Genomic DNA, 43,003 nt, shown 5'->3' on the forward strand with positions numbered 1-43,003 from the left:
GGAAGTGAAATCGCTCCGGGTCGTGAGGAGGCGCACCCCGTTGTCGACGCCCTCTGACGCAAGCAGTCCGCGAGTGTAGAGCGAGCCGGCGTCTGAGCCGGTGCCACCGCGGTAGTCGACGTAGTACACCTGCTGGGTGCGCGGGTCCGTGACCACGAGCGCCCGTCGGCCGGACACGGCCCCGGTGGTCACAATAGTCGCGGACGTCTCCTGGGTCCGCACCCCTGGGTCCAGGGTGATCGTCTGGGCTTCCCCGTCCGAGAGGGCATTGAGCCGGGACTTGTGGCTCGTGTTGAGGGCCGTCGGAGTGCCGTTGGCCTCGCCGTTGTACGAGTATGCGGCGCCCATCACGTCGTACGCGTCCTCATAGGGGAGGTCGGCGCATCCGTCGGTGAACGTTCCTGTCGACGTGTTGAGAAACCCTTCGGACAGGGAGGCGTCGGGGCACACGGCGATGTTCGAGTGCTGGAGGCCGAGGTTGTGCCCGAACTCGTGAGCGACGATGTCGAGGTTGTTCACGCCGTTCATCGAGGCCATGATGACACCGCCATTGGCTGCGCTGACGGGCACCCCCGGTGCGCCGACGCTGCCGATACCTGCGCCACCGCACGCATCGGGGACGAGGACGAGCAGGTGATGCCCGGTGCCGGCCAGGTAGTAGCCGAAGTCAGGGTCGCCGTTGGGCAGCGAATGACCGAAGTTCAGGGCCGCGGTACCCCAGATGTACGTCATCGCGGGCTGGGAGTTTGCCGACACGAGGTCAGCGCAGGTCACCGCGGTCGAGTATCGCCCGAGGTGCGTCACCGTCAGGGAGGTGACCTGGTTGTTGCTCTGGGCCTTCCAATACGCTCCGGTCTTCGCGACCAGGTCTCGCGCCGCGCTGTCGCTGATGAACGTGTTGTAGACGGAGGACTTTTCAGCAGGAACGACCATTGCCACGTCGACCGTGTGATCGAGGGAGACCGTTCCCGCGGCGACCGTGACATCGGGCTGGTTCCGTGCGTCCGGGGCCGCGACGGGCGGAGAGCCGAGCAGTTCCGCGGGAGTGATCGTGTCGTTGTCGAGCGGAGCCGCCGTGGTCGCGGCGGACAGGGCACGCACGGGCGTTGCCGCGACGGCCGCGCCGGCCACCGGTTGCAGGATCGCCAGGCCGAGGACCAGGGCCGACGAGGCGGCAAGCCAGGGACGTCTTCTGACGACGGGAGAAAGTTTGGAGCGCAGCACAGCCATCGGAACTCGTTTCTGCTCGACGAGTTCGACTGGCGCCGCCCCCGAAGCCATGTAATCAGTGTTCGTGCCGTTTGGGAAGCACCCCAGCCGGGTGCCCCCACGTCCGGCGGACTCACGCCCGATAGGATAGTGCGGGCACTTTACGTTTACAGATAGGTCACAAAACATATGAAGATCCTCGTTACCGGCGGCGCTGGTTTCATCGGCTCGAACTTTGTTCGTCGCACCATCGAAGACGCGTACCCGGGTTTGGAGGGGGCCGAGGTTGTTGTTCTGGACGCGTTGACGTATTCGGGCAACCTCGCGAACCTCGCTCCGATCGCCGATTCGCCCCGGTATTCGTTCGTGCATGGGGACATCCGTGACGCGAAACTGCTCGACACGCTCTTCCCGTCCCTGGACGCCGTGGTGCACTTCGCGGCCGAGTCCCACGTGGACCGGTCGGTGCGGGACGCGTCGATCTTCGTCGAGACCAACGTTCTCGGCACCCAGCAGCTCCTGGACGCCGCGCTCCGCCACAACCTGGCCCGGTTCGTGCACGTGTCCACGGACGAGGTCTACGGGTCGATCGCGGAGGGCTCCTGGAACGAGGAACGCGCCCTGGAACCCAACTCCCCGTATTCCGCCTCCAAGGCCGGCAGCGACCTCCTCGCCCGGTCCTACCACCGCACGCACGGCCTGAACGTGTCGATCACGCGCTGCTCGAACAACTACGGCCCGTACCACTTCCCCGAGAAGGTCATCCCGTTGTTCGTGACGAACCTGATCGATGACATGCACGTCCCGCTGTATGGGGCGGGCAATAACATCCGCGACTGGTTGCACGTGGACGACCACACCCGCGCGATCGCGATGGTCCTCGTCGGCGGCCGCGCCGGAGAGATCTACAACATCGGCGGCGGCACCGAGCTGACCAACCTGGAGCTGACCCAGCTGCTGCTGGACTCCACCGGCAAGGACTGGTCCTACGTGGACCGCGTCGCCGACCGCCTCGGCCACGACCTGCGCTACTCGGTGGACATCACCAAGATCCAGGCCGAACTCGGCTACGCCCCCCAGGTCCCGTTCGAGAAGGGCCTCGCCGACGTCGTGCAGTGGTACCGCGACAACCGTTCCTGGTGGGAACCCCTCAAGGCCCGCGCGGCACTGAGCTCATGACCCGCTACCTGATCACCGGCGCCGCCGGGATGCTCGGCCGCGACCTGCAGAAGGCCCTGGCCGGTCGGGACGTGACCGCCTTCGACCGTGGCGAATTGGACATCACCGACCAGGCCGCCGTCCAGGCTGCCGTCACCGGGTTCGATGTCGTGATCAATGCCGCCGCGTACACGAAGGTCGACGACGCCGAAACGAACGAGGACGCCGCCTACCTGCTGAACGCTGTCGGACCGCGGAACCTCGCCAGGGCCGCGCAGGCGTCCGGGGCGCGCCTCGTGCAGATCTCGACGGACTACGTCTTCGAAGGCAACGCCACCTCCCCGTATCAGGAGGATGCACCGGCCGCGCCGATCTCCGCGTATGGGCGGACCAAGGCCGCCGGCGAGGAAATCGTCCTGGCCGAGAACCCCGGCAAGACCTACATCGTGCGTACCGCGTGGCTCTACGGGAAGAACGGTCCCAACTTCCCCAAGACCATGCTGAAACTCGCCGCCACCCACGACACGCTGAACGTCGTCGAGGACCAGGTCGGCCAGCCCACCTGGACCGTCGACCTCGCGAACCAGATCGTCGCCCTCCTCGACGCCGAAGCCCCGGCCGGCATCTACCACGGCACCAGCTCCGGTGTCACGAGCTGGTTCGGCTTCGCCCAGGCCGTGCTCGCCGCCAACGGCCTCGACCCCGCCCGGGTGCTCCCGACCGATGGTGCCTCCTTCGTGCGCCCCGCGCCCCGCCCGGCGTACTCCGTCCTCGGCCATGATGCCTGGGCCACCGCCGGACTCACCCCGATGCGCGACTGGCACGACGCGCTCACCGAGGCCGTGGCAGAAGGCGTCCTCGAGACCGAATGATCACACTGCGGGTTATCGTCGACCAGATGATCGCGCCGGTTCCCGGCGGGATCGGTCGATACACCGAGGAGCTGACCCGGGCGCTCATCGAGAGCGCTCCGCTCAACTGCGAGGTCGAGGGCATCGTCTCAGCGTCGGCGCCCGAGCAGTACGCGGAAATCGAGGCGGCCCTGCCCGGGCTCGCCGGACTCTACAAGACCGCACTCCCCCGCCGCGAGCTCGCCGCGGCCTGGCAGCTCGGGGTGACGACATCGCCTGGGCCCGGGATGATCCATGCGCCGGGCCTGATGGCGCCGCTGCGCCGTCACGACCGGGTGAACGATCACACGCAGGTCGCCGTGACCGTGCATGACGTGCTCGCGTGGACGCATCCCGAGGCGCTCACCCCGACGACCGTCGCCTGGACCAAGGCGCGAATGAAACGGGCTCGCAAGCACGCGGACGCGATCGTCGTGCCGAGCCACGCCGTCGCGGCGCAGCTTGCCGAGATCGTCGACCTTGGTGACCGGGTGCGCGTCATCGGCGGCGCCGTGGGCACGGCGTTCCGGCTGCCGTCCAACTCCTCGGCCACTGAGCTGCTCGCCACGGCCCTCGACCTGCCGTCCGAGTACATCGTCACGGTCGGCACGCTCGAGCCGCGTAAGGGCGTCACGGCCCTCATCACTGCACTCGGCCTGCCCGGTGCTTCGGACCTGCCCCTGATCGTCGTGGGACCGGACACCTGGGGCGAAGTCGACCTCGGGTCCGTCGCCGAGGAAGCCGGGCTCACGCCCGGCCGAGTCCGCGCGATGCCCGGACTCACCGACGAGCAACTCGCCGTCGTGATCGCCCGGGCGAGCCTGCTGGTCTTCCCGAGCCTCGAAGAGGGCTTTGCACTGCCCGTGATCCAGGCCTTCCACCTCGGCACCCCGGTTGTGCATTCCGACGCTCCCGCGTTGCTTGAGGCGGGCGGCGACGCCGGTCTTGTGGTCGAGCGCGAGGACGCCGCCGGTTACCCGGAACGCCTTGCTGCGGCCGTCGACCGGGTGCTCACCGACCGGGCCCTCGCCAAGCGGCTGCGCATCTACGGCGGCGACCGGGCGAAGGCCTTCAGCTGGCGCGATTCCGCCGAGCGGGTCTGGCAGCTGCACGCCGACCTGTAGGGCTACGGGGTGGGCGTCGCCGTTGCCGGAGTGAGGGCGGCCGAGATCAGGGACCTGATCACGTCGTAATCGGGATTCTCCGGGTCGACGTTGTTCGCCGGGGTCAGCTCGACCGTGTTGATCGGGTGCGTCTTCGACTTGGCGGCGAGGGTCACGAAGTACCCGAGCATGCTCTGCGGGATGTCGGTCTTCACGACCTGCGATCCGGCGGAGGCCACGGACTCGAACTTGGAGAGCACATTCGCGGGGCTGGCCTGGGCGAGGATCGCCTCCTGGAGCTGGTGCTGGCGCTCCATGCGGTTGTAGTCGCTCGTGCCGTGTCGCGACCGGGCGTACCAGAGAGCGTGATAGCCGTCCATGTGCTGCATGCCCGGCTCGAACCAGAACAGCACGGTGGTGAAGGTGTCGTCCGTGTGCACCGGCACGCGTTCGGTCACGTTGATGTCGACCCCGCCGAGTGCGTCGATGAGCTCCGAGAAGCCCTGCATGTCGATGAGGCCGTAGTACTGGATCGTCAGCCCCGTGATGCCCTCCGCCGCGTCCCGCATCCCCTCGATGCCGGGCTCACTGCCGGCGTCGATGGCCTTCGGGTACATCTCGGGGCTTTTCAGCTCGACCTCGGTGTAGATCGAGTTCAGCATGCAGGCGTCGACCTCGCATCCGTCGACGGCGCCGTAGCCGGTGGGGTACAGCTTCGCGAGCGGGGAACCCGCCACGAACGGTACGTCCTCGAGGTTGCGGGGCAGGCCGATCATGGTGACCTGGCCCGTGGTGGCGTCGATGCTCGCCACGGTGATGCTGTCCGGGCGGAGACCGTCCCTGTCGGCGCCGGCGTCGCCGCCGAGGAGCATGATGTTGTAGCGCCCGTCGACCGGAGGAACCGTCGGCCCGGCGACGAAGACCGAGGACAGGAAGTCGCTCGCCGTCGCCGCGACGTACGCACCGTATCCGGCCGTTCCGGCGATGACGACCATGAGCACGGTCGCGAAGCCGGCGATGAGGGGGCGGGCACCACGGCCCGCCTTGACGAGGCGCACAAGCCGCAGGGTGTCGAGGGTCAGCACGACCCAGACGATGCCGTAGAACACCAACACCGCCGCGGCGACCCACAACCCGATCGAGTTGGTGAACGCCGTGAGCACGACCTCAGGCCAGAACAGGTAAGCGACCCCGACGACGACGACGAGGGCGATGAGGGTGAACGTGCAGCGCAGGCCGAACCGGCCGAGTCGGCGGCTTCCGGCGAGCACTTGCGCTGAGCCGGGCAGGATGACGTTCAGCAGGACGAGCCACCAGGCCCGTTTGGTCATCACACGGGCGGACCCGGCTTCCGGGTTCCTGATCGGGTTGGTGGCGATGCTCATAGCTTGGCTTGGAGATCCGAATTCTTCTGTTCGACCTGTGCGGCGAGGTCCGCGGCGAAGGCGACGAGCTTGTCGTGCAGCACCGTGTCGGAGAGGGCCAGAATCTTCACGGCGATGAGCGCGGCGTTTCGGGCCCCGCCGATGGAGACGGTCGCGACGGGAACTCCGGCCGGCATCTGCACGATCGAGAGCAGGGAGTCGAGGCCGTCGAGCCTGCTCAGGGGAACGGGAACGCCGACGACGGGAAGCGCGGTGACGGCGGCGAGCATACCGGGCAGATGCGCTGCACCGCCGGCGCCGGCGATGATGACCTTGAGGCCGCGCCCGTGGGCGTCCTCGCCATAGGCGATCATCTTCTGGGGCGTGCGGTGCGCGGACACGACCTGGACTTCGTAGTCGACCCCGAAGTCGCGCAAGAGCTGCGCGGCGTCGCTCATGACCGGCCAGTCGGAATCGGAGCCCATGACGACGCCGACGAGCGGCGCCGGGGGCGTTTCTCGGTTCTCCGACAGCGGGGTGGTTGCTCTGGGGTTCTCGGGCACGCAGTCGATCTTAGGTGTCAGTCCTGAAAGAAAGCCGCAGTGGCACGCGCTTCATAGGCGACGTCGTCCAGATCCGCACCTCCCACGGTGACGTGCCCGACCTTGCGGCCGGGACGTGGGTCCTTCCCATAGTTGTGCACCTTGGCCGACGGATGCGCGGCGAAAGCGGCCGGGTAGCGATCGAAAAGAGTGCCGCGCAGGGGGCCGCCGAGGATATTCACCATCACCGACCACTCGTCGCGCGGCGTCGTCGCACCGAGCGGGAGGTCGAGAACGGCGCGAAGGTGCTGTTCGAACTGGCTTGTGGTCGATCCTTCGATCGACCAGTGACCGCTGTTGTGCGGGCGCATGGCCAGCTCGTTGATCAGGAGGCGCTCATCCGTCGTCTCGAAGAGTTCGACGGCCATCACGCCGCACACGCCGATGCCCTCGGCGACTCGCGTGGCGATGTCGGCGGCGACCGCGGCGAGGCGTCCGCTCGACAGGGGGGCAGGGGCGATCACCTCGGCACAGACACCGTCCCGCTGCACGGTCTCGACGACCGGCCACACGGCAACCTGGCCGGACGGGCGCCTCGCCACGAGCTGGGCGAGCTCCCGGGTGTACGGCACGTGCTCCTCGACGAGCAGGGCGCCGCCGTTGGCGTCCTCGGCGAGGGCGGTGAACCAGTCGTCGACCTCGTGCTTGTGGGTGACCACCCGGACGCCCTTGCCGTCGTAGCCGCCGCGCGGCGTCTTGACCACGGCGCGGCCACCGTGTTCGGCGATGAAGACGGCGAGCTCCGACGCGTTCTCGACAGCCGCCCAGTCGGGGACCGGCAGGCCGAGCTCGCCGAGGCGGCGGCGCATTTCGATCTTGTCCTGGGCGAAGACGAGGGCCTCCGGTCCCGGACGCACGGTGACCCCGCGGGCGACCAGTTCACGGAGCACGGCCTGGGGCACGTGCTCGTGGTCGAAGGTGATCACGTCAACGGTCTCGGCGAAGGCGAGAACCGTGTCGAAGTCGCGATAGTCCCCCACTGCGGCCGCGGCCAGGCCCGCCGACATGCCGTCGGCCTCGCCTAGAACGCGCAGGTCGATTCCGAGGTTCACCGCTGCGGGGATCAGCATCCTGGCCAGTTGGCCGCCCCCGATTACGCCGACTGTCGTGCTCATTTCGTCACCGATTTCTGTGCGACCGTTCATTTTCGGACGCACCAATTTTCAGTCTGAAGCGGCATCTGCGCCGTAGACTCGTGGATTGTTGTTCTATCTTCGCCCATAGACCGGATGGATGTATGCCGATTACCTCGGGAAAATCAGCACGGCTCGTCGCCCTCGCGATCCAGATCGCGAGCTTCGGCGCCGTGGGACTCGTCGGCTTCGCCGTCGACTTCTCGGTGTTCAATCTGCTCCGCACCACGATCTTCGATCCGCACCTGGTTCACGCCGGGCCGATCTATGCCAAGGTCGTCTCGACCATCCTCGCCATCGCGGTCAACTGGATCGGCAACCGCTACTGGACCTTCGGCAAGAGCCGCCAGTCGCAGACCCTGCGCGAAGGTATCGAATTCTTCGGCGTCAGCCTCGTCGGCATGGGCATCGGACTCGCCTGCCTGTGGGTGAGCCACTATGTGCTCGGCCACACGAGCGTCGTCGCCGACAACATCTCCTCGAACGTGGTCGGCCTCATTCTCGGTGCGATCTTCCGCTTCGTGCTCTACCGTTACTGGGTCTTCGCACCGCACCGTCGCGTTGCCGCTCCGGTGACGGCGAGCCTAGCGACCATTCCAGATGGTCGTCTGGTCGGCAGCGAACGCTGACTCCTCGCGCCGCCGCGAATCGAATCCGGTCTGCGACTGTTCGATGAGGTCGTGCAGCACGCGCTGCACCAGACCCGCATTGGGCACGTCCTTCAGCACGAGCGGCCGTTCTGAGCCGGAGGCGATGATCACATCGCCGGAACCGCTCAGGGCCTGCAGCCAGGTCGTCCGCACCCGCACGTCGTAGCCTCGGCTGTGCAGCAGTTCCTGGCGGGTGCGCACGAAGAAGCCGCGCCGGAAGATGATGCGCCGGGTCGTGATCGTGTACCGCCGGTTCAGCCAGGAGGCCAGCGGAAGCAGCCAGAGCATCACGACGACAGCGGCGGCGACCCAGAGCAGGGCACTGTCCTGCCACGGCTCCGCGAGGTTGCCGTAGAAGTACCCGGTTGCCGTGCAGGTGCCGAGCAGCGCGAGGGTCGGCCAGAACAGCACCCGACCGTGCGGGCGCAGCGCGGCCACGACCCGTTCGGCCGGGGCCGCCGGATCTGCCGGGCCCGTCCCCCTGTTGTTCGTCATCTCCCTATTAATACCTCAGGTGGGTCACATCGCCCGCAGCGACGGCCTGCGGCTCGCCGGTGGCCTGGTCCTCCACGATCAGCCGGCCGGACTCGTCGAGCGCGATCGCGACTCCGACGAGGTCGGCGCCGCCGGGCAATTGGACCCGCACTTTCGAGCCGAGCGTGCCGCACAGGCCCGTGACGGTGGCCTGGAGTCCGCTCGCGACCGGGTCCCCGTCCGCTGCGAGGAACGCAGCGGTGAGACGGGCGAGTTCGGTCAGGTAGCGGGCGAGTACGGCATCCGCTTCGGGGGCTCGGCCGGTCACGAGGAGCAGCGAGGTCGAGGTGAGCGTGGGCAGGTCGTGTTCGTCGAGGGAGAGGTTGAGCCCGGCGCCGATCACGAGACCGTGGGCGTCTGGCAGGAGCTCAGAGAGGATGCCGGACACCTTATAGCCGTCGATCAGCACGTCGTTGGGCCACTTGAGGGTGACCTCGTGAGCGGGGTGTTCTCCATCGTCGGCGGCCGCGACAGCGGTACCGGCTGCGGAGGCTGTCTCGAGGAGGCTGGCCTCGACCTCCGCGCGGACGGCGATGGTCATTGCGGCGCCGGCGAGGAGCGGGAACCAGCCGAAGCGGTCCACCGGGAGCGGGGCGACCTGGCGCGTGCTCACTCCGACGCCGGCTCCGACGAGCGGGCGCAACAGCACGGAGATCGCGAGCGACTTGCCGGTGGGGGCAAGCCAGGTGCGGCCGAGCCGGCCCCGGCCGCGGGTCTGGTTGTCGGTGACGACGGTCGACAGGTGCGGCCAGCCGGCGGCGTCCGTGCCCGTCGCGTGGCCGACGAGCACGTCGTTCGTGGACCCGGCCTCGTCAAGGTACTCGAATCGGGTCACCGCCTCGCGGCTGAGTGGAAACTGCATCTGCCCTACTTCCGCTGCATAACTCCTGCAATTCTCCCGGAAGATGCCCCCGATGCCACATTTTGAACCGAATTTGCGGAATCTGCAGGAGTTATGCCCACCAGGGGGAAGAGAACGGCCAGCGATCGGGCCGGGTTTTGTAGGGTTTCGTCAACGGTCCGGGCCGAGGGCTGGCCGGTAGAGTGAACGGCGTGAGTGACAATTCGCCCGTTACGGGACCAGATCTGTACACGACGGCTGGAAAGCTCGCCGACCTCAAGATGCGCTATCACGAAGCCGTGACCGCGAGCGGTGAGGCGGCGATCGAAAAACAGCACGCCAAGGGCAAGATGACCGCGCGCGAGCGCATCGAGCTGCTGCTCGACCAGGGCTCGTTCGTCGAGCTCGACGAGTTCGTGCGGCACCGCACCCACGGCTTCGGCATGGAGAACAAGCGGCCGTACGGCGACGCGGTCGTCACCGGCACCGGCACGATCCACGGGCGCCAGGTCGCCGTCTATTCGCAGGACTTCACCATCTTCGGCGGATCGCTCGGCGAAGTGGCCGGCGACAAGATCATCAAGGTGATGGACCTCGCCCTCAAGACGGGCGTGCCGATCATCGGCATCCTCGACTCCGGTGGAGCGCGCATCCAGGAGGGTGTCGTCGCCCTCGGCAAGTACGGCGAGATCTTCCGTCGCAATACCGCGGCCTCCGGCGTCATCCCGCAGATCTCGATCATCTGCGGCCCGGCCGCCGGTGGAGCGGTCTACTCCCCCGCGCTCACCGACTTCGTGATCATGGTCGACAAGATCAGCCAGATGTTCGTCACCGGCCCCGACGTGATCAAGACCGTCACGGGCGAGGACGTCGGCATGGAGGAGCTCGGCGGGGCCCTCACCCACAACAAGATCTCCGGTGTCGCGCACTACCTCGCGAGCGACGAGGCCGACGCGCTCGACTACGCGCGCACCCTGCTCGGCTTCCTGCCGGACAACAACCTCGCCGAGCTTCCGACGTTCGACAGCGACGTCGAGCTCGAGACGACGGACGCCGATCGCACCCTCAACACGATCATCCCGGACTCGCCGAACCAGCCGTACGACGTCAAGACCGTGATCGAGCACATCGTCGACCGCGGCGACTTCCTCGAGACGCAGCCGCTCTTCGCCCCGAACATCGTCGTCGGCTTCGCCCGCGTCGAGGGCCGTTCGGTCGGCATCGTCGCCAACCAGCCCAACGCGATGGCCGGAACCCTCAACATCCAGGCCGGCGAGAAGGCCGCCCGCTTCGTCAGGTTCTGCGACGCGTTCTCGATCCCGATCCTCACCCTCGTCGACGTGCCCGGGTTCCTGCCCGGCACCGACCAGGAGTGGACGGGCATCATCCGGCGCGGCGCGAAGCTGCTCTACGCCTACGCCGAAGCGACGGTTCCGCTCGTCACGGTCATCCTGCGCAAGGCATATGGCGGAGCGTACATCGTGATGGGCTCCAAGCAGCTCGGCGCCGACATCAACCTGGCATGGCCGACCGCCGAGATCGCCGTGATGGGCGGCCAGGGCGCCGTGAACATCCTCTACCGCACCGAGATCAAGAAGGCCGAAGCCGCGGAGGAGGACGTCAACGCCGTGCGCACCCGCCTCGCCAACGAATACACCTACAACGTCGCGAGCCCGTTCCTGGCCGCCGAACGCGGGGAGCTGGACGGGATCATCGAGCCGGCCGCCACCCGCGTCGCGATCACCAAGGCGCTGCGGGCCCTGCGCACCAAGCGTTCGAGCCTTCCGCCCAAGAAGCACGGCAACATCCCGCTGTAGGGAGCGACCATGGCAGACGAACACAACACCGGGCAGGACGCACCGGAGGACACCCCCGCAGATGCTCCCCTGCACCTGCGCTTCCTGACCCGCGGCATCAGCCCGGTCGAGGCAGCCGCCGTGTCCGCCGTGCTGCACGGCCTGCTCCGCGAGGAGACCGGCAGCCTGCACAAGAAGCCGACGGGCGCACGCAGCGGCTGGCAGGCCGGCCAGCGGGCCATCCGGCCGCCCTTCGTCTCCGGGCAGAGCAGCTGGGCCGAGTTCCGGGCGTGAGCCGCCCGGCCCCGAGCGGGTCCCCCTAAATGCCGACTTTTGGATTGACCACGGCTCGGTCACTATAGATATTGCTAGGTGTCGCTCACTGAGTTACACAACCAGAACTCGTCGACTAGGGTAAGCAGGCGAATTCTGGGGGCACGTCAGGGTGACATTCGGGTTGTCGCCCTGGCACAACGTAAAAAAGGGGACCAACCTTCGGGTTGGTCCCCTTTTTTTTGCGTCCCGGCCGGTTCGTCCCCGGCACGAACTCAGGCGTGACGGTCTCCAGCGCTACGCTCTCAGACGATCTGGGCGGATGCGGAGGCCGGGGCCCTGGGGATCTCGAGCCACAGGTCGACCTCGGGCTCCGGCGAGTCCTGTCCCAGGGCACTGAGCCGGGCATCCGCGCTGCTGAGGCCGACCACGGTCACGGCCGTCGCCGACCCTTCACCCGCCGTGCGGGCGATGATCGTGTCTGCCGTCGATTCGCCGATCGCGGCGGCGAGCTGGTCGAGGATGGCCCCGAGCTCGACACCGTCGAGATCGTCGATCGTGCCCTCGTCGAGCAGCGTCACGATGGCGCCGCGGCGCCTGGCCGCCATCACCTGGTCGCGTACGGCATCGTTGAGCAGCTTGCGGCCACGGATCTCATCGCGCACGGCGGCTTCGAGGTAGCGGCACTCCTGGCGGTCCTCAGCGTCGAGTTCCCCGTGCTTGTCGATGATGTGGCGAAGCATGGGGGCCGCGAGGCGGAGCGTCTGCGCGAGGCGGACCTGGCGCTCGAACAGGTGCGCCTCCTGGGCCGCCTGCCACTCCGTCGCCTCCCGCTCGGCGAGCGCGTACTGGCGGGAGTCACGGCCCGCCTTGGCGAGGGCACGGGCGAGGAGGACGGCGACCGTCACCCAGACGACGCTCCCGATCACTCCCATGTCGAGAAGCTGTGCCGGGCCCGCCCAGAGGATCGTGTGCACGACGAGGGCTCCGACTCCGACCCAGGCGAGCGCCGTGCGGCGGCGCGTCGCCGTGATCGTCATGAGCGTGCCGACGGCGGCGACGTACCAGGTCGCGTAGCCGTTCCTGGCGGAGCCGTCGAGCTGGCTGCCGACGAGCAGCGGGATCACGACGCAGACGGCGACGTTGAAGAAGGCGAGCGCGAGGTTCATCCGCATCGGGCTCGACGGCCAGAGGCTCAGGAGGGTCGCGATCGCATAGACGGCGAGCGCGAAGATCGCCGGCCCAGGGGTGCGCGGCAGATCGAGCGAGTAGATGCCGAGCACGATGTGGTACGCCGAGAACAGACCGGCGAGGAACAGGACGAGCCCGCGGGGAACGGTGATCATCAGGGGTTCACCCCGCCGTCCTTCGGCCACTCGATGGTTATCGTGGTGCCCTGCCCCGGCGTTGAGCACACCGTGACGAACCCGCCGACGCTCTGCACCCGCTCCGCGATCGAGATGCGCAGGCCGAGACGCTCGCTCGGGACCAGAGCGGGGTCGAAACCGACGCCGGTATCGGAGATCGCGATGGTGCATCCGCCCTGGCTGTTCGCACTCATCGTCAGCAGGCGCTCGGGATCGGGCGTGCCGAGGCCTGCCCAGGCGTGCTGCACACTGTTGGCCATCGCCTGGACGGAGGCCGCGAGGATCGCGTCGGAGACGTGCGCGGGCACGGCGAGCCGGGGAATCGAACACTCCACGATCGTGAACGGACGCGCGAGCCGGGAGGCCGCGAGGCGGATCAGCCCGGCGAGCTCCGAAAAGGACACCGTGCTGTCGTCGACCGCCGGGGTGCTCGCGGCGTCGGTGAGGCGCTTGAGGGCGTCCGTCGCCATCCCGGAGGCGAGCTGCGCGGCCTTCGGGCTCCCGGCGGCCGCCGCGGCGAGGAAGGTAGCGAGCACACTGTCGTGCACGATCGAGTCCACCTGCACGCGCTCGACCTCGGTGGCGTGCTGGCGCACCGCAGTCGCGTACTTGTTGAGCGCATTCGTCTGCGCGGCGTCCACGGAGCCGGCCGTCTGCCGCAGCATGAAGATCATGATCAGGAGGACCTGGCCGAGGAGCGTCGCGTAGGCGGCGTCGAGGGAGGCCAGGAGAGCATCCGCGTCGCCGCCTGAGGGCAGCGAACGCACGATCCCGTAGGCGAGAGGGGCGGCGAAGGTGTACGCGCACGCCCAGCCGAGCGGGAACGAGATGGCCGCACACGAGGTTGCGACCGTGCAGACGTACCAGAGCCAGGGCTTCCCATCGAGGACGGCTCCCGGGTCCCGCATCAGGAACGGCCAGCCGATCAGGGCGGCGAGATAGACGACGGCGACGGCTCCGGTCGTGATCCGCACCCCGACCTTGGTGATCGAGGCGACCACGACGGCGGCGACCGCGAGGGCGAGAGCGACCGGCATCGCGACGCCCATGACCGGCAGCCGCAACGGGATCTGCTGCAGCATCGCAGGCAGGGCCTGCAGGGAGAAGACGACGGCGACCCCGGCGACGGACCGGGAGATGACGACCTCGATCCGGGACCGGCTGATCGGGTTGCGGGGCTGGCGGATGCCGGGCGCCCGGATGTCCTCCGCTGCGAGGGGTGCGAGTTCCAGGCGGTCGGGAGGCAACCGTGTCGAGAGCGGCGGGATCGTGCCCGCTGCTTCAGCCGCGGCCATCTCCGCCATCCGGGTCCAGCCCCGGGAGGATTCCGTCTTCGACGGCCCGGCGCAGCAGGTCGACCTTCGTCGGCGCCGGCCGGCCGACTTCGACGTACTTCACGCGGATTCGGTCGAGGTACTCGCGCGCGGTCGAGTGCGCGATGCCGAGCTGCATGGCGACCATCTTGAGCGGCAGGCCGGAGGCGTAGAGGTGCAGCACGTCCCGTTCCCTGCGGCCGAGCTGGGCCTTGGAGAAGTCGCGGTCCGCGTCGATCGCGGTCGCCCATTCGAGGTTGTTGAGCACGTCGCCGCGGGCGACGGACGCCGCGGCGGCCATCACGGTCGTCGTGGGCGATGACTTCGGGATGACGCCGGCGGCGCCGGCGGCGAGGGCCTCACGGACGAGGGCGACCCGGTCGGCGATGCTGTGCACGAGCACCGAGGCGCCCGTGCTCTGGGCGAGGTGCACGTTGTCGGTGACGAGGGAGCCGTCACCGAGGGAGAGGTCGAGCACGATCACGTCGCAGGGGCGCCCGCCGATCGCATCGACGAGCCCCTTCACGGTCGCCGCGGTCGCGACGACCTCGTAGCCGACGTTCTCGCAGGCGGCCTGGATGCCGAGGCGCACGGATTCGTGATCGTCGGCGATTCCGACCCGGACGGGGTGATCAAGCGGCGTGCGCGCTTCGGTCGCGTGCGTCGAGCCCGGGTTCGTACCGACCGGAGCGGCCGGAGCGCCTGCCGTGGTCGTCGGTGAGGTCGCGGGCGTTGTCGGGTGCGTCACTTTTTCCTACATTCTTCCATTGCACGTACACGTCAACGATAGCTATTTGGACAGCAGGGCGACGGCTTCAACGTGATGAGTGTTCGGAAAGAGATCGAACGCCCGCAGCTTCCGCAGCTCGTATCCGTGCCCGGCGAGTAGGGCGATGTCCCGGGCGAGGGCGACGGGATCGCAGGCCACGTAGAGGATCTGCTTCGGGGACAGCACGGCGAGCTGGTCGATGACCTCGTGGCCTGCGCCGGAACGCGGCGGGTCGAGGACGACGGTCGCCGCCTGGTGCTTGACCCGTTCCGCGGCGCTCGCGTCACGGACCAGGCCGGCCAGGAAGCGGTCGACACGGTCGGTGCGAACGCTCGCTCCGACCCATTCCGCGAGGTTCTCCGCGGCGAAGTCTGTCGCGTGCGCGTCGCTCTCGACGGAGGTGATCCGGACGGTGCTGCCGAACTTGTCGCCGACGGCCGCCGCGAGCAGCCCGACCCCGCCGTACAGGTCGAGGTTGGTGGCACGGGGGTCGAACAGTTCGGGATCGATCAGGTCCTGGACGGCGTGGTACAGGGTGTCCGCGGCTCGGACATGCACCTGCCAGAATCCGCCGGCGTCGAGGCGGAACTCCCGGTCACCGACGACCTCGCGGATCAGGGTGCGCGGCGTGGCCTTCGGCTTCCCATGAGCATCCGGCTCGGAGACGAGGATCTGCACGGTGCCGAGGCTCGGGGAGACGACGTCGACAGAAGCCGCGCCGGGGAAACGCTGGTCGAGCGGGGCGGCCGCCTCGAGCATCCGTTCGGCGAGGGGAAGGTCGCCGACGGGGATCACCCGGTGGGAGCGGGCCGCGTACGGGCCGACCGTGCCGTCGGCGTCGACGTGGAGGCGAACCCGGGTGCGCCAGCCGGTGCCGTCTGCCGCGTCGCCCGGCGAGGCGTTGGGGCCGAGCGGCACGGGCTCGACGACAACGTCGGACTCGATCTTCGCCATCCGCTTCAGGGAGTCTGCGAGTACCTGGCGCTTGAGTTCGCGCTGGAAGCCGAGTTCGATGTGGCCGAACTCCGCGCCGCCCGCGCGGTCGTCCGGGTCGCGCTCGAGGGCCGCAGAGGCCCAGATGTGCGGCTGGCGTTCGCGGGCCGCGTCGAGGACCTCGACGGTCTCCGCACGCCAGAAACTCTTGTGGTTCGCCGAGGTGAGCCGGGCGCGCACGCGCTCTCCCGGCAGGGTGTCGCTCACGAAGACCACGCGGCCTTCGTGCCTGGCGATGAAGATACCGCCGTGAGCTACGTTGGTGACGAGGAGTTCGAGTTCGGTACCCACCTCGGCTGCGGGTGCGGGGAGATTCGCCGGTGTGTCATTGCTGGTGGCCATTGTTCGAGCATCCCACATCGCTTCTATCGCCGCTCCTATCGCCGCTCTTTCGCGGCACGAAGGGAACCATGCGCCTGTACCTGGCCTCGACCTCTCCGGCCCGGCTCACGCTCCTGCGTGCCGCCGGGATCGAGCCGGTCACGATCGCGCCCGGCGTCGACGAAGGCGAGGTCGCAGCGGATGCCGCCCGGGCGCTCGGCGCACCGCTCACGCCCCGCCACACGGTCGAATTGCTCGCTCGTGCCAAGGCGGAGGACGTCTCCCGGGCGATCGTCGCCCTGGACGCCGAGGCCGCCGACGGGGACGACGTGCACCTCGTGCTCGGCGGGGACTCTGTCTTCGTGATCGACGGCGTGATCTACGGCAAGCCGCACACGGCCGAGAAGGCCAGGGAGCGCTGGGACCTGCAGCGCGGCCGCACCGGCCAGCTCTACTCGGGCCACTGGCTCATCGAGCACCGGGCCGGCGTGCCCGGCCGGGCCGTCGGGGCTGTCGCCGTCGCCGACGTGACCTTCGCCGACGACATCGACGACGCGGAGCTCGACGCGTACATCGCGACCGGGGAGCCCCTGTTCGTCGCCGGGGCGTTCACCATCGACAGCCTCGGAGCCCCCTTCATCACCCACATCGAGGGCGACCCATCGACCGTCGTCGGCCTGTCCCTGCCGACACTGCGCCGGCTCGTGATCAGTCTCGGGCACTCCTGGCCGAGCCTCTGGAACCGCGCAGACGCCTGACGCCGAGCGGGTTTCGGGGGCGTTTTGTAGGCATCCATACCTTTTTGGGAGCTCTTTTTGTTGAAGAGAACCAAAGCCTGGGGCGGGATGTCCAATAAGCTCAGGCACTGTGTCCCGCATAACGAAGGTCCTCATCGCCAACCGGGGCGAAATCGCCGTCCGGGTGATTCGAGCCGCGAAAGACAGCGGCATTCTCTCGGTCGCCGTCTACGCCGACCAGGATCGTGACGCCGTGCACGCCCGCCTCGCAGACGAGGCGTACGGGCTCGACGGTACGACAAGCGCCGAAACCTACCTGGTCATCGAGAAGATCCTCTCGATCGCCCGCCGGTCCGGCGCCGACGCCGTGCACCCCGGGTACGGCTTCCTCGCCGAGAACGCCGAATTTGCCCGGGCCGTGATCGACGCCGGCCTGATCTGGATCGGCCCGTCCCCCGATGCCATCGAACAGCTCGGCGACAAGGTCTCCGCCCGGCACATCGCTGAACGGGTGCACGCCCCGATGGCGCCAGGCACCCTCAACCCGGTGCTCGACGCCACCGAGGTCCTCGACTTCATCGACCAGCACGGGCTGCCGGTCGCGATCAAGGCCGCCTTCGGCGGCGGCGGACGCGGCCTCAAGGTCGCCCGCACCCGCGAAGAGGTCCCCGAGCTCTTCGACTCCGCCGTGCGGGAGGCCGTCGCCGCCTTCGGCCGTGGCGAATGCTTCGTGGAGAAGTACCTCGACAAGCCCCGCCACGTCGAGACCCAGTGCCTCGCCGACGCCTACGGCAACGTCGTCGTCGTCTCCACCCGTGACTGCTCGCTCCAACGCCGCCACCAGAAGCTCGTCGAGGAGGCGCCCGCGCCGTTCCTGACGACCGCCCAGCACGACGAGATGTACCGCGCCTCCAAGGCCATCCTCAAGGAGGTCGGCTACCTCGGTGCCGGCACCTGCGAATTCCTGATCGGGCAGGACGGCACCGTCTCCTTCCTCGAGGTCAACACCCGGCTCCAGGTCGAACACCCCGTCTCCGAAGAGGTCACCGGTATCGACCTCGTCCGCGAACAGTTCCGCCTCGCAGAGGGTGGCCGACTCGACTACGACGACCCGATCCCGCGTGGGCACTCCTTCGAATTCCGGATCAACGGCGAAGACCCCGGCCGCGGGTTCATGCCCGCCCCCGGCCCCGTGCACGTCTTCCGGGCGCCGGGCGGCCCCGGTGTGCGCGTCGACAGCGGCGTGCAGGCCGGCGACGTCATCTCCGGCTCCTTCGACTCCCTGCTGGCCAAGCTCATCGTCACCGGTGCGACCCGCGAAGAAGCGCTCGAGCGCTCCCGCCGCGCCCTTGACGAGTTCGACATCGCCGGACTCCCGACCGTGCTGCCGTTCCACCGCACGATCGTGCGCGACCCCGCTTTCGCGCCCGTCGACGGCGAACCGTTCTCGATCTACACCCGGTGGATCGAAACCGAGTTCGTCAACGACATCGAGCCGTGGAACGGGTCCCTCACCGACGAGGGCACCGCCGAGAAACGCCACAACGTCGTCGTCGAGGTCGAGGGCCGCCGCATCGAGGTCAGCCTCCCCGTGCGCCTCCTGCCCGGCACCGCCGAGAACACCGCCGGTCCCGCGCCGCGTCGCCGCGGCGTCGCCCACTCGGTGAACACGGCCATCGGCGACGCCGTGGTCGCGCCGATGCAGGCCACGATCGTCAAGCTCGCCGTGGCAGAGGGCGACGTGGTCGTCAAGGGCGACCTGTTGCTCGTGCTCGAGGCCATGAAGATGGAACAGCCCCTCACCGCACACAAGGACGGCGTGATCGGCAGCATCGGCGCCGTCGTCGGCGCCACGGTGTCGAGCGGGTATATGTTGCTGGCCGTGACCGACGCCGCGTAGGCACCTCCCGGCAGGTATCCGCTCGCTCATCGTCGGCCGGGAAAGGGGAGGTCGTGGATCCGGACGAACTGACCGCGTTCCTGCTCGATCTGAACGGCGCCGTCGAGACGTACCCGTTCGGGCCGGAGGCCCGGGTGATGAAGGTCGCGGGCAAGATGTTCTCCGTCGACCAGCCGGATGCCCCGAGCCGGTCGATCACGCTCAAGGCGCTCCCCGAGAACGTGCCGCGGCTGATCCAGAGCGTTGCCGGCATCGAACCGGGCTATCACATGAACAAGCGCCACTGGGTGACCGTGCGACTCGACGGCTCCGTTCCCGCCGACCACGTGCGGGAGCTGATCACCGAGTCGCACGCGATCATCGTCGCCGCTCTCCCCCGCGCCGTCCGCCGCGGCCTCGAAGGCTGACCGGCTCTCCCGCGAGAGCGTACTTTCGGCCCTTAAAACCGCGGTTTAAGGGCCATAAGTGTACTCTCGCGAGGACCGGGGGCGAGTCACCGGATGGCCCGATGGACGATGTGCATCGCGCGGGCGGCATCCGTGATCGAGCCCGTCAGCGACGGGTAGACCGGGAACGCCCTGGCGACCTCGTCGACCGTGAGCCGGTGCTCCACGGCGAGCGCGAGCGGGAAGATGAGCTCGCTCGCCTTCGGGGCGACGATGACGCCGCCGATGACGGTGCCGGTCGTCGTGGTCGCGAAGAGCTTGACGAAGCCGTCCTTGATGCCCATCATCTTCGCGCGCGGGTTCGCGGCAAGGGGCAGCTTGTAGATCGTGCCGCGCACGAGGCCGTCCTCGATCTGCTTCTGCGTCCAGCCGACGGTCGCGATCTCGGGCTGGGTGAAGATGTTGGCCGCGACATTGCGGATCTCGATCGGGTTCACGGCGTCGCCCATCGCGTGGAAGACCGCGGTGCGGCCCATCATCGAGGCGACGGATGCGAGCGGCAGCTCTGTCGTGCAGTCTCCGGCCGCGTAGATGCTCGGCATCGAGGTGCGGGCGACCCGGTTCACCCGGATGTGCCCGGAGTCGGTCAGCTGCACGCCGGCCTCCTCGAGGCCGATCCCGTGGGTGTTCGGCACCGAGCCGACGGCGATCAGGCAGTGGCTGCCCTCGACCTTGCGTCCGTCGGAGAGCGTCGCGAGCACCCCGGCACCGGTGACGACGACGGATTCGGCGCGGGACTTGCTCAGGACGACCATCCCGTTGCGCTTGAAGACGTTCTCGATCACGGCTGCCGCGTCGGCGTCCTCGCCCGGCAGCACCTGGTCGCGGCTCGAGATCAGGGTGACGCGGGCCCCGAGGGCCCGGTATGCGGAGGCGAACTCGGCGCCGGTGACGCCGGACCCGACGACGATGAGGTGCTCGGGCACGGCGCGCAGGTTGTAGAGCTGGGTCCAGGTGAGGATACGCTCCCCATCGGGGACCGCGGTCGGGAGGATGCGCGGGCTCGCTCCAACGGAGACGACGATCGTGTCGGCGCTGATCCGGTCGAAATCGGTGCCGGCGGCCTCGGAGGTCGCGACGATCACGCCACTCGTGCCGTCGAGGCGGCCGTGGCCCTGGACGAGGCGGACTCCGGCGGTGACGAGAGTGGCCCGCATGTCCTCAGACTGCTGGCGGGCGAGCGCGAGGAGACGCTTGTTCACGGCGGCGAGGTTGATCGCGACCTCGGGGCGGCTCGGCTTGCCGTCGGCCCCGCGGACGAATAGCTGGACACCGAGTTCTGTCGCGTCGCCGATGGAGTTGGTGGCCTCTGCGGTGGCGATGAGCGACTTCGAGGGGACGACGTCCGTGATGACGGCGGACCCGCCGACGCCGACCTCTTCGACGAGCGTGACCTCCGCTCCGAGCTGAGCCCCGGCGATCGCCGCTTCGTATCCGCCGGGCCCTCCGCCGAGAATGACGATCTGCTGCTTGCGTTCGAACTCGTAGGCCATGGTGACATTCTGCCGTTCGCCGCCCTTCGCCACCAATCCCGGCCCCGCGCATCCGCCCGCCGCAGCTCGCGCCGCCGTCCGCCCCCGACGAATTCGACGGAGTTTTGGAGATTTTCGTGCGTGAGAGGGCACTTTCGGCCCCGAATGCCCAAAATCTCCGTCGAATTGGTTCGGACGAATAGAGTGGGGGGATGCCGACGATCGACGCAAACCCGCTGGACGAGCCACAAACCGACCCGTTCGAGATCGCCCGGATCGCGGCGGGTGAAATCGCCGAGCTGACCGGCGTCGCCCATCACGACGTCGCGCTGACCCTCGGCAGCGGCTGGGGCAAGGCCGCGGAGCTCATCGGCGAGACCACGCACACGATCCCCGCGCAGTCGATCACCGGCTTCAGCGCCCCCGCGCTCGAAGGCCACGTCGGCACCCTGCGCTCCGTGCTTCTGCCGAACGGCAAGCGCGCCCTCGTCATCGGCGCGCGCACCCACTACTACGAGGGTCACGGCGTCCGCCGGGTCGTGCACAGCGTGCGCACCGCTGCGGCGACGGGCGCGACGACCATGATCCTCACCAACGGGGCCGGCGGCATCCGTGAGACCTGGACCCCCGGAACACCGGTGCTGATCAGCGACCACATCAACCTCACCGCGGACTCGCCGCTCGAGGGCGCGACCTTTATCGACCTGACCGACCTCTACTCGAAGCGGCTGCGCGACCTGGCCCGCACCATCGACCCCGGGCTCGACGAGGGCGTCTACTGCCAGTTCCGCGGATCGCACTACGAGACCCCCGCCGAAGTGCAGATGGCGAAGGCGATCGGCGGCCACATCGTCGGCATGTCGACGGCGCTCGAGGCCATCGCGGCCCGGCAGGCTGGCATGGAGATCCTCGGCCTGTCCCTGATCACCAACCTCGCGGCCGGGATCCAGAAGGAGCCGCTCAGCCACGCCGAAGTGCTCGTTGCAGGCAAGCAGGCCGAACCCGTGATCAGCGCACTCCTCGCCAGGATCGTGGCCGCCCTGTGAGCGCCACCGAGACCGGAACCGGACCCGTCGACACCGGCTCGACCGACACCGCCTCGACCGGCACGGGCGAGGTTCGCGCGCGCGGGCGCCACCGGGCGTTGCCGGATGCTCCCACTTCCGTCCTGCCGCCGACCCTCGCGCTCGACATCGTGGAGGTTCCGTCGCCCGCAGTTGCCGCGGCGAGCGAACCGGCTCCCGCTTCTTCCACGCCCGCCGAAAAGGAAACCGCCCCCGCGGCCGCCCCCGCGTCCGCCCCCGCCACGGCGCCCGAAGCCGCCCCTGCAACACCGGCAGCCCCGACGGCCGAGGCAACCCCGGCGCCGCCGGCGGCCGCTCAGCACGGGGAATCCGCACCGGAATCGACGGCTCCTCCCGTGATCGCCCACCCCGCATCCGTCAGCGACGAGCCGATCCCCGTCACGGCGGAAATGGACGCCACGGTCGCGACTGACTTCGTTCCGACAGCACTCGCCCACCCCGCACGCGCGGGTTCACCGGCCGCACCGGAACCGGCCCCCGACGACGCCACCACGATTGCCGCCGCGACCGCCTGGCTCGCCCAGGACCCGGATCCTGAGACCCAGGCCGAACTGCGCGCCCTGCTCCGCGGGGCGCAGTCCGCAGACGAGACCGCCATCACCGAGCTGCACGCCCGCTTCGACGAACGCCTCGCCTTCGGGACCGCTGGACTCCGCGGCGCGATCGGATCCGGCTCCAACCGGATGAACCGGGTCCTCGTGTCCCAGGCTGCCGCCGGCCTCGCCGCCTTCCTGATCGGAACCGCGCTCCCCGGCCACACTCCTTCCGTCGTGATCGGCTACGACGGCCGCAAGAACTCCCAGGTGTTCGCGACAGACAGCGCCGCGATCATGGCCGGGGCCGGCGTCCGCGCCATTCTGCTCCCCCGCCTGCTGCCGACGCCCGTCCTCGCCTTCGCCGTGCGCCACCTCGACGCGAACGCCGGTGTGATGGTCACCGCCTCGCACAATCCCGCGGCAGACAACGGCTACAAGGTCTATCTCGGCGGCGCGAACAACGGGTCCCAGATCGTCTCGCCGGACGACGCCTTCATCGCGGCGGAGATCCACCGCATCGCGACGCACGCGACCATCCCCGAACTGCCGCGCGGCGTCTACGAGACCGCGGAGGAGACCGTCGTACAGGCGTACATCGCCGAGACCGCTGCAACCGTCGGCCCGCCGCGCGCCCAGGTCAACGCCGTTTACACGGCGATGCACGGAGTCGGCTGGGATACCACCCGCCGCGTGCTCGAGGCCGCAGGCTACAACCTGCCGACCCTCGTCGACGCGCAGATCGCGCCGGACCCGACCTTCCCGACCGTCGTCTTCCCGAACCCGGAGGAGCCGGGCGCCCTCGACCTCGCCTATGCGACGGCCCGCGAGATCAACGCCGAACTCGTCATTGCGAACGACCCCGACGCCGACCGCCTCGCGATCGCGATCCCCGACGCCGACTCCGCGAGCGGTTACCGTCGCCTCACCGGCAACGAGGTCGGCGCCATCCTCGGCTGGCGAGCAGCAGAGCGGGCCGAACTCGCCCCCCTCACCGCGGACGCCGACACGCACGACGACGCTGACACCTCCGCCACCGCCCCGCGCAACGGCACCCTGGCCTGCTCGATCGTGTCGTCGCCGGCGTTGAAGGCCGTTGCGGATGCCTACGGCATGCGCTTCGAGGAGACCCTCACCGGGTTCAAGTGGGTCTCCCGGGCCCCCGGTCTCGTGTTCGGCTACGAGGAAGCCCTCGGCTACCTCGTGAACCCGACGACCGTCCGCGACAAGGACGGAATCTCCGCGGCCCTCGCCCTGCTCTCCCTGGCGAGCGACCTGAAGAACGAGGGCTTCACCCTCGCAGACCACCTGCACCATTTCAGTGGCCGGTTCGGGCACTTCTCGTCGAGCCAGATCTCGGTGCGCGTGACCGACCTGTCCGAGATCTCCCGGGTGATGGACCGGCTGCGCTCGAACCCGCCGGCGTTCGTCGGCCGGATCCGGGTCGACCACATCGACGACCTCGCCGGCGGCTTCGTCGGCCTGCCACCGAGCGATGTGCTTCGGATCCGCCTCGTCGGAGGCGCCCGGGTGATGGTGCGCCCGAGTGGAACGGAACCCAAGCTCAAGGTCTACCTCGACACGAGCAGCGTCGTCGGCACGGTCGTGGAGCGCCAGGTCGCCGCGAACGCGGTGCTCGCCGAGCTCGAGCGGGGCATGCGCGAACTCATCGCGTAGACCTCCGAACGCCGGGGTCGACCCGCGCGTCAGCGCACCGGCTCACCCACACCCGGCGCACAGCGCACCGGGCTCACAGCGAACCGGGCTCAGCCGAGCGCTTCCTCGAGCTTGGTCGTGAGCTCGTCGACGTCGAAATAGTTGTCGATCACGACGATGTCGGCGTTGGTCTTGCCGATGCGGCTCACGAGCTCTGAGGACGTCAGGATCACCTGCGCGTCAGCACCGACCGCCTGCACTGACGCGACATCGGTCGCCGTCACCTCGGCGTCGATGTCGAGTCTGGCGAGAGCGCGCTCGGCGTTCACCTTCAGGATCGCGGAGGTGCCCACCCCGACTCCGCACAACGCGACGATCTTCATTCCTCGACCCCGCTTGCTTCTGCGGCGGGTGCCGTGACGCCGAGCAGCGAACGGATGCCGGCGGCATCCGTCGCGGCCGCAAGCGCGGGGATGACCCGCGGGTCGTTGAAGACGTTCGCGAGTTCGGCGACGAGCAGCACGTGTTCGTCGCCCGTTGTCACGGCGAGGCCGAGGACCACGCTGACCGGGTCGTTGTGCGGGTGGCCGAAGGCGACGGGTTCCGCGAGCGTCACGACGCTCAGGCCCTCGGCGATGACGTCGGGGCCCGGGCGCGCGTGGGCGAGGGCCAGGCCGGGGGCGATCACGACGTAGGCACCGAACTCGTCGATGACGTCGATCATCCGTTTGGTGTAGCCGGGAACTGTCGACCCCGAGCGGACGAGTCCGTCGCCGGCCGCGGTCACGGCGGCGCGCCAGTCTTCGACGTGGATGCCGATCGCGATGGCGGTGAGAGGCAGGTCTGGGAGTTGCATAGGTTCTTTCACTGGGGTTGCGTGGCGGGGTCCGCGGGCTCTCAGGCCTCTTCGAAGCCCGCGACGATGGCGTCCGCGAGTTCTTCGCGCTCTTCGAGCGGGAGGAACGCGGACTGGGCGGCGTTGAGCTGGAAGACCTCGAGGTCGTCGATGTCGTAGCCGAAGGCGTCGCTGAGCAGCGCCAGCTCCTGGCTCAGGCTCGTGTCGCTCATCAGCCGGTTGTCGGTGTTGACGGTGACCCGGAAGCCGAGCTGGTAGAGCAGGTCGAAGGGGTGGTCGAGCAGGTCGTCGCCCCATGCTGCGATTGCGCCGGTCTGGAGGTTGGACGACGGGCTCAGTTCGAGGGCGATCTCGCGGTCGCGCACCCACTGCGCGACCGGGCCGAGGGTGACGTACGTGTTGTCGTCGTCCTCGCGGCCGATGACGATGTCCTGGGCGAGGCGCACGCCGTGGCCGAGGCGCAGGGCGCGGCCGTCGAAGAGCGCGCCGCGGATGCTTTCGAGCCCGTCGGCCTCTCCGGCGTGCACCGTGACCGGCATGAACTCCTTGGCGAGGTAGTCGAAGGCTGCGAGGTGGTTGCGTGCGGGGAAACCGAGTTCCGCTCCGGCGATATCGAAGCCGACGACGCCGTTGCCGCGGTGACGCACGGCGAGTTCGGCGATCTCGAGGCCGCGGTTCGCGTGGCGCATCGCGGTGATGAGCTGGCCGACCCGGATGGTCGAACCGTATTCTGCCGCCTCGTCGACGCCGGATTCGAGGCCTTCCTGCACGGCCTCGACGACCTGGTCGAGGGTGAGCCCGCGGGTGAGGTGCTGTTCGGGCGCCCAGCGGATCTCCCCGTAGATGACACCGTCGGCTGCAAGGTCCTGCACGAATTCGTGCGCGACCCGGGTGAGGCCCTCACGGGTCTGCATCACGGCCGTCGTCACATCGAAGGTCTTGAGGTAGTCAACGAGCGAGCCCGAATTGGACTGGTCGGCGAACCAATCGCCGAGGGCCGCGGCTTCCGTCGACGGCAGGTCGAGACCGATGGCCTCGGCGAGCTCGATGATCGTCTGGGGGCGCAGTCCGCCGTCGAGGTGGTCGTGCAGCGATATTTTGGGCAGCGCGTTGATGCTCGTACCACCGGGCAGCAGGAATTCCTCAGAGCTCGTATTCACGCTCACCAATCTACCGGTCCCGGCCTCCCCCGGCCCCTCCCGAGGCATAACTCCCGAAATTTATCGTGATCGGCAACAAACCGGTGCCGGTGGAGATCGGGCCGGGCTCAGCGGCCGATGCGCTCGGCGATCAGGGGGCCGCCGTCGAGCACGGGCTCGCCGGGGTCGCCGATCCGGTACGCGCCCTCGAGGGCCTCAAGGGCCCTGGCGAAACGCTCCGGCTCGTCGGCGCTGAGGGTGAAGAGTGCCTGCCCGGCGCGCACGGTGTCTCCCGGCTTGGCGTGCAGGTCGATCCCTGCCGCGTGCTGCACGGGGTCCTGCTTTCGGGCGCGACCGGCGCCGAGGCGCCAGGCGCCGATCCCGAACGGAAGCGCGTGCTGCTCGACGAGCACCCCGTCGCGGTCGGCGACAACGGTGTGGGTCTCCTTCGCGACCGGCAGTGCGGCATCCGGGTCGCCGCCCTGAGCACGGATGACCTCACGCCACTTGTCCATGGCCCGCCCGTCGGTGAGGCCAGCGGCCACGTCGACGCCATCGATTCCGGCGAGGTCGAGCATCTCGGTCGCGAGGGCGATCGTGAGTTCGACGACGTCTGCCGGCCCGCCGCCGGCGAGCACCTCGACCGATTCGCGCACCTCGTTCGCGTTTCCGATCGCGAAGCCGAGCGGCACGTTCATGTTGGTGAGCAAGGCGGATGTCGCCACTCCGGCATCTTCGCCGAGCGCGACCATCGTGCGGGCGAGCTCCCGGGAGAGCTCGATGTCTTTCAGGAAGGCTCCGGATCCGAACTTCACGTCGAGGACGAGCGCGCTCGTGCCCTCCGCGATCTTCTTCGACATGATCGAGGAGGCGATCAGCGGGATCGCCTCGACGGTTCCGGTGATGTCGCGGAGCGCGTAAAGCTTGCCGTCCGCCGGGGCGAGGCCGCCACCGGCCGCGCAGATCACGCCGCCGTGATCGCGGAGCTGGGCGAACATCTCCTCGTTGCTGAGGTGGGCGCGCCAGCCGGGGATCGACTCGAGCTTGTCGAGGGTGCCGCCGGTGTGCCCGAGGCCGCGGCCGGAGAGCTGCGGAACGGCCGCTCCGAAGACCGCGACGAGCGGCATCAGCGGGAGGGTGATCTTGTCGCCGACACCGCCGGTGGAGTGCTTGTCGGTCGTCGGCTTGCCGAGGCCGGCGAAGCTCATCCGCTCGCCGCTGTTGATCATGGCGAGGGTGAGGTCCTTGATCTCCCGGCGGGTCATGCCGTTCAGGAAGATCGCCATCGTCATGGCGGCCATCTGCTCGTCGCCGACGTAGCCGCGGGTGTACGCGTCGATCAGCCAGTCGATCTGGGGGGTGGCGAGTTCGCCGTGGTCGCGCTTGGTGCGGATCAGGTCGACGGCGTCGAATGCTTCGAGGTGGGTCTGGGTGTTCACTGGTGTTCTTCCCGGTAGTCGGCGAGCTGGCGTGGCCCGAAGGCGTCCGGCAGGACCTGATCGATGGTGCGGAGGCCCGAGACTGTTTCCAGCAGCATGCCGGGCGCGGAGTGTTCGTAGAGCAGCTGGCGGCAGCGGCCGCACGGCATCAGCAGGTTGCCGTTGCCGTCGACGCAGCTGAAGGCGAGGAGCCGGCCGCCGCCGGTGAGGTGCAACACGGAGACGAGGGCGCACTCCGCACAGAGGGTGAGTCCGTACGAGGCGTTCTCCACGTTGCATCCGCTGATCACCCTGCCGTCGTCGACGAGGGCAGCCGCGCCGACCGGGAACTTCGAGTACGGCGCGTACGCGAGGCGCATGGCCTCGGTCGCTGTGCTGCGGAGGAGCGCCCAGTCGACGGCGGGAGCCACGTGGCCGGACTCCGGTTCGTTCTTTCGGGCCGGTTCGTTCTTCGGTGCCGGGTCGTTCTTCGGTGCCGGGTCGTTCTTTCGGGAGCTCACGATTTGATGTACGGCTTTCCGGAGGCCGCAGGCCCCCGCGACTGGCCGACGAGGCCGGCGACGGCGAAGATCGTGACGAGATAGGGCAGCATCAGCATGAATTCGCTCGGCACCGGGGAGCCGATGATGCTGAGCACGTTCTGCAGGTTGCTCGCGAAGCCGAAGAGCAGCGCGGCGAGGGTGGCCCTGATCGGGTCCCAGCGGCCGAAGATGACGGCGGCGAGGGCGATGAACCCGGCGCCCGCTGTCATCTCCTTACCGAAGGCGCCGACGGAGCCGAGGGTGAAGTACGCCCCGCCGAGACCGGCGATGGCACCGGCGAGCGAGACGTTCCAGAACCGGGTGCGGGCGACGTTGATGCCCACAGTGTCAGCGGCCTGCGGATGCTCGCCGACGGCCCGCAGGCGGAGGCCCCACTTGGTGTGGAAGAGGCCGAAGTACACGCACGCGACGGCCACGTACATGATGTACACGATCAGGGTCTGCCGGAAGAGCACCGGTCCGATGATCGGGATCTCGCTCAGCAGCGGGATGGGGATCGTCTCGAAGCGCGGCGGGCTGTTGAGCGTCGCGGCGTTCGGGGCGAGGAGCTGCGAGAACAGGAAGCCGGTGACCCCGGAGACGAGCACGTTGAGCACGACCCCGACGATGACCTGGTCGACGAAGTACTTGATCGAGAACGCGGCGAGCACGAAGGAGACGAGCACGCCGGCGACCATCGCCGCGACGAGCCCGAGCAGCGGCTGCTGGGTGATCGAGGCGACCATCGCCGAGGTGAACGCCCCGGCGAGAAGCTGGCCCTCGATCGCGACGTTGACCACGCCGACCCGCTCGGAGATGACGCCGCCGAGCGCGCCGAAGATGAGCGGAACCGCGAGGCTCAACGACCCGAACAGCAGACCGGGAACCGGGATCGTCTCGTCTGCGGCCGCCCAGGCCAGGAAGCCCGTGAGCAGGAGCACCGCGAAAACGGTGACGAGCCAGAGCGGCACCTTCGCCTTCGACCGCACCAGCCAGGCGCTTGCGAGGGTGATCAGCAGCAACAGCACGCTCACGACGACGCCGGTCGCCCGGGTCGGCAGGACCACGTCGGGCAGCTGGATCAGGTCCGTCGTCGTCGACAGGCGCATGGTGCTCTCGCCGTCGCGACCGAAGACCACGAGCAGCAGGAAGCCGAGCACCGTGAAAATGGCGAGGGAGATCGGGGTCTTCCAGCTCTTGATCTGCTCGAAGTCGGGCCCGGCGTCGGCGATCGGAGTGGCCGGCCCGGTCGAGCCTGCCGGTGAGACGGTCAACGGGGTACTCATGAGGCCACCACCTTCGTGGGAGTCGTGGTGCGTTTGACCTTCGGGCCCGGGGTCTTCTGGCCCGGCGTCGGCAGCCGGAAGATGGAGCGGACCAGGGGCGGCGCCGCGATGAACAGCACGATCAGGGACTGCACGATCAGCACGATATCGATCGGGACACCCTCGGCGGCCTGCATCGAGAACCCGCCGGCCTTGAACGCGCCGAAGAGGATGCCTGCCGCGAAGACCCCCCACGGGCGCGAGCGGCCGAGCAGCGCGACGGTGATCGCGTCGAAGCCGATGCCGGAGTCGATGCCGGCGTCGAAACCGCTCGTCGAGGTGCCGAGCACCTGGTTGATGCCGGCGAGGCCGACGAGCCCGCCGGAAAGCAGCATGGCGTAGACGTACATCCGGTCGACGCTGATGCCGGCGACGCGCGCGGCGTGCGGGTTGAGGCCGACGGCGCGGAACTGGAAGCCGAGGTTGGACCGAGACAGCAACCACCAGGTGAAGATCGTCGCGATGATCACGAGGATGAAGCCGAGGTGCAGGTTGTACCCGGGGCCGAGCAGGTCGGGGAACACGGCAGTCGGCTTGCTCGCGGGGCTCTGCGGATTGTTCGACCCCGGCGTCTTCAGGAAGCCGTCGCGCAGCAGGTAGCTGACGAGGTTGTACGCGACATAGTTGAGCATGATCGTCGTAATCACCTCGTGTGCGCCGGTACGGGCCTTGAGCAGGCCGACGATACCGCCCCAGAGTGCGCCGCCCGCGATGCCGGCGGCGAGGGCGACGACGAGGTGGATGCCGGCGGGCAGGTCGAGCGCGAAGGCCACCCAGCCGCCGAGCGCGGCAGCGATGAGCATCTGGCCGCGACCGCCGATGTTGAACAGTCCGACCCGGAAGCCGAGCGCGACACCGAGGCCGGCCGCAATCAGCGGGGTCGCGAAGGTGAGCGTCTCGGTGAACGGCTTGATCCCTGACGCGAAGTCCGGCTTGCGGAAGTTGTAGATCGACCCCTGGAACAGGGCGGAATACGCGCCGGAGACGGAATTCCAGGCCGCGACGACGGTGTCGCCCGGCCGGGAGAAGAAGTAGACCGACGCCTTCTGGACGTCCTCATTGGTGAAGGCGATCAGGATCGCACCGACCAACAGGGCGAGCAGGACGGCGAGGACGGAGATGATGGCGTTCCCGGTCGTGATCTCGCGGAAGAGCTGGTACGCGCGGCTCGGCTGCTCCGGCTGGCCAGGCTGGGCCGGCTTCCCACCGGAAACCGGCGGGGTCTGCAGGGTCTCGCTCATGCTGCCGCTCCTTCTTCGGTCGGCGTTTCGCCGGCCATCATCAGCCCCAGTACGGCTCGGGGGGTGTCGCCGGGGACGATGCCCACGACGCGGCCGCGGAACATCACCAGGATCCGGTCGGCGAGGGCTGCCACCTCGTCGAGTTCGGTCGAGATCACGATGACCGGTGTGCCGGCATCCCGGGTCGCGATGATGCGTTCGTGCACGAATTCGATCGAACCGACGTCGAGGCCGCGGGTCGGCTGGGCGGCGATGAACAGCCGCAGCTCGCGGCTGAGCTCGCGGGCGAGCACGACCTTCTGCTGGTTACCGCCGGAGAGGCGGCCGACGAGGGTGTCGATGCCCTGGGAGCGCACATCGAACTCCTTGACCTTGTCCTGGGCGAACTTGGCGAGGAAGGACAGCTGCATGTTGAAGCGCCTGACGAACGGCGGCTGGTGCGACCGGTCGAGCATCAGGTTCTCGGCGATCGTGAATTCGCCGACCAGGCCGTCCTCGGTGCGGTCTTCCGGCACGAAGCCGACGCCGGCGTCGAGGATCCGGCGCACCGTGTGGCCGCGGAGCGAGGCCCCGTCGAGGGTGATGTCGCCGGAGACGCGGGGCTGGAGGCCCATCAGGGCCTCGGTCAGCTCAGTCTGTCCGTTTCCCTGCACCCCGGCGATGGCGAGGATCTCGCCGGCGTGCACGGTGAAGCTCACGTTGTTGACGAGCACCTGCCCGCGCGGGTCGAGCACGGTGAGGTCGGTGACGACCAGTGCGGGTGCCCCCGGTTCGGCAGGAGACTTGTCAACGGTGAGGTCGACGGCGCGGCCGACCATCATCGTGGCGAGCTCCTCGTTGCTCGCGGTGGGCGAGGCCTCGCCGACGACGGCACCGAGACGGATGACCGTGATCCGGTCGGCGACGGCGCGCACCTCGCGCAGTTTGTGAGTGATGAAGACGATCGAGGTCCCGGCGTCGCGCAGCTGGCGCATGATGCCCATCAGCTCGTCGGTCTCCTGCGGGGTGAGCACGGCTGTCGGCTCGTCGAAGACGAGCACCTTCGCGTCACGGGAGAGGGCCTTGATGATCTCGACGCGCTGTTGCACGCCGACGGGGAGGTCCTCGACGAGGGCGTCGGGGTCGACGTCGAACCCGAACCTGGCCGAGATCTCCGTCACCCGGCGGCGGGCCGCCGGGAGGTCGAGGCGGCCGCCGAACCCGGTCTCCTCGTGGCCGAGCATGACGTTCTCGGCGACGGTGAAGACGGGGATGAGCATGAAGTGCTGGTGCACCATGCCGATGCCCGCCGCCATGGCGTCGCCGGGCCCGGAGAAGTGCTGGACGACGTCGTCGAGCAGGATCTCCCCTTCTTCGGCCCGGTAGAGGCCGTAGAGCACGTTCATCAGGGTGGACTTCCCTGCGCCGTTCTCCCCGAGCAGCGCGTGGATCTCGCCGGCCTCGACAGTGAGGTTGATGTGGTCATTGGCGACCAGGGCACCGAATCTCTTCGTAATGCCGCGAAGTTCGAGCTTCATACTTCCCGATTCTATTGAGCGGTCGACCGGGGGGGGGTCGGCGGCCGGGGGTCAAAGCACACGGGGAGGCCAGCTCTCGCTGGCCTCCCCGCGATGGCACTGCCTGGTGTGTTACTTCGGGGTGGACGGCGACGTGACCGTGAGCTTGCCGCTGATGATGTCGGCCTTGATCGCGTCGACCTCCTTCACGAGGGCGGGGTCGACCTTGGACTCCCAGTCGTGCAGGGGCGCGATGTCGACGCCCTTGTTCTCGAGGGTGCCGATGTACGGGGTCGCGCTGAACTTGCCGTTCGCCGCGTCGACGACGATCGTCTTGGTGGCGTCAGCCATCTGCTTCATGATCGAGGTGAGGTAGAGCGCCTTCGTGGCCGGTGCGGTCTCGTAGAGGTCGCTGTCGACGCCGACGATGGCAACGTCCTTCCCGGAGTCCTGGATCGCCTGGGCGGTGCCCTGGAACAGCGGTCCGGCGACGGGGAGGATGATGTCGGCGCCCTGGTCGATCAGGCCGGCCGTGATGGTCTTGCCCTTGCTGATGTCGTCGAAGCTGTCCGCGAAGGTACCGGTCTGCGCGGCCTTGTCCCAACCGACAAGCTTGACGGTTTTCGACTTCTGGGTGTTGTAGAACGTGACGCCGTCGGCGAAACCGTCCATGAAGATGGTGACGGACGGGAACTGCTTGCCGCCGAACGTGCCGACGGTGCCGGTCTTGGTGGTGCCCGCCGCGAGGTATCCGGCGAGGAAGGCGGCCTGGGCGGTGTCGTAGAGCACCGGCTTGACGTTGTCGAGGGCGAGGGGGCTGAAGTCGTCGTTCGACAATGCGGAGTCAATGATGGCGAAATCGGTCGTGGGGCTGGCCTTGGCCGCGTCGCGGGTGGTGTTCGCGAGCGCGAAGCCGACCGTGAGGATGAAGTTGCAGTTCTGGTCGACCATGCTGCTGACGTTGCCCGCATACTGGTCGGTGGTCTTGGACTCGGCCTGCTTGAACTTGACGCCGAGGGCATCCGCTGCCTGGGTCATGCCGTCGAAGCTGGACTGGTTGAAGGACTTGTCGTCGAAGCCGCCGGCATCGGAGACGATGCACGGGGTGAAGTCAGTGACCGCAGCGGTCGAGGTAGCGCCGCCGGTGCTCGGCGCCGCCGCACAACCGGCGAGCAGGGCGACCGCGCCCAGGGTGGCGAGTCCGCTGAAAACGGCCCTTCGTTTTGTGATTGTCAAGATGACCTCCATTGCTGGCCCGGCGCGGGTTCGACGGGGCTGTGTGCAATCAGGTTACCCAATGTTTCACTGCTCAGTTGAGCAAACTCGATAGGTGCGCTAAGCGTTATCAAGCCGCTACCTGCGCGAAACAATTCCGTGCGTAATCAGGCGGAGACCTGCACAAACGATTCCGTGGACGCGGTTACAGAACGTCGCTGCTTCCGGAGAGCTTGAGGGCGTCGACGACGGCCTTGACTTTCTGCGCATTCGCGCTCGTCGTGACGAGCAGTGCGTCCGGCGTGTCGATGACGACGATGTCCTCGACGCCGATCAGTGCGATCATCCGGCCGGTGTGGCTCACGACGATGCCGCTCGAGGAGTCTGCGAGCACGCGTGCGCCCTCACCGAGGATCGCGAGGTCGCGCTTCCGCCCGTTCGCATGGATCTTGGCGATCGACGCGAAGTCGCCGACGTCGTCCCAGTCGAACTGGCCGGGGATGACGGCGAGCTGGCCGCGGGCCGCGACGGGCTCCGCGACGGTGTAGTCGATCGCGATTTTCTTGAGCTTCGGCCAGACCCTGTCGACGACGGCGCCCCGGCGCGGGGTGTCCCAGGCGTCGGCGAGTTCGAGGAGCCCGGCGAGCAGCTCGGGCTCTGCCGCACCGATCTCGTCGAGGAGGCGGTCGGCCCTGGCGATGAACATGCCCGCGTTCCAGAGGTAGTGGCCGCTCGCGACGTACGCCTCCGCAGTTGCGAGGTCGGGCTTCTCGACGAAGGAGTCGACGGACTGCGCGTTCGGGGCCCCGGGGATGTCGAGCTGCGCGGCCGTCTTGATGTAGCCGAAGCCGATCGCGGGTTCGGTCGGCCGGATGCCGATCGCGACGATGTACCCGGCATCCGCTGCCGCGACTGCCTCGACGATGGTCTGTCGGAACAGGATGGCGCCCTTGATGACGTGGTCGGCGGCGAAGGACCCGATGATGACGCCGGGTTCGCGCTTCTGCAGGATGGCGGCGGCGAGGCCGATGGCCGCCGTCGATTCGCGCGGCTCGCTCTCGAGCACGACGTTGAGGTCGGCGAGCTCAGGCAGCTGCGCCTCGACGGCGGCGCGGTGCGCGCGTCCCGTGACGACCATGATGCGCTGGTCGCCGGCGAGCGGGGCCAGTCGGTCCCAGGTGTCCCTGAGCAGCGTCTGGCCGGACCCGGTGAGGTCGTGCAGGAACTTCGGGGCGTCCGCGCGCGAGAGCGGCCACAGGCGGGATCCGATTCCGCCGGCGGGGATCACGCTGTAGAAGCGCTCGAGTGGGTCAGGTGCCTGGGTCATTCGGCCAGACTACAGGCCGAAGAGGGGGTGTTCACCGGGTATTCACGCAGTCGTTCCGCGTATTCACGTGCTTGTTTCGAGGGGTGCATACGCTCGAAACATGCGGGTTGCCGTCGTCAGCGAGAGTTTCCTCCCCACCGTCAGTGGGGTCACCACGAGCGTCTGCAAGGTGCTCGAGCACCTGCAGCGCACCGGGCACGAGGCGATCGTCATCGCCCCGGCCGGTGCTCCGGCCGAATACGCGGGCTTTCCCGTGTTCAGCGTCCCCGCCGTCTCCTACCGCCAGTTCCCGGTCGGGATGCCGAGCCCGCACGTGCAGCGCCTGCTCGCCGACTTCGGGCCGGACGTCGTGCACGCGGCGTCCCCGTTCCTCCTCGGCGCGCAGGGCATCGCGTCGGCGAACCGCCTCGATATCCCGAGCGTCGCGATCTTCCAGACGGATGTCGCCGGCTACGCGAGGCGTAACCGGCTCGGCCAGGCCACCAAGGTCGCCTGGCGCCTGGTCAAGTGGATCCACGACGGTGCAGACCTCACCCTGGTGCCATCCTCGGCCTCGATGGCGGACCTCGAACGGGTCGGCGTGCGCAGGCTCGCCCGGTGGACGCGCGGCGTCGACCTCGTCGGCTACCACCCGAACCGCCGGAGCGAACCGGCCGTCGCCGAGCTCCGCAAGCGCCTGGCTCCGAACGGAGAGGTCGTCATCGGCTACGTCGGCCGGATGGCGCCGGAGAAACAGGTCGAACGTTTCCGTGCCCTCCGGGGCATTCCCGGCATCCGTGTCGCCCTCGTCGGCGACGGGCCGTCCGTGCCGCTCATCCAGCGCGAACTCGCCGGTGTGCCGGTGACCTGGCTCGGCCGGCTTTCCGGGTCGGCCCTCGCCGACGCCTACGCCGCGTTCGACGTCTTTCTGCACGCCGGGACAGAGGAGACCTTCGGCCAGACGATCCAGGAGGCGCACGCGGCGGGGCTCCCCGTCGTCGCCCCGCACGCCGGCGGCCCGATCGACCTCGTCGCGCACGGCGACAACGGCTTCCTCTTCGCCCCAGACGACGAACGCGACCTGCGGCGGTGCGTCACGCGCCTCGTCGATGACGCCCCTCTCAGACTCCGGATGGGCGAATCCGGCCGGAGGGCCGTGCTCGGCCGGTCGTGGGAGAACGTCTGCGAAACCCTTGTCGGGTACTACGACAAAGTCATCGACGAACGCGCCGCCATACGCGTAATGACGGCGGTTCCGCTGTCAATGCAGCGCTGAGGGCCTTCGCGGATAATATCTCGGCCTAGAGACACTTAGGATGGTTGCACGCGCACCAGCGCAGTGCCGGCCTGCACCATTCGAGGCCGCTCATTCAGCCAGGGAAGGTTGGTCATGCCTCAGCAATCGGCACGGACATTGACATCCCAGCAGAAGACCACGTCACGCCGCCCCGCAGGCACCCTGTACCGGGGCCGCGAGGGCATGTGGTCGTGGGTCCTGCACCGGATCACCGGTGTTGCGATCTTCTTCTTTCTGCTGGTCCACATTCTGGACACGGCGCTCGTGCGCGTGAGCCCCGAGGCGTACAACGCAGTGATCTCGAGCTACCAGACGCCGATCATGGGCCTCGGTGAGACCGCGCTCGTCGCGGCGATCGTGTTCCACGCGTTCAACGGCATCCGGATCATCCTGATCGACTTCTGGAGCGCGAAGTACCAGAAGGTGATGTTCTACGTCGTCATCGGCCTCTGGGTCGTCACGATGCTGGGCTTCGCCCCTCGCCACCTCATGAACGTCTTCAGCCACTAGGAGGAGCAGCCATGGCAACCACACTTGACTCCCCCAGGAGCCCATACGCCCGCCCGACCGGCAAGCGCGGCACGAACTGGGAAAAATGGGGCTGGATCTACATGCGCGCCTCCGGCGTCGTGCTCATCGTGCTCATCTTCGGTCACCTCTTCGTCAACCTGATGATCGGCAAGGGCGTCGACGCGATCAGCTTCGGCTTCGTCGCCGGCAAGCTCGCAAGCCCGTTCTGGCAGTGGTGGGACGTGGCGATGCTCTGGCTCGCCCTGATCCACGGCGGCAACGGCATGCGCACGATCGTGAACGACTACGCGACGCAGCGGGTCACCCGCGGTATTTTCAAGGGCGCCATCCTCGCCGCCGTCGTGGTCCTGATCGTGCTCGGCACGCTCGTGGTCTTCACCTTCGACCCCTGCCCGGCCGGTTCGCCCGCCGACCTTCTCCCCTCGTTCTGCCCGGCCATCTAGGAGCTCACACCAGCACATGACGGATGCATCAAACACCGCACCGACCGAGTCCACTGTGATCGACGGAGTGCACTACCACAAGTTCGACATCGTGATCGTGGGAGCAGGCGGCGCAGGGATGCGCGCGGCCATCGAGGCGGGCCCCGGCGCAAGCACCGCGGTCATCTCCAAGCTCTACCCGACCCGTTCGCACACGGGAGCGGCGCAGGGCGGCATGGCCGCCGCCCTCGCCAACGTCGAAGAAGACAACTGGGAGTGGCACACCTTCGACACCGTCAAGGGCGGCGACTACCTCGTCGACCAGGACGCCGCGGAAATCCTCGCGAAGGAGGCCATCGACGCGGTCATCGACCTCGAGAACATGGGCCTCCCCTTCAACCGCACCCCGGAGGGCAAGATCGACCAGCGCCGCTTCGGCGGCCACACGAGCGACCACGGCAAGGCGCCCGTGCGCCGCGCCTGCTACGCCGCCGACCGCACCGGCCACATGATCCTGCAGACCCTGTACCAGAACTGCGTCAAGCGCGGCATCAACTTCTTCAACGAGTACTACGTGCTCGACCTCGTGATGACCCCGGTCGACGGTGTCGACCAGCCGTCCGCGGTCGTCGCGCTCGACCTGTCGAGCGGCGAGCTGCACGTCTTCCAGGGCAAGGCCTTCATCTTCGCGACCGGCGGCTTCGGCAAGATCTACAAGACCACCTCGAACGCGCACACCCTCACCGGTGACGGCGTCGGCATCATCTGGCGCCAGGGCCTTCCGCTCGAGGACATGGAGTTCTTCCAGTTCCACCCGACCGGCCTCGCCGGCCTCGGCATCCTCCTCACCGAGGGAGCCCGCGGAGAGGGCGCGATCCTCCGCAACGCCTCCGGCGAGCGCTTCATGGAGCGGTACGCCCCGACGATCAAGGACCTCGCCCCCCGCGACATCATCGCGCGCTGCATGGTCAAGGAGGTCGCAGAGGGCCGCGGCGCCGGACCGAACAAGGACTACCTGTACCTGGACTGCACCCACCTGGGCGCCGAGGTGCTCGAGACCAAGCTGCCCGACATCACCGAGTTCGCCCGCACCTACCTCGGCGTCGACCCGGTCACCGAACCGGTGCCCGTGATGCCGACGGCGCACTACGCCATGGGCGGCATCCCGACCAACGTCAACGCCGAGGTGCTGCGCAACAACACCACCGTCGTTCCCGGCCTCTACGCCGCAGGCGAGTGCGCGTGCGTCTCCGTGCACGGCTCGAACCGCCTCGGCACCAACTCGCTCCTGGACATCAACGTCTTCGGCAAGCGCGCGGGCAACAACGCCGTCGCGTACGTGAAGACCGCAGAGTTCACCCCGCTGCCCGACGACCCGGCCGGGACGGTGCGCGACCTGCTCGAGGGCATCCGCTCGTCGACAGGGACAGAGCGCATCGCCGTGCTTCGCCGCGAACTCCAGGAGACCATGGACGCGAAGGCGCAGGTGTTCCGCACCGACGAGTCGCTCTCCGAGGTCACCGAGGTGATCCACTCGCTGCGCAACCGGTACAAGAACATCGGCGTGCAGGACAAGGGCCGCCGGTTCAACACCGACCTGCTCGAGGCCGTCGAACTCGGCTTCCTGCTCGACCTCGCCGAGGTCGTCGTGTACTCGGCCCGCAACCGCAAGGAAAGCCGCGGCGGCCACATGCGCGACGACTACCCCCTGCGCGACGATGTGAACTACCTCGTGCACACGATGGCGTACCTCACCGGCGACCCGCTCTCAGCGGATGCCGCAGACCACATTGCGCTGGACTGGAAGCCAGTCACGATCACGCGCTACCAGCCGATGGAAAGGAAGTACTGAGTGAGCACCGCATTCGCAGACGCCCCGGTCGTGCCCGAGGAGATTCAGTCCTTCACCGTCACGCTCATCATCCGGCGCTTCAACCCGGAGGTCGACGACGAGCCGCACTGGGAAGACTTCGACGTGCAGATGTACCCGACGGACCGGGTGCTCGACGCGTTGCACAAGATCAAGTGGGAGCAGGACGGCTCGCTGTCGTTCCGGCGTTCCTGCGCGCACGGCATCTGCGGCTCGGATGCGATGCGCATCAACGGCCGCAACCGCCTGGCCTGCAAGACCCTGATCAAGGACCTCGACATCACCAAGCCGGTCTATGTGGAGGCGATCAAGGGACTTCCGCTCGAGAAGGACCTCATCGTCGACATGGAGCCCTTCTTCGAGTCGTTCCGGGCCGTTCAGCCGTTCCTGGTGTCCAACACCGCGCCGGCCGGCGGCAAGGAGCGCATCCAGACGGTCGCCCAGCGCGAGCGTTTCGACGACACCACGAAGTGCATCCTCTGCGCCGCGTGCACCTCGAGCTGCCCGGTGTTCTGGACGGACGGGCAGTACTTCGGCCCGGCCGCGATCGTGAACGCGCACCGCTTCATCTTCGACTCGCGCGACGAGAACGCCGCCGTACGCCTCGACATCCTGAACGACCGGGAGGGCGTCTGGCGCTGCCGCACGACCTTCAACTGCTCCGAGGCGTGCCCGCGCGGCATCCAGGTGACACAGGCGATCGCCGAGGTCAAGCAGGCGATCCTGCGCGGCACGGCCTGATCGGTCGCGCAGCACCCAAGATCAGTACCACCGGGCACCAACGCTACGGGCACCACGCACTGCGTGGTGCCCGTACTGCGTGGCGCGGGCAGCGCTCGGCACCCGCACGGCAACGTGCCGGCACCATGAGTATCAGCAGGGGTAGCCGGTGGCGCCGACTCGGGTTTCGTCGCCACCGGCTGGTCGCAACGCTCCCGGCTGGCCGGGCCGTCGTGACCGTCGCTCAGTCCACGAGCCAGACCGACCCGGCTCGAGCAGTGCCGCACGAGCCGTGCTGACCCGACCGCGCGACACCGGGGCGTGGCGGACGGGTCCGGTCGGGGCATCCGCTTCGGGTGTCGAATGACCATTCTGAACGGGTGAACCCTCGGATCGTCGCAGATTCGCACGCGCACGCGCAAGAGGTGAGACACCCTCACGGCTGAAAGCACCCCCGAACTGGGGGTTTCTGGAGAAGGCGCGGGAAATCGTTAGGCTGATTCGGTGAAGCCTCCCGCATTCGTGAACCGACTGACGACCCTGGCCAAGAACGTGATGCAGTGGCGGCCCGTGCGCGCGTTCACGCACTTCGGGGAAAGCAGCGGCGCGATCCTCGCCGGGGGCATGACCTACCAGGCCATCTTCGCGATCTTCGCGGCGATCTGGGTGGGCTTCTCGATCGCCGGACTTTGGCTGACCTCGAACCCGGCGCTCCTCGACCAGCTGTACGCCCTGATCAACCAGTCCGTCCCCGGGTTGATCGGCAAGGGCGGCGTGATCGACCCGACCGAGCTCGCGAGCCCGGGGACGCTGACCTGGACCGGCGCGATCGCTCTTGTCGGCCTGATCGGCACGACCCTCGGCTGGCTGTCGACGACCTCGCAGGCCGTGCGCAGCATCTTCGGGATGCCGCGCGACGGCACCTTCTTCCTGCTCGTCAAGCTCAGGGAGCTCGGCCTCGGCGCGGGCTTCGGACTCGCCCTTATCGTCTCCGCGCTGATCTCGCTCGCGAGCACAGAGGCCCTCGGCGGCATTCTCGGCTTCCTCGGCGTCTCGCGGGACTCGCTCGGCTTCATCGTCGGCGCGCGCACGATCGGGCTGCTCGTCGTGCTGGTCATAGACACGCTCACGCTCGCCGTACTGTTCCGGGTGCTGAGCCGGGTGCACATCCCGTTCCGGAAGCTCGTGTCCGGCTCTCTGCTCGGCGGGGTCGCGCTCGGCGGACTCAAGGTGCTCGGCGGCACCCTCCTCGGCGGGGCGGGCAAGAACCCCCTGCTCGCGACCTTCGCCGTTGTGATCGGGCTGCTGATCTGGTTCAACTTCATGAACACGGTGATCCTCCTCACCGCGTCGTGGATCTCGGTCGGGATGCAGGACGCGGGCATCCCGCCGCAGCCGGTGAACCCGGACGAGGCCGCTGCTGCGGCCGAAGCGCGGGAGCTCGAGGCGCGGCGGATCGCCGCGCTCGCGGAGCTGCGGGACGCGAAGGCCGCGCACGCGACGTCTTCCTGGGGCCGGCGCTGGGCATCCGCTCGCCGGGTGCGCGCCGCCGAGAAGCGCGCAGCCCCCTTCGCCTGACCCCTGACGAATTCGACGGAGATTGTGCTCGGAAGGCGCTGAGATCGCGTTCTCACGCTCGCAAAACCCAAAAACTCCGTCGAATTGGTTCGGGCCGGGTCGACCTAGACTTGAACCATGCCGTCTACGCCTGCAGCCTCAACGCCGTCTGCCCAGCCGCTTCGCATCGCGACGATCAACGTCAACGGGGTGCGCGCCGCTTACCGCAAGGGGATGGGCGACTGGCTGGCCGGACGGGACGTCGACATCCTCGCCATCCAGGAGGTCCGTGCGTCGACCGAAGACCTCGAAGGTCTGCTCGGGCCGGAGTGGAGCATCCTCCACGATGCCGCAACGGCCAAGGGCCGGGCCGGGGTCGCCCTCGCGAGCCGGTCGACGGCATCCATTCACCGGGTCGAACTCGGCGCGGAGGACTTCGACAGCGCCGGGCGCTGGCTCGAGGCCGACTACGAGGTGAACGGCACGATCGTGACGGTCGTGAGCACCTACGTGCACTCCGGTGAGACCGACACCCCGAAGCAGGTCGAGAAGTACAAGTTCCTCGACGCGATGCTCGCGCGGCTGCCCGAGCTCGCGGCGCACAGCGAGCGCGCAGTCGTGCTCGGCGACCTGAACGTCGGCCACCGCACCCTCGACATCAAGAACTGGCGCGGCAACCGCAAGCACGCCGGGTTCCTGCCGGAGGAACGCGCGTACTTCGACCGCATCCTCGGCGCGGAAGACGAAGCCGGATACAACGCCGGCGCAGGTCTCGGCTGGGTCGACGTCGGGCGCAAGTGGGCCGGCGAGGTCGAGGGCCCGTACACCTGGTGGTCGCAGCGCGGCAAGGCCTTCGACACGGACACCGGTTGGCGACTGGACTACCAGCTCGCGACCCCGCTCCTGGCGGCATCCGTCGTCGACTACACGGTCGACCGAGCGGATGCCTATGACCAGCGCTGGTCGGACCACTCCCCCGTCGTCGTCGACTACGCACTCTGACGGACGGGCCTCCGACCTCCGGCCCGGCACACCGAACGGCACCCCGGTTCGGAACGTGTCGGCCCGGCCCGTGAGGTTCTCGCCACTCCCCCTTCGACCCATTTCACGCCACCGGCTCCGGCCCTTAGGCCACACGCTACGAAAGATCTGAATCATGGACAAGCCCCGCCTCTACTCCGGCATGCAGCCGTCGGCAGAATCGCTGCAGATCGGCAATTACATCGGCGCCCTGCTGAACTGGAAGTCGCTGCAGGAGACGCACGACGCGTTCTTCTCGATCGTCGACCTGCACGCCATCACCGTCGCGCAGGACCCGGCCAAACTGCGGGAGAACACCCGCCGTACCGCGGCGCAGTACATCGCAAGCGGGATCGACCCCGACGCCTCGACGCTCTACGTGCAGTCGCACGTTGCCGCGCACGCCCAGCTCGCCTGGGTTCTGAACACCATCACCGGCTTCGGCGAGGCCAGCCGGATGACCCAGTTCAAGGACAAGTCCGCCAAGCAGGGGTCCGACGGCACCACGGTCGGACTGTTCGCCTACCCGATCCTGATGGCCGCAGACATCCTGCTCTACGACACGGTCGTCGTACCCGTCGGAGAAGACCAGCGCCAGCACGTCGAGCTCACGCGCGACATCGCGGCACGGTTCAACACGCGCTTCGGCGACACGTTCGTGGTCCCGGAGGCCTCCATCCAGAAGGAGACCGCCAAGATCTACGACCTGCAGAACCCGCTGTCGAAGATGTCGAAGTCGGCCGAATCGCACGCCGGTGTGATCTGGGTGCTCGACGAGCCCTCGGTCACCGCCAAGAAGATCATACGCGCGGTGACGGATGCCGATGGCGGCGTCGTCTTCGACCGGGAGAACAAGCCGGGCGTGGCCAACCTGCTCACGATCTACTCGACCATGGCGGGGCG

Annotated in this window: 40 protein-coding genes (1 of these 40 running past the window's edge); 19 read left to right on the forward strand and 21 right to left on the reverse strand. The window is 68.4% G+C overall.

All coding sequences use genetic code 11. The features are described from left to right. A protein-coding gene (locus QN350_RS03225) for a cell wall-binding repeat-containing protein (protein ID WP_322139025.1) crosses the window boundary here: on the reverse strand, nt 1-1,281 show its 5' portion. Its footprint begins 1,083 nt before the window's first position; only the first 1,281 of its 2,364 coding nucleotides appear in the window; it begins with the start codon at nt 1,279-1,281; its stop codon lies off the left edge, out of view. Nucleotides 1,282-1,398: 117 nt separating this feature from the next. On the opposite strand from QN350_RS03225, the gene rfbB reads away from it, so the two are divergent. The 3 genes from rfbB to QN350_RS03240 are packed head-to-tail and all read left to right on the forward strand — an operon-like array spanning nt 1,399 to nt 4,381. After that, nucleotides 1,399-2,388 (forward strand): dTDP-glucose 4,6-dehydratase, encoded by a 990-nt coding sequence (gene rfbB, locus QN350_RS03230; RefSeq protein ID WP_323515756.1) that lies wholly within the window; start codon nt 1,399-1,401, stop codon nt 2,386-2,388. After that, nucleotides 2,385-3,239 (forward strand): dTDP-4-dehydrorhamnose reductase, encoded by an 855-nt coding sequence (gene rfbD, locus QN350_RS03235; protein WP_322139023.1) that lies wholly within the window; start codon nt 2,385-2,387, stop codon nt 3,237-3,239. Before rfbB ends, rfbD begins: the two co-directional genes overlap by 4 nt. Next, complete coding sequence (locus QN350_RS03240) at nt 3,236-4,381, forward strand: glycosyltransferase family 1 protein (protein WP_322139022.1); 1,146 nt, start codon at nt 3,236-3,238, stop codon at nt 4,379-4,381. The genes rfbD and QN350_RS03240 overlap by 4 nt, the downstream gene beginning before the upstream one ends. Before the next feature lie 2 nt (nt 4,382-4,383). Here QN350_RS03240 and QN350_RS03245 read toward each other — a convergent pair whose 3' ends face one another. From QN350_RS03245 to QN350_RS03255, 3 genes are all read right to left on the reverse strand, one after another. Next, nucleotides 4,384-5,745, reverse strand: coding sequence for an LCP family protein (locus QN350_RS03245; protein ID WP_322139021.1), 1,362 nt, complete (start codon nt 5,743-5,745; stop codon nt 4,384-4,386). Beyond that, nucleotides 5,742-6,209 (reverse strand): 5-(carboxyamino)imidazole ribonucleotide mutase, encoded by a 468-nt coding sequence (purE, locus tag QN350_RS03250; RefSeq protein ID WP_323502671.1) that lies wholly within the window; start codon nt 6,207-6,209, stop codon nt 5,742-5,744. Before purE ends, QN350_RS03245 begins: the two co-directional genes overlap by 4 nt. Nucleotides 6,210-6,304: 95 nt before the next feature. After that, entirely contained in the window at nt 6,305-7,441 is a 1,137-nt protein-coding gene (locus QN350_RS03255; RefSeq protein ID WP_322139020.1) for a 5-(carboxyamino)imidazole ribonucleotide synthase, read from the reverse strand. A 122-nt stretch (nt 7,442-7,563) separates the two neighbouring features. Here QN350_RS03255 and QN350_RS03260 point away from each other — a divergent pair, with 122 nt between their 5' ends. Then, nucleotides 7,564-8,088, forward strand: a complete 525-nt coding sequence (locus QN350_RS03260) for a GtrA family protein (protein ID WP_323515760.1) — start codon at nt 7,564-7,566, stop codon at nt 8,086-8,088. Here QN350_RS03260 and QN350_RS03265 read toward each other — a convergent pair. Then, the gene (locus tag QN350_RS03265; protein WP_281534044.1) at nt 8,044-8,604 is read right to left on the reverse strand and encodes a PH domain-containing protein; all 561 of its coding nucleotides are present in this window, start codon (nt 8,602-8,604) and stop codon (nt 8,044-8,046) included. The two genes, QN350_RS03260 and QN350_RS03265, sit on opposite strands and share 45 nt — an antisense overlap. 7 nt (nt 8,605-8,611) lie before the next feature. After that, complete coding sequence (locus QN350_RS03270) at nt 8,612-9,505, reverse strand: biotin--[acetyl-CoA-carboxylase] ligase (RefSeq protein ID WP_322139019.1); 894 nt, start codon at nt 9,503-9,505, stop codon at nt 8,612-8,614. Between the two features lie 260 nt (nt 9,506-9,765). On the opposite strand from QN350_RS03270, the gene QN350_RS03275 reads away from it, so the two are divergent. Together QN350_RS03275 and QN350_RS03280 are read left to right on the forward strand one after the other, a co-directional pair. After that, entirely contained in the window at nt 9,766-11,301 is a 1,536-nt protein-coding gene (locus tag QN350_RS03275) for an acyl-CoA carboxylase subunit beta (RefSeq protein ID WP_322140382.1), read from the forward strand. 9 nt (nt 11,302-11,310) lie between these two features. Continuing rightward, a complete protein-coding gene (locus QN350_RS03280) occupies nt 11,311-11,574 on the forward strand; it encodes a hypothetical protein (protein WP_322139018.1) in 264 nt (87 codons plus the stop codon). A 284-nt stretch (nt 11,575-11,858) separates the two neighbouring features. Here QN350_RS03280 and QN350_RS03285 read toward each other — a convergent pair whose 3' ends face one another. The 4 genes from QN350_RS03285 to QN350_RS03300 all read right to left on the reverse strand — a co-directional run bounded on the left by QN350_RS03285 (nt 11,859) and on the right by QN350_RS03300 (nt 16,337). Next, nucleotides 11,859-12,899 carry a hypothetical protein gene (locus QN350_RS03285; protein ID WP_323515763.1) on the reverse strand — a complete coding sequence of 347 codons (1,041 nt, stop codon included), beginning with the start codon at nt 12,897-12,899 and terminating at the stop codon, nt 11,859-11,861. After that, on the reverse strand, nt 12,899-14,215 hold the full coding sequence (locus tag QN350_RS03290; protein WP_323515766.1) for a sensor histidine kinase: 1,317 nt from the start codon (nt 14,213-14,215) through the stop codon (nt 12,899-12,901). Before QN350_RS03290 ends, QN350_RS03285 begins: the two co-directional genes overlap by 1 nt. Next, nucleotides 14,202-14,846, reverse strand: coding sequence for a response regulator transcription factor (locus tag QN350_RS03295; RefSeq protein ID WP_323515786.1), 645 nt, complete (start codon nt 14,844-14,846; stop codon nt 14,202-14,204). The genes QN350_RS03290 and QN350_RS03295 overlap by 14 nt, the downstream gene beginning before the upstream one ends. A 177-nt stretch (nt 14,847-15,023) precedes the next feature. After that, on the reverse strand, nt 15,024-16,337 hold the full coding sequence (locus QN350_RS03300; protein WP_322139016.1) for a class I SAM-dependent RNA methyltransferase: 1,314 nt from the start codon (nt 16,335-16,337) through the stop codon (nt 15,024-15,026). A gap of 68 nt (nt 16,338-16,405) precedes the next feature. On the opposite strand from QN350_RS03300, the gene QN350_RS03305 reads away from it, so the two are divergent. The 3 genes from QN350_RS03305 to QN350_RS03315 all read left to right on the forward strand — a co-directional run bounded on the left by QN350_RS03305 (nt 16,406) and on the right by QN350_RS03315 (nt 19,360). After that, entirely contained in the window at nt 16,406-17,074 is a 669-nt protein-coding gene (locus tag QN350_RS03305; RefSeq protein WP_322139015.1) for a nucleoside triphosphate pyrophosphatase, read from the forward strand. Nucleotides 17,075-17,183: 109 nt separating this feature from the next. Then, on the forward strand, nt 17,184-18,953 hold the full coding sequence (locus QN350_RS03310; RefSeq protein WP_281534037.1) for an acetyl/propionyl/methylcrotonyl-CoA carboxylase subunit alpha: 1,770 nt from the start codon (nt 17,184-17,186) through the stop codon (nt 18,951-18,953). 53 nt (nt 18,954-19,006) lie between these two features. After that, complete coding sequence (locus QN350_RS03315) at nt 19,007-19,360, forward strand: MmcQ/YjbR family DNA-binding protein (RefSeq protein ID WP_322139014.1); 354 nt, start codon at nt 19,007-19,009, stop codon at nt 19,358-19,360. 86 nt (nt 19,361-19,446) lie between these two features. Here the strand turns inward: QN350_RS03315 and QN350_RS03320 are convergent, their stop codons facing one another. Then, complete coding sequence (locus tag QN350_RS03320; RefSeq protein WP_281534035.1) at nt 19,447-20,892, reverse strand: NAD(P)H-quinone dehydrogenase; 1,446 nt, start codon at nt 20,890-20,892, stop codon at nt 19,447-19,449. A 191-nt stretch (nt 20,893-21,083) separates the two neighbouring features. Between QN350_RS03320 and QN350_RS03325 the strand changes: the two genes are divergently transcribed. Both QN350_RS03325 and QN350_RS03330 read left to right on the forward strand, forming a co-directional pair. Continuing rightward, nucleotides 21,084-21,917: a purine-nucleoside phosphorylase gene (locus tag QN350_RS03325; RefSeq protein WP_323515769.1), complete on the forward strand. Its 834-nt coding sequence runs from the start codon at nt 21,084-21,086 to the stop codon at nt 21,915-21,917. Between the two features lie 428 nt (nt 21,918-22,345). After that, nucleotides 22,346-24,166, forward strand: coding sequence for a phospho-sugar mutase (locus QN350_RS03330; protein WP_416173059.1), 1,821 nt, complete (start codon nt 22,346-22,348; stop codon nt 24,164-24,166). An 89-nt stretch (nt 24,167-24,255) separates the two neighbouring features. Here QN350_RS03330 and QN350_RS03335 read toward each other — a convergent pair whose 3' ends face one another. The 10 genes from QN350_RS03335 to QN350_RS03380 all read right to left on the reverse strand — a co-directional run bounded on the left by QN350_RS03335 (nt 24,256) and on the right by QN350_RS03380 (nt 34,704). Further along, nucleotides 24,256-24,528 carry a PTS sugar transporter subunit IIB gene (locus QN350_RS03335; RefSeq protein WP_281534034.1) on the reverse strand — a complete coding sequence of 91 codons (273 nt, stop codon included), beginning with the start codon at nt 24,526-24,528 and terminating at the stop codon, nt 24,256-24,258. Continuing rightward, nucleotides 24,525-25,001 carry a PTS sugar transporter subunit IIA gene (locus QN350_RS03340; RefSeq protein ID WP_281534033.1) on the reverse strand — a complete coding sequence of 159 codons (477 nt, stop codon included), beginning with the start codon at nt 24,999-25,001 and terminating at the stop codon, nt 24,525-24,527. Before QN350_RS03340 ends, QN350_RS03335 begins: the two co-directional genes overlap by 4 nt. Nucleotides 25,002-25,042: 41 nt before the next feature. Beyond that, nucleotides 25,043-26,161 (reverse strand): adenosine deaminase, encoded by a 1,119-nt coding sequence (locus QN350_RS03345; RefSeq protein ID WP_281534032.1) that lies wholly within the window; start codon nt 26,159-26,161, stop codon nt 25,043-25,045. 107 nt (nt 26,162-26,268) lie between these two features. Further along, nucleotides 26,269-27,579: a thymidine phosphorylase gene (locus QN350_RS03350; RefSeq protein WP_323515772.1), complete on the reverse strand. Its 1,311-nt coding sequence runs from the start codon at nt 27,577-27,579 to the stop codon at nt 26,269-26,271. Then, nucleotides 27,576-27,989, reverse strand: a complete 414-nt coding sequence (locus QN350_RS03355; RefSeq protein ID WP_323503733.1) for a cytidine deaminase — start codon at nt 27,987-27,989, stop codon at nt 27,576-27,578. The genes QN350_RS03350 and QN350_RS03355 overlap by 4 nt, the downstream gene beginning before the upstream one ends. An 86-nt stretch (nt 27,990-28,075) precedes the next feature. After that, entirely contained in the window at nt 28,076-29,386 is a 1,311-nt protein-coding gene (locus QN350_RS03360; protein WP_322139010.1) for an ABC transporter permease, read from the reverse strand. Beyond that, nucleotides 29,383-30,666: an ABC transporter permease gene (locus QN350_RS03365; protein ID WP_323515774.1), complete on the reverse strand. Its 1,284-nt coding sequence runs from the start codon at nt 30,664-30,666 to the stop codon at nt 29,383-29,385. Before QN350_RS03365 ends, QN350_RS03360 begins: the two co-directional genes overlap by 4 nt. Continuing rightward, entirely contained in the window at nt 30,663-32,183 is a 1,521-nt protein-coding gene (locus QN350_RS03370) for an ABC transporter ATP-binding protein (RefSeq protein WP_322139008.1), read from the reverse strand. Before QN350_RS03370 ends, QN350_RS03365 begins: the two co-directional genes overlap by 4 nt. A gap of 111 nt (nt 32,184-32,294) precedes the next feature. Then, nucleotides 32,295-33,398, reverse strand: coding sequence for a BMP family ABC transporter substrate-binding protein (locus QN350_RS03375; RefSeq protein ID WP_322139007.1), 1,104 nt, complete (start codon nt 33,396-33,398; stop codon nt 32,295-32,297). 184 nt (nt 33,399-33,582) lie between these two features. Beyond that, nucleotides 33,583-34,704, reverse strand: coding sequence for a mannose-1-phosphate guanylyltransferase (locus QN350_RS03380; RefSeq protein WP_281534028.1), 1,122 nt, complete (start codon nt 34,702-34,704; stop codon nt 33,583-33,585). Nucleotides 34,705-34,804: 100 nt separating this feature from the next. On the opposite strand from QN350_RS03380, the gene QN350_RS03385 reads away from it, so the two are divergent. From QN350_RS03385 to trpS, 8 genes are all read left to right on the forward strand, one after another. Continuing rightward, the gene (locus QN350_RS03385) at nt 34,805-35,959 is read left to right on the forward strand and encodes a glycosyltransferase family 1 protein (protein WP_322139006.1); all 1,155 of its coding nucleotides are present in this window, start codon (nt 34,805-34,807) and stop codon (nt 35,957-35,959) included. 114 nt (nt 35,960-36,073) lie between these two features. Beyond that, nucleotides 36,074-36,490: a succinate dehydrogenase, cytochrome b556 subunit gene (gene sdhC / locus QN350_RS03390; protein WP_281534026.1), complete on the forward strand. Its 417-nt coding sequence runs from the start codon at nt 36,074-36,076 to the stop codon at nt 36,488-36,490. A gap of 11 nt (nt 36,491-36,501) precedes the next feature. After that, a complete protein-coding gene (locus tag QN350_RS03395) occupies nt 36,502-36,954 on the forward strand; it encodes a succinate dehydrogenase hydrophobic membrane anchor subunit (RefSeq protein ID WP_281534025.1) in 453 nt (150 codons plus the stop codon). 16 nt (nt 36,955-36,970) lie between these two features. Beyond that, the gene (sdhA, locus tag QN350_RS03400) at nt 36,971-38,785 is read left to right on the forward strand and encodes a succinate dehydrogenase flavoprotein subunit (RefSeq protein WP_322139005.1); all 1,815 of its coding nucleotides are present in this window, start codon (nt 36,971-36,973) and stop codon (nt 38,783-38,785) included. Further along, nucleotides 38,786-39,544, forward strand: a complete 759-nt coding sequence (locus tag QN350_RS03405) for a succinate dehydrogenase iron-sulfur subunit (RefSeq protein ID WP_322139004.1) — start codon at nt 38,786-38,788, stop codon at nt 39,542-39,544. Between the two features lie 483 nt (nt 39,545-40,027). Then, the gene (locus QN350_RS03410) at nt 40,028-41,101 is read left to right on the forward strand and encodes a YihY/virulence factor BrkB family protein (protein ID WP_322139003.1); all 1,074 of its coding nucleotides are present in this window, start codon (nt 40,028-40,030) and stop codon (nt 41,099-41,101) included. A gap of 117 nt (nt 41,102-41,218) precedes the next feature. After that, nucleotides 41,219-42,082, forward strand: a complete 864-nt coding sequence (locus QN350_RS03415) for an exodeoxyribonuclease III (protein WP_322139002.1) — start codon at nt 41,219-41,221, stop codon at nt 42,080-42,082. A 154-nt stretch (nt 42,083-42,236) separates the two neighbouring features. Beyond that, nucleotides 42,237-43,003 (forward strand): tryptophan--tRNA ligase (trpS, locus tag QN350_RS03420; protein ID WP_416347716.1); only part of this gene is annotated, 767 nt, incomplete at its 3' end.

The organism is Cryobacterium sp. 10I5 (assembly GCF_035019865.1).
GTDB classification, from domain to species: domain Bacteria; phylum Actinomycetota; class Actinomycetes; order Actinomycetales; family Microbacteriaceae; genus Cryobacterium; species Cryobacterium breve_A.

Excerpts from the sequence above, each read along its gene's own strand:
- QN350_RS03245 (WP_322139021.1), bottom strand. The coding sequence starts at position 5,745 with ATGAGCATCGCCACCAACCCGATCAGGAACCCGGAAGCCGGGTCCGCC.
- QN350_RS03270 (WP_322139019.1), bottom strand. The coding sequence starts at position 9,505 with ATGCAGTTTCCACTCAGCCGCGAGGCGGTGACCCGATTCGAGTACCTT.
- QN350_RS03280 (WP_322139018.1), top strand. The coding sequence starts at position 11,311 with ATGGCAGACGAACACAACACCGGGCAGGACGCACCGGAGGACACCCCC.
- QN350_RS03285 (WP_323515763.1), bottom strand. The coding sequence starts at position 12,899 with ATGATCACCGTTCCCCGCGGGCTCGTCCTGTTCCTCGCCGGTCTGTTC.
- sdhA (WP_322139005.1), top strand. The coding sequence starts at position 36,971 with ATGACGGATGCATCAAACACCGCACCGACCGAGTCCACTGTGATCGAC.
- rfbD (WP_322139023.1), top strand. The coding sequence starts at position 2,385 with ATGACCCGCTACCTGATCACCGGCGCCGCCGGGATGCTCGGCCGCGAC.
- QN350_RS03320 (WP_281534035.1), bottom strand. The coding sequence starts at position 20,892 with ATGGCCTACGAGTTCGAACGCAAGCAGCAGATCGTCATTCTCGGCGGA.
- QN350_RS03360 (WP_322139010.1), bottom strand. The coding sequence starts at position 29,386 with ATGAGTACCCCGTTGACCGTCTCACCGGCAGGCTCGACCGGGCCGGCC.
- QN350_RS03290 (WP_323515766.1), bottom strand. The coding sequence starts at position 14,215 with ATGGCCGCGGCTGAAGCAGCGGGCACGATCCCGCCGCTCTCGACACGG.
- QN350_RS03265 (WP_281534044.1), bottom strand. The coding sequence starts at position 8,604 with ATGACGAACAACAGGGGGACGGGCCCGGCAGATCCGGCGGCCCCGGCC.
- QN350_RS03340 (WP_281534033.1), bottom strand. The coding sequence starts at position 25,001 with ATGCAACTCCCAGACCTGCCTCTCACCGCCATCGCGATCGGCATCCAC.
- QN350_RS03395 (WP_281534025.1), top strand. The coding sequence starts at position 36,502 with ATGGCAACCACACTTGACTCCCCCAGGAGCCCATACGCCCGCCCGACC.
- QN350_RS03370 (WP_322139008.1), bottom strand. The coding sequence starts at position 32,183 with ATGAAGCTCGAACTTCGCGGCATTACGAAGAGATTCGGTGCCCTGGTC.
- QN350_RS03255 (WP_322139020.1), bottom strand. The coding sequence starts at position 7,441 with ATGAGCACGACAGTCGGCGTAATCGGGGGCGGCCAACTGGCCAGGATG.
- QN350_RS03300 (WP_322139016.1), bottom strand. The coding sequence starts at position 16,337 with ATGGCCACCAGCAATGACACACCGGCGAATCTCCCCGCACCCGCAGCC.
- purE (WP_323502671.1), bottom strand. The coding sequence starts at position 6,209 with ATGGGCTCCGATTCCGACTGGCCGGTCATGAGCGACGCCGCGCAGCTC.
- QN350_RS03335 (WP_281534034.1), bottom strand. The coding sequence starts at position 24,528 with ATGAAGATCGTCGCGTTGTGCGGAGTCGGGGTGGGCACCTCCGCGATC.
- QN350_RS03330 (WP_416173059.1), top strand. The coding sequence starts at position 22,346 with ATGGACGCCACGGTCGCGACTGACTTCGTTCCGACAGCACTCGCCCAC.
- QN350_RS03380 (WP_281534028.1), bottom strand. The coding sequence starts at position 34,704 with ATGACCCAGGCACCTGACCCACTCGAGCGCTTCTACAGCGTGATCCCC.
- QN350_RS03415 (WP_322139002.1), top strand. The coding sequence starts at position 41,219 with ATGCCGTCTACGCCTGCAGCCTCAACGCCGTCTGCCCAGCCGCTTCGC.
- QN350_RS03240 (WP_322139022.1), top strand. The coding sequence starts at position 3,236 with ATGATCACACTGCGGGTTATCGTCGACCAGATGATCGCGCCGGTTCCC.
- sdhC (WP_281534026.1), top strand. The coding sequence starts at position 36,074 with ATGCCTCAGCAATCGGCACGGACATTGACATCCCAGCAGAAGACCACG.
- QN350_RS03275 (WP_322140382.1), top strand. The coding sequence starts at position 9,766 with ATGCGCTATCACGAAGCCGTGACCGCGAGCGGTGAGGCGGCGATCGAA.
- QN350_RS03325 (WP_323515769.1), top strand. The coding sequence starts at position 21,084 with ATGCCGACGATCGACGCAAACCCGCTGGACGAGCCACAAACCGACCCG.
- QN350_RS03260 (WP_323515760.1), top strand. The coding sequence starts at position 7,564 with ATGCCGATTACCTCGGGAAAATCAGCACGGCTCGTCGCCCTCGCGATC.
- QN350_RS03385 (WP_322139006.1), top strand. The coding sequence starts at position 34,805 with ATGCGGGTTGCCGTCGTCAGCGAGAGTTTCCTCCCCACCGTCAGTGGG.
- rfbB (WP_323515756.1), top strand. The coding sequence starts at position 1,399 with ATGAAGATCCTCGTTACCGGCGGCGCTGGTTTCATCGGCTCGAACTTT.
- QN350_RS03365 (WP_323515774.1), bottom strand. The coding sequence starts at position 30,666 with ATGAGCGAGACCCTGCAGACCCCGCCGGTTTCCGGTGGGAAGCCGGCC.
- QN350_RS03305 (WP_322139015.1), top strand. The coding sequence starts at position 16,406 with ATGCGCCTGTACCTGGCCTCGACCTCTCCGGCCCGGCTCACGCTCCTG.